Annotated in this window: 41 protein-coding genes (1 of these 41 running past the window's edge); 36 read left to right on the forward strand and 5 right to left on the reverse strand. The window is 46.4% G+C overall.

The genetic code is table 11. The annotated features are described in order from the left end of the window. The first annotated feature begins 185 nt into the window (after positions 1 to 185). From ACOMHB_RS00005 to ACOMHB_RS00045, 9 genes are all read left to right on the forward strand, one after another. Positions 186 to 608, forward strand: coding sequence for a hypothetical protein (locus tag ACOMHB_RS00005; RefSeq protein WP_448214987.1), 423 nt, complete (start codon positions 186 to 188; stop codon positions 606 to 608). A gap of 117 nt (positions 609 to 725) precedes the next feature. Continuing rightward, positions 726 to 2105 (forward strand): hypothetical protein, encoded by a 1380-nt coding sequence (locus ACOMHB_RS00010; protein WP_448214988.1) that lies wholly within the window; start codon positions 726 to 728, stop codon positions 2103 to 2105. Positions 2106 to 2306: 201 nt separating this feature from the next. After that, positions 2307 to 2711 carry an F-box protein gene (locus tag ACOMHB_RS00015; protein ID WP_448214989.1) on the forward strand — a complete coding sequence of 135 codons (405 nt, stop codon included), beginning with the start codon at positions 2307 to 2309 and terminating at the stop codon, positions 2709 to 2711. Beyond that, positions 2614 to 3705 carry a hypothetical protein gene (locus ACOMHB_RS00020; protein WP_448218676.1) on the forward strand — a complete coding sequence of 364 codons (1092 nt, stop codon included), beginning with the start codon at positions 2614 to 2616 and terminating at the stop codon, positions 3703 to 3705. The genes ACOMHB_RS00015 and ACOMHB_RS00020 overlap by 98 nt, the downstream gene beginning before the upstream one ends. A 384-nt stretch (positions 3706 to 4089) precedes the next feature. Continuing rightward, positions 4090 to 4542, forward strand: coding sequence for a WD40 repeat domain-containing protein (locus ACOMHB_RS00025; protein ID WP_448214990.1), 453 nt, complete (start codon positions 4090 to 4092; stop codon positions 4540 to 4542). Continuing rightward, positions 4509 to 4772: a hypothetical protein gene (locus tag ACOMHB_RS00030; protein WP_448214991.1), complete on the forward strand. Its 264-nt coding sequence runs from the start codon at positions 4509 to 4511 to the stop codon at positions 4770 to 4772. The genes ACOMHB_RS00025 and ACOMHB_RS00030 overlap by 34 nt, the downstream gene beginning before the upstream one ends. Positions 4773 to 4921: 149 nt before the next feature. After that, a complete protein-coding gene (locus ACOMHB_RS00035) occupies positions 4922 to 6580 on the forward strand; it encodes an F-box/WD repeat-containing protein (protein ID WP_448214992.1) in 1659 nt (552 codons plus the stop codon). Between the two features lie 309 nt (positions 6581 to 6889). Further along, positions 6890 to 8599 carry an F-box/WD repeat-containing protein gene (locus tag ACOMHB_RS00040; protein ID WP_448214993.1) on the forward strand — a complete coding sequence of 570 codons (1710 nt, stop codon included), beginning with the start codon at positions 6890 to 6892 and terminating at the stop codon, positions 8597 to 8599. Positions 8600 to 8676: 77 nt separating this feature from the next. Continuing rightward, the gene (locus tag ACOMHB_RS00045; protein WP_448214994.1) at positions 8677 to 8862 is read left to right on the forward strand and encodes a hypothetical protein; all 186 of its coding nucleotides are present in this window, start codon (positions 8677 to 8679) and stop codon (positions 8860 to 8862) included. Between the two features lie 91 nt (positions 8863 to 8953). Here the strand turns inward: ACOMHB_RS00045 and ACOMHB_RS00050 are convergent, their stop codons facing one another. Beyond that, positions 8954 to 9400 (reverse strand): phage adaptor protein, encoded by a 447-nt coding sequence (locus ACOMHB_RS00050; protein ID WP_448214995.1) that lies wholly within the window; start codon positions 9398 to 9400, stop codon positions 8954 to 8956. 334 nt (positions 9401 to 9734) lie between these two features. Here ACOMHB_RS00050 and ACOMHB_RS00055 point away from each other — a divergent pair, with 334 nt between their 5' ends. The 9 genes from ACOMHB_RS00055 to ACOMHB_RS00095 all read left to right on the forward strand — a co-directional run bounded on the left by ACOMHB_RS00055 (position 9735) and on the right by ACOMHB_RS00095 (position 24143). Beyond that, on the forward strand, positions 9735 to 11399 hold the full coding sequence (locus tag ACOMHB_RS00055; protein WP_448214996.1) for an F-box/WD repeat-containing protein: 1665 nt from the start codon (positions 9735 to 9737) through the stop codon (positions 11397 to 11399). Positions 11400 to 11574: 175 nt separating this feature from the next. Continuing rightward, on the forward strand, positions 11575 to 13266 hold the full coding sequence (locus tag ACOMHB_RS00060; protein ID WP_448214997.1) for an F-box/WD repeat-containing protein: 1692 nt from the start codon (positions 11575 to 11577) through the stop codon (positions 13264 to 13266). A 109-nt stretch (positions 13267 to 13375) separates the two neighbouring features. Further along, complete coding sequence (locus tag ACOMHB_RS00065) at positions 13376 to 15082, forward strand: F-box/WD repeat-containing protein (RefSeq protein WP_448214998.1); 1707 nt, start codon at positions 13376 to 13378, stop codon at positions 15080 to 15082. Between the two features lie 174 nt (positions 15083 to 15256). Further along, a complete protein-coding gene (locus ACOMHB_RS00070; RefSeq protein ID WP_448214999.1) occupies positions 15257 to 16924 on the forward strand; it encodes an F-box/WD repeat-containing protein in 1668 nt (555 codons plus the stop codon). Positions 16925 to 17116: 192 nt separating this feature from the next. After that, positions 17117 to 18787, forward strand: coding sequence for an F-box/WD repeat-containing protein (locus tag ACOMHB_RS00075; protein WP_448215000.1), 1671 nt, complete (start codon positions 17117 to 17119; stop codon positions 18785 to 18787). Between the two features lie 194 nt (positions 18788 to 18981). After that, the gene (locus ACOMHB_RS00080; protein WP_448215001.1) at positions 18982 to 20679 is read left to right on the forward strand and encodes an F-box/WD repeat-containing protein; all 1698 of its coding nucleotides are present in this window, start codon (positions 18982 to 18984) and stop codon (positions 20677 to 20679) included. Between the two features lie 161 nt (positions 20680 to 20840). Beyond that, entirely contained in the window at positions 20841 to 21629 is a 789-nt protein-coding gene (locus ACOMHB_RS00085; protein ID WP_448215002.1) for an F-box/WD repeat-containing protein, read from the forward strand. Further along, a complete protein-coding gene (locus tag ACOMHB_RS00090; RefSeq protein ID WP_448215003.1) occupies positions 21562 to 22542 on the forward strand; it encodes a WD40 repeat domain-containing protein in 981 nt (326 codons plus the stop codon). The genes ACOMHB_RS00085 and ACOMHB_RS00090 overlap by 68 nt, the downstream gene beginning before the upstream one ends. A gap of 161 nt (positions 22543 to 22703) precedes the next feature. Continuing rightward, complete coding sequence (locus ACOMHB_RS00095) at positions 22704 to 24143, forward strand: F-box/WD repeat-containing protein (protein WP_448215004.1); 1440 nt, start codon at positions 22704 to 22706, stop codon at positions 24141 to 24143. Between the two features lie 132 nt (positions 24144 to 24275). On the opposite strand, the gene ACOMHB_RS00100 is transcribed toward ACOMHB_RS00095, so the two are convergent. Both ACOMHB_RS00100 and ACOMHB_RS00105 read right to left on the reverse strand, forming a co-directional pair. Beyond that, positions 24276 to 24602 (reverse strand): helix-turn-helix domain-containing protein, encoded by a 327-nt coding sequence (locus tag ACOMHB_RS00100; RefSeq protein ID WP_448215005.1) that lies wholly within the window; start codon positions 24600 to 24602, stop codon positions 24276 to 24278. Then, positions 24586 to 24840, reverse strand: coding sequence for a type II toxin-antitoxin system RelE family toxin (locus ACOMHB_RS00105; protein ID WP_422135939.1), 255 nt, complete (start codon positions 24838 to 24840; stop codon positions 24586 to 24588). The genes ACOMHB_RS00100 and ACOMHB_RS00105 overlap by 17 nt, the downstream gene beginning before the upstream one ends. Before the next feature lie 330 nt (positions 24841 to 25170). On the opposite strand from ACOMHB_RS00105, the gene ACOMHB_RS00110 reads away from it, so the two are divergent. The 7 genes from ACOMHB_RS00110 (at position 25171) to ACOMHB_RS00140 (ending at position 35873) form a co-directional block, all read left to right on the forward strand. Next, a complete protein-coding gene (locus tag ACOMHB_RS00110; RefSeq protein WP_448215006.1) occupies positions 25171 to 26874 on the forward strand; it encodes an F-box/WD repeat-containing protein in 1704 nt (567 codons plus the stop codon). Between the two features lie 176 nt (positions 26875 to 27050). Next, a complete protein-coding gene (locus ACOMHB_RS00115; protein ID WP_448215007.1) occupies positions 27051 to 27362 on the forward strand; it encodes an F-box protein in 312 nt (103 codons plus the stop codon). 37 nt (positions 27363 to 27399) lie between these two features. Then, positions 27400 to 28964 (forward strand): IS3 family transposase gene (locus ACOMHB_RS00120; protein WP_448215008.1). Its coding sequence is split into 2 segments (ribosomal slippage): positions 27400 to 27853 and positions 27853 to 28964, totalling 1566 coding nucleotides; the frame shifts between segments, so codons are not numbered across the junction. A 70-nt stretch (positions 28965 to 29034) separates the two neighbouring features. Further along, complete coding sequence (locus ACOMHB_RS00125; protein ID WP_448215009.1) at positions 29035 to 30432, forward strand: WD40 repeat domain-containing protein; 1398 nt, start codon at positions 29035 to 29037, stop codon at positions 30430 to 30432. A 173-nt stretch (positions 30433 to 30605) separates the two neighbouring features. Further along, on the forward strand, positions 30606 to 32177 hold the full coding sequence (locus tag ACOMHB_RS00130) for an F-box/WD repeat-containing protein (protein WP_448215010.1): 1572 nt from the start codon (positions 30606 to 30608) through the stop codon (positions 32175 to 32177). A 174-nt stretch (positions 32178 to 32351) separates the two neighbouring features. Beyond that, the gene (locus tag ACOMHB_RS00135; protein ID WP_448215011.1) at positions 32352 to 34061 is read left to right on the forward strand and encodes an F-box/WD repeat-containing protein; all 1710 of its coding nucleotides are present in this window, start codon (positions 32352 to 32354) and stop codon (positions 34059 to 34061) included. Between the two features lie 162 nt (positions 34062 to 34223). Continuing rightward, positions 34224 to 35873 (forward strand): F-box/WD repeat-containing protein, encoded by a 1650-nt coding sequence (locus ACOMHB_RS00140; protein WP_448215012.1) that lies wholly within the window; start codon positions 34224 to 34226, stop codon positions 35871 to 35873. Positions 35874 to 35906: 33 nt separating this feature from the next. Here ACOMHB_RS00140 and ACOMHB_RS00145 read toward each other — a convergent pair whose 3' ends face one another. Next, positions 35907 to 36440 (reverse strand): hypothetical protein, encoded by a 534-nt coding sequence (locus ACOMHB_RS00145; RefSeq protein ID WP_448215013.1) that lies wholly within the window; start codon positions 36438 to 36440, stop codon positions 35907 to 35909. A gap of 285 nt (positions 36441 to 36725) precedes the next feature. Here ACOMHB_RS00145 and ACOMHB_RS00150 point away from each other — a divergent pair, with 285 nt between their 5' ends. The 3 genes from ACOMHB_RS00150 to ACOMHB_RS00160 all read left to right on the forward strand — a co-directional run bounded on the left by ACOMHB_RS00150 (position 36726) and on the right by ACOMHB_RS00160 (position 41845). Next, a complete protein-coding gene (locus ACOMHB_RS00150; RefSeq protein ID WP_448215014.1) occupies positions 36726 to 38375 on the forward strand; it encodes an F-box/WD repeat-containing protein in 1650 nt (549 codons plus the stop codon). Positions 38376 to 38623: 248 nt separating this feature from the next. Continuing rightward, positions 38624 to 40129, forward strand: a complete 1506-nt coding sequence (locus ACOMHB_RS00155) for a hypothetical protein (protein WP_448215015.1) — start codon at positions 38624 to 38626, stop codon at positions 40127 to 40129. A gap of 288 nt (positions 40130 to 40417) precedes the next feature. Continuing rightward, positions 40418 to 41845 (forward strand): hypothetical protein, encoded by a 1428-nt coding sequence (locus tag ACOMHB_RS00160; protein ID WP_448215016.1) that lies wholly within the window; start codon positions 40418 to 40420, stop codon positions 41843 to 41845. A gap of 123 nt (positions 41846 to 41968) precedes the next feature. On the opposite strand, the gene ACOMHB_RS00165 is transcribed toward ACOMHB_RS00160, so the two are convergent. Next, positions 41969 to 43171, reverse strand: a complete 1203-nt coding sequence (locus ACOMHB_RS00165; protein ID WP_448215017.1) for a hypothetical protein — start codon at positions 43169 to 43171, stop codon at positions 41969 to 41971. A 384-nt stretch (positions 43172 to 43555) separates the two neighbouring features. Between ACOMHB_RS00165 and ACOMHB_RS00170 the strand changes: the two genes are divergently transcribed. The 8 genes from ACOMHB_RS00170 to ACOMHB_RS00205 form a co-directional block, all read left to right on the forward strand. Beyond that, complete coding sequence (locus tag ACOMHB_RS00170; RefSeq protein WP_448215018.1) at positions 43556 to 45202, forward strand: F-box/WD repeat-containing protein; 1647 nt, start codon at positions 43556 to 43558, stop codon at positions 45200 to 45202. A gap of 133 nt (positions 45203 to 45335) precedes the next feature. After that, entirely contained in the window at positions 45336 to 46991 is a 1656-nt protein-coding gene (locus ACOMHB_RS00175) for an F-box/WD repeat-containing protein (RefSeq protein WP_448215019.1), read from the forward strand. A gap of 133 nt (positions 46992 to 47124) precedes the next feature. Further along, entirely contained in the window at positions 47125 to 48783 is a 1659-nt protein-coding gene (locus tag ACOMHB_RS00180) for an F-box/WD repeat-containing protein (RefSeq protein ID WP_448215020.1), read from the forward strand. Between the two features lie 133 nt (positions 48784 to 48916). Beyond that, positions 48917 to 50593 (forward strand): F-box/WD repeat-containing protein, encoded by a 1677-nt coding sequence (locus ACOMHB_RS00185; RefSeq protein ID WP_448215021.1) that lies wholly within the window; start codon positions 48917 to 48919, stop codon positions 50591 to 50593. Positions 50594 to 50726: 133 nt separating this feature from the next. Next, positions 50727 to 52484: an F-box/WD repeat-containing protein gene (locus ACOMHB_RS00190; RefSeq protein WP_448215022.1), complete on the forward strand. Its 1758-nt coding sequence runs from the start codon at positions 50727 to 50729 to the stop codon at positions 52482 to 52484. Between the two features lie 122 nt (positions 52485 to 52606). Then, positions 52607 to 54289, forward strand: coding sequence for an F-box/WD repeat-containing protein (locus tag ACOMHB_RS00195; RefSeq protein WP_448215023.1), 1683 nt, complete (start codon positions 52607 to 52609; stop codon positions 54287 to 54289). A 119-nt stretch (positions 54290 to 54408) separates the two neighbouring features. Beyond that, complete coding sequence (locus ACOMHB_RS00200) at positions 54409 to 56070, forward strand: F-box/WD repeat-containing protein (RefSeq protein WP_448215024.1); 1662 nt, start codon at positions 54409 to 54411, stop codon at positions 56068 to 56070. A 136-nt stretch (positions 56071 to 56206) separates the two neighbouring features. Then, positions 56207 to 57671, forward strand: partial view of an F-box/WD repeat-containing protein gene (locus tag ACOMHB_RS00205; protein WP_448215025.1) — the 5' portion only. It continues 209 nt past the right edge of the window; the window shows 1465 of its 1674 coding nt (coding positions 1–1465); its start codon is at positions 56207 to 56209; the stop codon falls past the right edge of the window.

Below are 57671 nucleotides of genomic sequence, written 5' to 3' on the forward strand. Positions count from 1 at the left end.
CTCCGGGGTCATGGCTGAAAAAAGCCGTTATTCAAAAAGAGACAGAACTCACCGCAGCCGGTTTCAGCCCCGACAGCCGAAATGTGATGACCGTCTGTAAAGATAACACGGTGAGAATCACTGAACTTCGGAAGAAGAATTGATAATCGAATGATGGGTATTAGTTCCACTGACCTCAATCTTTTTTGAACTTCCACTATAAAACCGACTCCAACCCAACACCTGTGCAGCATCAACTGGAGGAAGCACCAACGGGCGTCTTTCCTTCACCACACCTTTATCAACTAAAGGCCGCAATTAAGACAAAAGACGAGCAACAGCTCCGTGATTGGTTGCAGACGTTTGCAAATTCAGAAACTATCGAGTCACTCATAAAACAAAGAAAGAGTTCTTATTTTCCTGTTCAGTTACTTTTCAGCAACAGTAAACTGATGTCTGAATGTAAAAAATTCAAGTTAGCGGAAAAAGCCAAAATTACTCATTCCTTCAATTTAAGCACAGCCACCTTCAGCGTCGATGGCCTCGGTGTGTTGACTGCCAACGAGCTCAAGCGATCTGTTCTTCACACAAATACGCCCTGCGTACATTTCTCGGAAATTTTTTGTTAGCCATTATTACACATTTGTTAGCAATTATTTGGTACTAAAAAGATCTTTAGGGCTATGTTTTGCTAATGTGAGCATTTTAGATTCTTAACAGCCTAATAAGGGAAAAGGGAAAAGGACATGTATCAAGTAGTAAAACCAATTGTACCGCCAGGGGCAAATACTCTAACGCAGTCCAAAATGGAGCAAGAGAGTCCATCTGTAAAAAAGGATGATATAAAGTATCTTCCTTGCGCAGTAGAACACACAGGAAATTATTTTGGGACTAAGGATCTTTCATCAAGATGCATTTCTCCGGTTATGAACGAAAAAGACAATGATGATTTCTACGTCCACCTTGCGAAAAACATCGTCTTCACTCTCGACCGAACTTATTTTGATTCAATTGATGAATTATCCTGGAGAAATATCGCTGATAGCTTAAAGTTTTCAGGCATAGATACATTAGAGAAAGCTACTGCTATGGATTTGAAGGTATGTCCTCCATGTCCAGTATTTCATACATGGGCAGCGCTGCATGGCACCACCATATTTGATGGCAAAAATAATCCTGAAAGATTTAACGGATTGAATTATGTCCAAAGAATATTGAAAGAAGGAACCGAACTCAGTAAAAATGATATCCCACTGTTTATAGTATTTTCTGACAAGGCGCTTAAAGAATCCCAAATCAATGAGATGAAAGCCAGTTTCAAAGATCATGATAATATCTTATGTATCTCTCTTGAAACAGACCTGCAGTTAAAATTTCCCAAGGAATTAGATTGGCATACTGCATATATGGGTTTCATGTTTATGGATTGCATCAGAATTGTTGTATCTCAACACATTACCAAGACTATAAACTTTTGTATAGATAAGGCTAAATCTGAAAACAAAATTAATCTGGCTAATCGTTTTGAAAAACTCGGAACCAATTTTTTGTTTTATTCAGACATTGATAATCAATGGCTATCGAAACCACCTTATATAATAGCTAGCCATGGCATGTTTACTCAACCAACATTGTCAGAGACCCTGCCACTCTACGGTATAAAAGATTGCGATGCAGATAAATTATTTGATGATGATAAATCGATTTTAACCAGACACAGGTCATTTTTCTCTGACTTTCCTTACCATAATACAGGTAGAACAATAACATGGTCTTCAGACAAAGCGAAAAATCTATTTGACTATATTTTAAGTGGTGAAGCAGAATCTAATTTCAAACATCTATCAAACCAGATTGCACATATTTCATCTAAATTCAATTATCTATTACGCATTGACAAAGGAGTTTCCTGGAAAGGTGATAATAGTTGTTTTTTTGTAGCAGATCATTCTAAAGACGTTTTTTATAGGGGCGCCTCAAAGAGAGTCAGCATTATAGACCTCCATGAAAAGCCAGATGGTAAATGTGCTAATCCAGACCCATATTACAGAGAAGCACACAGTCTCGTTGGAATGCAGTTACTCAAGTATTATTCTCATGGACATGATTTCACTTGGTGGCATTAAGCATTCAAGCAGGAGACCTCCACCTGGTTGTTTTGATCAGATTTTAACGGATCGGCCCCGAAATTTTCTTTCCAAATTCGTGAAATCAGCTCTTTGATCTATTGGCGCTCTGCGGTAAAGATTTCGCTGTGACACTCCCAGCCCTGTCAGGCGAGGGTTTACGGCGATTTTGCTAACTTTGGGGTTTTGAATGAGTCAGGCGTGAACCCTCTGAACAACAATTACAACAATGAGGGTTCACTCCCGCCACCACCCAGGGGAGCTCGACTGGAGGAAGGCGCAACGGGCGTCTGTGCAAGCAGGGACGTCAATGTCTATAACCAATCGCCATTCCTCCGTTTACCCTACGAAACAAAATCGTTGATTATTCGCTATTTGGGTTTTCGAGAGATTACCCGTTTAGCAAAGGTATGCCGATATTTTCACGATCTTGTTAGACAAAATGCTGGCAGTGCAACATTTTTGTCTATGCTCGTATTCGTTTTTCTTATTAATGGCGAATTGAGATATGCATCGTTATTTAATTCATCCATTGAGATGGGTCTTTGTATCTGTTTTGTTATTCAGCGTGCAAGTGCTGGCTACCCCCTGCAAGCATTGCGGTAAAGAGAATGAGCCCGGTAAGGACGGGCAAACGTTCTGCCGAACCTGCGATTCCGGGAAGTCTGCCGGAGCAACCAACTCTGTGACGCCTTTTCCCGATGCTTATCCGCTCAACTATAGGGTCTTGTCGATGGTCAAGAATGAAAATGATGAGTGGATTAGTCGATATCAATTCAGAAGCTCGTTTATTGATACTATTGAGCGGGGAGATGGTGATGCAGCTGCCTGGGCATTGGCTGTGATCATTGCTCGTGAACTGGTAGAAAATGCCCGTCTCATGGGTTTGGCTTATCCGCTGGGATTTGAGTTCCAGGAGGAAGATCGTCTGCAAAAGCTACGGAAGATGGTAAAGCGAAAGCAAAAGCAGTTGCATTTTTTGCAAAAATTGCATTTAGCAGTACTCGATGCAGGAGCTGAACCGGCAATAATAATAAAGAATCCAATTCATGAAAGGGCAGAAGCTTTGACTCGTCAAAGAGCCGAGACAGTAGACCTGTCTCAATGGGCGGACCTGTCAGCTATGGGAATGCATCACCTGCTCACTGCTGAGTTTCACAACTCTGCAATGACGATGAATCTTACTCCTGTTTTTCAGGCTATTCGGGACGGGAATATGATACAGCTGATCGTTACTCAAACGGCGACAGATGAGGGCAATCAGGCTGCCGCTGCCACAGCCTCACCGGTAATGCTTGCCGCTATTATTCCAGCAGCCCTCACTACGTGTCCATACGAGCAGAAAGAGTCTACGGATATGCATCTGTTATTGGGAACCCTGCCACAGCCTATCAATCAACATCATTTAATGAATGCACTCACAGCCATTATGAATACAGTCGCTGAAAACGAGCAAAATGCCGATTTATCTTTACACTTTTTTATGACCCCCAATACGTATATTCAGCGTGACGACGATTTTCGATTATCCTGCTTGCATCACGCACATCGGGTTAATCGTAATCTTCCCGTCGGCGGATGGTCATCGATGCCGCAATAATAATCTCGTCTCCAATAAGTCACACAGCGAATCCAAATTCACAGTGCTCAAAAATTCCTGGGCAATTTTTGTCAACTCATCGGATGTGAGCACCAGAGCATTGCTGGCGTTGTTTGCCTGCTGCAACAAGCGGACATCCAACACGGGTTCCTGAAAACAGAAATAGCTCTTAATTTTACCCATAAAGCTCTGGAACGAGCCTGGTATCGTCGGTTTCCTTCAACGCATTTTCAGCAACTAAAAACCACCCTCACGACAAAAGATGAGCAACAACTCCGTGATTGGTTGCAGCCTTTTGCTAATAAGGGCACTGTCAAGTCGCTGATTGAACAACGAAAGAGTATTTATTTTCCTGTTCAGTTACTTTTCAACAACGGTAAACTGATGTCTCAAAGTAAAGAATTTGAGTTAGTGGAAAAACTCAAAATCACCCGTAATGATCTTATCTACCATGCCACTTTCAGTCCCGATGGCCAACATCTGGCAACCGCCAGTCGCGATAAAACAGCGAAAATCTACTTCCGGGAGACCAATGGATCATGGCAAAAAAAAGCCACCATTACCCATAATCGTCCTGCTTCTTCAGTCATTTTTAGCCCCGATGGCCGCTATCTGGTCACAGGCAGTTGGGATGGCAAGGCAAAAATCTGCGGTCTGGAAGACAATGAATCATGGGAAGAAAAAGCCTGCATTTCCCACGAGCATGAGATCGCTTCTGCCACCTTCAGTGCTGATAGCCTCCGTGTGGTGACCGTCGGCAGAAGTGATTCGGCGAAAATTATCCGTCGCGGGGACGATGGATTATGGAAGTGGAGGACACTATCCATGCATTTTTGATCAAATCGGCCAAGCTCAGCGCTGATGGCCGTCACCTGGCAATTTACAGTACTTTTCATGATGCTGTAAAAATCTATGGCCAGCAGGCCAATGGATCATGGCTGCAAAAAACAGCCGTTCGCAACAGAATACGATTCACCAAAGCCAGCTTCAGCGCCGATAGCCGACATGTGATGGCCATCTGTCACGAATACCCGCTGAGAATCAGTGAACTTCGGAAGAAAGATTGATGATCGAATGAGCGTATTTTTGCTTAGTCCAAGTGACTGCAATGTTTTGAACTTCCATTGTAAAACCGAGTCCAACGGATCAAATCCATTTTAAATGTCCCTTTTAACTGTGGATAAAGACTGACTTTGGAGCTAAGGAGCAATCAGGGATGAACCCAATTAACAGCCATTCCGGGATACAGGAACCACTCCCGCCAACACCCAGGCGAAATCGACTGAAGGAAGCTGCAACGGCTGTCTGTACTGGTAGGGACGTTACGCCTTATTACAACAATAACTCTCCGCTTTTAGATTTGCCGGAATTAACACAGTTAAAGATTATCCGCTGTCTGGGTTTACGAGAGATTACCCGTTTAGCAAAAGTATGCCGATATTTTCGCAATCTTGTTAAACAAAGTAACGCTTTGGGAAGAGCATGGAATCGCCGGTTTCCTTCACCACATCTAGATCAACTAAAGGCTGTCATTAAGACAAAAGATGAGCAACAGCTCCGTGATTGGTTGGCGCCTTTTGCTAATAAGGGCACCATCGAGTCGCTCATTGAACACCGAAAGAATATTCATTTCCCTGCTCAGTTACTTTTCACCAACAGTCAACTAATGTCTCTGTGCAGAGAATTTGAGTTAGTGGAAACGCTCGAAATCACCCATGGTGAGAAAGTCTATGAAGGCAGTTTCAGCCCCGATGGCCAGCATCTGGCAACCGCCAGTGGCGATCACACAGCGAAAATCTACCGCCGGGAGGCCAATGGATCATGGCAAGAAAAAGCCACCATTACCCATGATGGTTTGGTCTTATCAGCTAGCTTCAGCCCCAATGGCCGCTATCTGGCCACTACCTGTTACGATGGTACAACAAAAATCTACGGTCTGGAGGACCATCGATTCTGGGAAGAAAAGGCCTGTATTTCCCATAAGGATCCCATCATTTCAGCCACCTTCAGTGCTAATAGCCGCCGTGTGGTGGTCAACATTTTCTATGAGACAGTGAAAATCATTGGTCGAAGGGATAATGGGTCATGGGAAGTAGAGGACACTTTTCATAGAGATTGGATCACTTCGGCCAAGCTCAGCCCCGATGGCCGTCACATGATAATGCTTGGTACAAAGGATTACGATGTAGAAATTCATGGCCAGTTGGCTGCGGGAATATGGGTAGTAACATCCACCATTCAACTAAAGGACCCTGTCTTCCTGGCCAACTTCAGCGCCGATAGCTGCCATCTGGTCCTCAGCACTCATCGTAATCACGCGACAATAATCTATAACCTGCAGGCTGATAGATCATGGAAAGAAATGGACAGGATAGAACATGATGAGTTGATCGAATCAGCCAACTTCAGCGCCGACTGCCGCCATGTGGTGACCGCCTGTAAAGATGGTATGGCGAAAATCCATAGCCAGAATGCTGGATCATGGGAAGAAAAAGCCTGCATTGAACACTCTGGGAAGGTCACCTCAGCAAACTTCAGTGCCGATTGTCGACATGTGGTGACCACCAGTGATGCCATAGCGAAAATCAGCAGCCTGCAGACCGATGGATCATGGGTACCAAAAGCACGCATTGTCCATCAGGATGAGGTCGTCTCAGCCACCTTCAGTGCCGATGCTTGCCATGTGTTGACCGCCAGTGTCGATGGTGTAGTGAAAATTTATGGTCTTGAGACCAACGGGTCATGGCTGAAAAAAACCGTCATTCAAAAAGAGACAGAACTCACCGCAGCCAGTTTCAGCCCCGACAGCCGAAATGTGATGACCGTCTGTAAAGATAACACGGTGAGGATCACTGAACTTCGCAAGAAGAATTGATGATCGAATGATTGCTAAGTACCTGGCCAGTTGGTTTCGCATATTCTGGCGAGTGGATTTTTTCATCCTTCAAGGCGCAACGACGGGCGCGTAGCCATAGCTACGCAACCAGAGTTGGAACGCAGAAGGGTGGAAAAAGCCGCCGTCAAGAATATGCGAAACCAACTGGTTAGGTACTTATTTAGTTCCACTGACCTCAATCTTTTTTGAACTTCCACTATAAAACCGACTCCAACAGATTGAATGCTTTTTAAATAACCTTTCCAGGCGAGAATAAAGACCGACTTTGGAGCTACGGAGCAATCAGAGATGAACCCAATTAACAGCCATTCCGGGATACACGAATCACTCCCGCCAACACCTGTGCAGCATCAACTGGAGGAAGCACCAACGAGCGTCAGTGCAGGTAGGGACGTTACTCTATATCACAACAATAACTCTCCGATTTTAGCTTTGCCCGAATTAACACAGTTAAAGATTATTCGATGTCTGGATTTTCGAGAGATTACCCGTTTAGCCAAGGTATGCCGATATTTTCGCGATTTTGTTAAACAAAACAGAGCTCTGGAAAGTGCATGGGATCGCCGGTTTCCTTCACCACATCTTTATCAACTAAAGGCCGCAATTAAGACAAAAGACGAGCAACAGCTCCGTGATTGGTTGCAGACGTTTGCAAATTCAGAAACTATCGAGTCACTCATAAAACAAAGAAAGAGTTCTTATTTTCCTGTTCAGTCACTTTTCAGCAACAGTAAACTGATGTCTGAATGTAAAAAATTCAAGTTAGCGGAAAAAGCCGAAATTACTCATTCCTTCTATGTCAAAACAGCCACCTTCAGCGCCGATGGTTGCCATCTGGTCACCGTCGGTGGGGATAAAAGGGCGAAAATCTTCGGCCAGAAGACCGATGGATCATGGGAACCAAAAGGCATCATTTCCCACAGTGATTACCTCTACTCAGCCCGCTTCAGTCCCAATGGTCGTCATTTGGTGACCGCCGGTTGCGATGGCCAGGCGAAAATATATGGTCAGGAGGATGATGGATCATGGAAAGAGAAAGCCATCCTTTCCCATATTGGTCCGGCCTATTCAGCCACCTTCAGTGCTGATGGCCGCCGTGTGGTGACTGCCAGTGCTTACAGGACGAAAATCTTTATTCAGGGGGACGATGGATCATGGGCATTAGAGAGTACTATTGAACGTGGTAGTACGGTCTCTTCGACCGTAATCAGCTCCAATGGCCATCATCTGGCGCTCTGCAGTCAAGATTACTCTGTAAAAATCTATGCTCGGGGGCCCGCTGGATCATGGGTAGAAAAAGCCAGCATTCAGCACAGTTCCGGAATCAAATCCGCCAACTTCAGCGCCAATAGCCTCCATGTTGTGACCGTCAGTAGGGACAGTACGGCAAAAATCAGTGGCCTGCAGGCCGATGGATCATGGAAAACAGCAGCCACGATTTATCATAATCATCGGGTCTCAGCCACCTTCAGCGCCGATAGCTGCCATCTGGTGGCCGCCAGTCGGGGCGACAAGGCGAAAATCCACAGCAAGACGGCCGATTCATCATGGCAAGAAAAAGCCTGCATTTCCCACACCGGAGAGATCACCTCAGCCAACTTCAGTGCCGATTGCCGCCATCTGGTGACCAGCAGCAAGGATAACACGGTAAAAATCAGTACCCTGCAGGCTGATGGATCATGGCAAGAAGAGGCCATCATCATTATCCATCAGAACAGCGTCACCTCAGCTACCTTCAGTGCCGATGGCTGTCATATGGTAACTACCAGCCTGGATGGTACAGCGAAAATATGTGGCCAGGAGGCCGACGGGTCATGGCAGGAAAAAGCCACCATTCAACACGAAAGTCAGGTCAAGTCAGCCGCTTTCAGCGCCGATAGCCGACTTGTGGTGACGGTTACTCTTTACGCAGCAAAAATCACTGAACTATGCAAGGACGATGATGATCCAATGGGCCTGATCCAACCTCAGCCTGAGGTTAGTTGTCTCCTCTTTTGATGTAGGGGCGTATGCGCGGCAGGTAGTCCAGTTCCATAGTCTATGATGTCCTTTCAAGAAATGGAAAGGTGAAATCATTGAATAAAAATCAGCGTGATTGTTTGTCTAAGATGTGGTTTGATCTGGTCAAGGTGCCCTTAGCTCTGTGTATCCTGGGTCCTTTGGTATCAGAAAGTGACCTGTTTTGGGAAATAGAACTGTTCGGTGCTGCGCTGATTATTTTCTTTGTTTATGTTGGCTTTGTAACAGGAGAAAAGTTATGACACCCAGCGATATGTATCTGCTCATGACCCTTTTTGTGGTCATTATTGCCATACCGGTCATTATCTGGATCAAGCATGAAAACAAAAAGCATTAACCCTGAACCACATCCCCCTGAAGCTGCTGCCTGAAAATCAGGTCCACATTCCATTTCATTTGCAGGTCATTAGCGAACATTTTCAGATAGCTTTGTGCCTGCATCAGATTTTCTTCCGTTTCTCCGTCCGTAATGTAGGCACGGAACATCAAGTAATTGATTACCGGGTTCAGCCAGACGGTATCCAGTTCCATGTCGGTAGGATCGTTTCCAAAGTCGGTAATGGTGACCGGAACCGGTGTTCGGTTGATCATAATATTGATGATGTGATTGGCCGCTGGCACTGGGTAGACGTAAAACACGCCGAGGCTTTTCTCGTCGTAGATAAACCGTTCCACATCCGTTCCGGTGGTGACAGACCAGTTGGCTATTAATGAATCCAGTGACTCACGGGTAGTTTTAGTGACCAATCTGCCGGCATTTTCGTTGTCGATGATATCCATTAACCGTTAGGCTTCAATGGGTACACTCTGCCTTGACTTGGCCTGACAGTTAAAATTAGTCACCTGCGAATAGGTATCAGGGCGGTTCTGCACCACGGCCAGCTGAGCTAAAGCCGGTTGCCGTCCTTGTCGCAAGGGAACAAGTCTTTGTTCACTTGCTTGATCCATGACCTTGAAAAAATTTCACGGATCAGGGCTCTGTTTTTTCCTGGTTTCACTGACCCCAATATTTTGAACTTCCATTACAAAACCGACTCTAACAGATCAAATCAACTTTAGATGTCTTTTTAAGGCAAGGGTAAGTACTGACTTTTGAACTCAGGAGGGGCCAGACATGAACCCTTTGAACAACAATTCCGGCCATGACGATTTACTCCCGCCAGAACCCAAGCGACCTAGACTGGAGGAAACAGCAACGAGTGTCTGTGTCGGCAGAGACATTAATGTATATTACCAAAACCAATCGCCATTGCTTTGTTTACCCTACGAAACAAAATCGATGATTATTCGCTATTTGGGTCTTCGCGAGATTACCCGTTTGGCAAGGGTATGCAGGTACCTTCGCGATTTTGTTGAAACCGATAAAGCACTGGAAAGAGGGTGGTATCATCGGTTTCCTTCACCTCACCAAGATCAACTAAAGGCCACGATAACGAAAAAAAATGAGCAACAACTCCGTGCCTGGTTAAAGCCGTTTGTGGATAAGGACACTGTCGAGTCACTTTTAAAACAACGAGAAAGTACTTACTTTCCTGTTCAGCTCCTTTTCATCAACAGCAAACTGATGTCTCAATGTAAACTATTCAGCCCAGTGGAAAAACTCGAAATTGCCCATTCCAGCAATGTCTGCACCGCCACCTTCAGCACCGATGGCCGTCACCTGGTAACCGCCAGTTATGATGGAACAGCAAAAATCTTCGGCCTGGAGACCCATGGATCATGGGAATCAAAAGGCACCATCTCCCATAATAATTGGGTCACATCAGCCAGCTTCAGTCTCGATGGCCGTCATGTGGTGATTGCCAGTAAAGATCACACGGCGAAAATCTTTGCTCAGCAGGATGATGGATCATGGGAAGAAAAAGTCATTATTACCCATATTGATCAGATCAGTTCAGCCAGCTTCAGTACTGATGGGCGCCGCGTGGTGACTGCCAGTCTGGATCATACGGTGAAAATCTTTGCTCAGGGGAGCGATGGATCATGGCAACCGGAGGGCATTATTGACCATAGTAGTCAGGTCTGTTCGGCCATGCTCAGCGCCAATGGCCATCATCTGGTGATTTGCGATGCAGATTATGCTGTAAAAATCTACGCTCAGGGGGTCGCTGGATCATGGGTAGAAAAAGCCACCATTCAACACAAGAAAGCAATCTCCTCAGCAGACTTCAGCGCCGATAGCTGCTATCTGGTAACCGCCAGTTTTGATTGCACGGCAAGAATCTGTGGCCTGCAGGCCGATGGATCATGGAAAGAAATAACTGCGATCCATCATGGCGACGTGATCTGCTCAGCCAACTTCAGCGCCGATTGCCGTCATGTGGTGACCGCCAGTTGGGATGGTAGTGCAAAAATCTATAGCCAGAATGTCGATTCATCATGGCAAGAAAAAGCCTGCATTTCTCACACCAGGGAAGTCAACTCAGCCAACTTCAGCGCCGATTGCCTCCAAGTGGCGACCGCCAGTAATGACAACACGGCAAAAATCAATGGCCTGCAGGCCGATGGATCATGGCAGGAAGAAGCCTGCATCACCCATAGCGGGAGTGTCTTCTCAGCCGACTTCAGTGCCGATGGTTGTCATATGGTCACTGCCAGTTTGGATCGCACAGCGAAAATTTGTGGCCAGGAGGCCGACGGATCATGGCTGGAAAAAGCCACCATTCAACACGAGGATGCAGTTGCAGTCGGCTGGGCCACTTTCAGTGCCGATAGCCGACATGTGGTAACCGTCACCGAGTACACAGCGAAAATTACTGCGCTATGGAAGAATGATTGATGATCGAATGGGCATACTTTTGCTAAGAGCCGATCGCAATTTTCTTTTTCTTATTTCCACTGACCCCAATATTTTGAACTTTCATTACAAAATCGACTCCAAGGATCAAATCAATTTTAGATGTCTTTCCCGGGCAATGATAACCACTGACTTTCCAGCTATGGAGGAGCCGGACATGAATCCTTTGAACAACAATTCCGACAATGACGATTTACTACCGCCATCACCCAAGCGAACTCGACTGAAGGAAGCAGCAACGGGTATCTGTGCAGGCAGAGACATTAATGTATATTACCAAAACCAATCGCCATTGCTTTGTTTACCCTACGAAACAAAATCGATGATTATTCGCTATTTGGGTTTTCGCGAGATTACCCGTTTAGCGAAGGTATGCCGATATTTTCGCGATTTTGTCAAAGAAAATAACGCGTTGGGAAAAGCATGGAATCGCCGGTTTCCTTCACCTCACCTCTATCAGCTAAAGGCCGCAATTAAGAGAAAAGATAAGCAACAACTCCGTGATTGGTTGGCGCCTTTTGCTAATAAGGACACTACCGAGTCGCTCATTGAACACCGAAAGAATATTCATTTCCCTGTTGAGTTACTTTTCACCAACAGTCAATTGATGTCTCTATGTAAAAAATTCAGGTTAGTGGAAAAAATCAGGATTACTCATGCTGATCTTGTCTCCGAAGCCACTTTCAGTCCCGATGGCCACTTCCTGGCAACCGCCAGTTTTGATAACACAGCAAAAATCTACCGCCTGGAGGCCAATGGATTATGGGAAGAAAAAGCCACTATTACCCATAATCGTATGGTCTTGTCAGTCAGCTTCAGCCCCGATGGCCGTTATCTGGTCACTGCCTGTCACGATGGCACAGCGAAAATCTGTGGTCTGAAGGATGATGGATCATGGGAAGAAAAAGCCATTATTCACCATATTGATCATGTCAGTTCAGTCAGCTTCAGTGCTGATGGTCGCCGTGTGGTGACTGCCAGTTTGGGTCATACGGTGAAAATCTTTGGTCAGGGGGACGATGGATCATGGCAACCGGAGGGCATTATTGACCATAGTAGTCCGGTCTGTTCGGCCATGCTCAGCACCAATGGCCATCATCTGGTGATCTGCGATGAAGATTATGCTGTAAAAATCTACGCTCAGGGGGTCGCTGGATCATGGTTGGAAAAAGCCACTTTTCAACATAAGAAAGCAATCAGCTCAGCCAACTTCAGCGCCGATAGCTGCCATCTGGTAACCGCCAGTTTTGACTGCACGGCGAGAATCTGTGGCCTGCAGGCCGATGGATCATGGCAAGAAATAAAGGTGATTCATCATAGTGACGTGATCGGCTCAGCCACCTTCAGCGCCAATTGCCGTCATGTGGTCACTGCCAGTATGGATGGCAAGGCGAAAATCTATGGCCAGAAGGCCGCTGCATCATGGCAACAAAAAGCCTGCATTTCCCACAACGGAGGGATCAACTCAGCCAACTTCAGCAGCGATTGCCTCCATGTGGTGACCGCCGGTGATGACAACACGGCAAAAATCAGTGGCCTGCAGGCCGATGGATCATGGCAAGAAGAAGACAGCATTATCCATAAGGAGTGTGTCATCTCAGCCACTTTCAGTGCCGATGGTTGTCATATGGTCACTGCCAGTGCAGATGGTACAGCGAAAATTTGTGGCCAGGAGGCCGACGGATCATGGCTGGAAAAAGCCACCCTCCAACACGAGGATGAAGGTGCAGTCCACTGGGCCACTTTCAGTGCCGATAGCCGACATGTGGTAACCGTCACCAAGTACGCAGCGAAAATCACTGAGCTATTTTTCCCGGATCAGGGCGCTTCTTTTTCTTATTTCCACTGACCTCATTTGAACTTCCATTAAAAAACCGACTCTAACAGACCAAGTCAACTTTAGGTGTTTTTTCCAGACAAGGATAAGCACTGACTTTTGAACTCAGGAGGAGTCAGACATGAACCCTTTGAACAACAATTCCGGCAATGACGATTCACTCCCGCCAGCACCCAAGCAACCTCGACTGGAGGAAGCGGCAACGGGTGTCTGTGCAGGCAGAGACGTTAATGTATATCACCAAAATCAATCGCCTTTCCTCTGTTTACCCAACGAAACAAAGTCGATGATTATTCGCTGTTTGGGTTTTCGCGAAATTACCCGTTTAGCAAAGGTATGCAGGCATCTTCGCGATCTTGTTGAAAACGATAGAGCTCTGGAAAGAGCCTGGTATCGCCGGTTTCCTTCTCAACACCAATATCAACTAGAGGCCACGATAAAGAGAAAAGATGAGCAACAACTCCGTGGCTGGCTGGCACCGTTTGCGGATAAGGACATTGTCGAGTCACTTTTCAAACAACGAGAAAGTACTTACTTTCCTGTTCAGCTCCTTTTCACCAAAAGTAAACTGATGTCTCAATGTAAAAAGTTCAAGCTGGCAGAAAAAGCCGAAATTCCCCATGCTTCTTATGTCACCACAGCCACCTTCAGCGCCGACAGCCGCCGTGTGATGACCGCCAGTGCGGATCATAAGTTGAAAATCTACGGCCAGGAGAATGGTGGAACCTGGAAAGAAATAAACACTATTACCCATGATGGTTCAGTCAGTTCGGCCAGCTTTAGCTCTGACGGCCGTCATGTGTTAGCCACCGGTTATGATAAGACATTCATTATCTACAGTCAGGCCGACAATGGATCCTGGGAAGCAAAAGCCACCATTCCCCATGTTCCCACTGCCAAATCAGTCACCTTCACTGCTGATGGTCGCCGTTTGGTGACTGCCGGTACAGATCACACGGTAAAAATCTTTGGCCAGGGAAACAATGGATCATGGGAAATAGAGGACACCATTGACCATACCACTCCGATCGAATCGGCCAGGTTCAGCGCCGATGAGAGTCTTCTGGCGATCCACGATAGACATTTCGTTGTTACAATCTATGGCAAGGGGTCCGCTGGAAAATGGGTGGAGAAAGCCACCCTTCAAGGCACCCATATCGCAATTGCCGATATCAGCGCCGATAACTGTCACCTGTTAACCAAAGGTTCAGGTGACAAGGCAAATATCTTTAACCTGCAGACCGATGGATCATGGAAAAAAGCGGCCACGATTCCCCGTGATTATATGCTCGCCAGAGCCACCTTCAGCGCCGATAGCTGCCATGTGGTGACCGCCAGTTGGGATTACAAGCCGAAAATCTATAGCCGGATAGCCGATTCATCATGGCAAGAAAAAGCCTGCATTACCCACAAGGACAAAGTCATCTCAGCCACCTTCAGTGCCGATTCCCTTCATGTGGTGACCATCAGTGAGGATAATACGGCAAAAATTAGTGGCCTGCAGGCCGATGGATCATGGCGAAAACAAGCCAGCATTACCCATAAGAACAGAATCCTCTCAGCCACCTTCAGTGCCGATGGTCGTCTTGTGGTGACCGCCAGTGCAGATGGTACGGCGAAAGTTTTTGGTCTGCAGACTGAAGGGGCATGGCTGGAAAAAGCCACCATCCGACACGAGAAGGGAGTCCTCTCAGCCGACTTCAGTCCCGATGACCGATATGTGGTGACCATCAGTAATGATAACAGTGCGAGAATCACTGAACTGTGGAAGGACGATGATGATCGCCCGACCCAACGCCTGCCTGAGGTTAGTTGTCGCCTCTTTTAATCCGTGACCTTGAAAAAATTTCCCGGATCAGGGCTCTGTTTTCTCCTGGTTTCACTGACCTGAATATTGTGAACTTTCATCCTAAAACTGAGTCTAAGTCGTTGAATTCATTTTGAATGTCTTTTTCATACAAAAAAGATAAATACTCACTTTGTAGTTTTGAAGGAGCCAGAAATGGGCCCTGTTAACAGCAATTCGGGCATTGACTCGCCGACACCTGGACAACCTCAATTTGAGGAAGCATCAACAGTTGTCAGTGCAGGCAGGGAAGTTAGTGTATACCACCAAAATCAATCCCCATTCCTCTGTTTACCCTACGAAACAAAGTCGATGATTATTCGCTATTTGGGTTTTCGCGAGATTACCCGTTTAGCCAAGGTATGCAGACATCTTCGCGACCTTGTTGAAAACGATAAAGCTCTGGAAAGAGCCTGGTTTCGGCGGTTTCCTTCACGACACCAATATCAACTAAAGGCCATGATAACGAGAAAAGATGAGCAACAACTCCGCGACTGGTTGGCGCCGTTTGCAGATAAGGACACTGTCGAGCCACTTTTAAAACAACGAGAAAGTACTTACTTTCCTGCTCAGCTCCTTTTCACCAACAGTAAACTGATGTCTCAATGTAAAAAATTCAAGCTGGCAGAAAAAGCCAAAATTCCCCATGCTGACGTTATCATCACAGCCACCTTCAGCGCCGACAGCCGCCGTGTAGTGACCACCAGTTGGGATAATAATTTGAAAATCTATGGCCAGGAGAATGGTGGAACCTGGGAAGAAAAAAGCACTATTAGCCATAATCGTGCAGTGAGTTCGGCCAGCTTTAGCTCTGATGGCCTTCATGTGTTAGCCATCAGTTATGATAAGACAGTCACTATCTACAGTCAGGCGGACAATGGATCCTGGGAAGCAACAGCCAGCATTCCCAATGTTCGTAATATCAGTTCAGCCACCTTCACTGCTGATGGGCTTCGTTTAGTGACTGCCGGTCCAGATCACACGGTGAAATTCTTCGGTCAGGGGGACGATGGATCATGGGAATTAAAGGACATTATTTACCATACCAGTCCGGTCATTTCGGCCAGGTTCAGTGCCGATGAGAGTCTTCTGGCGATCCGCGATATAAATTCCGTTGTTACAATCTACGGCAAGGGGGCCGCCGGATCATGGCTGGAAAAAGCCACCCTTCAAGGCACCCAGGAAGCAATTAAAGATATCAGCGCCGATAACTGCCACCTGTTAACCAGAACAGGTTTCGAGATAAATATTTTTAACCTGCAGGCCGATGGATCATGGAAAAAAGCAGCCACGATTTCTCATGATCATACAGTCACATCAGCCACCTTCAGCGCCAATAGCTGCCATGTGGTCACCGCCAGTCGGGATTACAAGGCGAAAATCTATAGCCAGAGTGCTGATTCATCATGGCAAGAAAAAGCCTGCATTACTCACAATAACGAGCTCTCCTCAGCCAACTTCAGTGCCGATTGCCTCCATGTGGTGACCACCAGTTGTGATAACACGGCAAAAATCAATGGCCTGCAGGCCAATGGATCATGGCAAGAAGAAGCCACCATTAGCCATGAGCACGTCGTCCTCTCGGCCACCTTCAGTGCAGATGCTCGTATTGTGGTTACCGCCAGTTTGGATGGTACGGCGAAAGTTTTTGGTCTGCAGACCGATGGGTCATGGCTGGAAAAAGCCAGCATCCGGCACGAAAACGGAGTCATCTCAGCCGACTTCAGTCCCGATGACCGACATGTGGTGACCATCAGTTATGATCACAGTGCGGGAATCACTGAGCTGTGGAAGGACGATGATGATCGAATGAGTGTAACCTGACGCCTGCCTGATTAGTGGTCTCCTCTTTTGACCCATGACCTTGAAAAATTTTCCCGGATCAGGGCTCTGTTTTTCCTGGTTTCACTGACCTCAATAGTGTGAACTTTCATCCTAAAACTGAGTCAAATGCATTTTGAATGTCTTTTTCATACAAGGATAAATACCACCTTTGGAGTTTTGAAGGAGTAAGGCATGAGCCCTGTTAACAGCAATTCGGGTATTGACTCGCCAACACATGGACAACCTCAACTTGAGGAAGCATCAACAGCTTTCAGTGCAGGCAGGGAGGTTAGTATATACAACCAAAATCAATCGCCATTCCTCTGTTTACCCCACGAAACAAAGTCGATGATTATTCGCTATTTGGATTTTCGCGAGATTACCCGTTTAGCAAAGGTATGCAGACATCTTCGCGATCTTGTTGAAAACGATAAAGCTCTGGAAAGAGCCTGGTTTCGGCGGTTTCCTTCACAACACCAATATCAACTAAAGGCCATGATAACGAAAAAAGATGAGCAACAACTCCGTGACTGGTTGGCGCCGTTTGCGGATGAGGACACTGTCGAGTCACTTTTAAAACAACGAGAAAGTACTTACTTTCCTGCTCAACTCCTTTTCACCAACAGTAAACTGATGTCTCAATGTAAAAAATTCAAGCTGGTAGAAAAAGCCAAAATCCCCCTTGCATACGCTCTCAACACAGCCACCTTCAGCGCCGACAGCCTCCGCGTGGTGACCGCCAGTTTGGATCATAAGTTGAAAATCTATGGCCAAAAGAATGGTGGAACCTGGGAAGAAATAAACACTATTATCCATGATCGTCCAGCCAAGTCGGCCAGCTTTAGCTCTGATGGCCGTCATGTATTGGCTACCGGTTATGATAATACATTCACTATCTATGGTCAGGCAGACAATGGATCATGGGAAGCAAAAGCCACCATTCCCCATGTACTTAATGCCAGTTCAGCCACCTTCACCGCTGATGGCCGCCGCTTGGTGACTGGCGGTCCAGATCAGACGGTGAAATTCTTTGTTAAGAGAGACAACGGATCATGGGAATTAGAGGAGACTATTTACCATACCAGTGCGATCGATTCGGCCAGGTTCAACGACGATGAGAGTCTTCTGGCGATCCACGATATACATCTCGTTGTTACAATCTATGGCAAGGGGACCGCTGGATCATGGGTGGAAAAAGCCACCCTTCAAGGCCCCCAGACCAGAATCGCCAATTTCAGCGCCGATAGCTGCCATCTGTTAACCTTCAGTCCAGGTCACAAGGCAAATATCTTTAACCTGCAGGCCGATGGATCATGGAAAAAAGCAGCCTCAATTTATCATGATAATTTGATCATCACAGCCACCTTCAGCGCCGATAGCTGCCATGTGGTGACCGCCAGTTGGGATCACAAGGCGAAAATCTATAGCCGTAGGGCCGATTCATCATGGCAGGAAAAAGCCTGTATATCCCACGCTAGAAACGTCAGCTCAGCCACCTTCAGTGCCGATTGCCTCCATGTGGTGACCACCAGTCACGATAATACGGCAAAAATCAGTGGTCTTCAGGCCGATGGATCATGGCAGGAAGAAGCCAGCATTACCTATAAGCGCAATGTCATCTCAGCCTGCTTCAGCGCCGATGGTTGTCATGTGTTAACCGCCAGTGCGGATGGTACGGCGAAATTTTGTGGTCTGCAGGCCGATGGGTCATGGCTGGAAAAAGCCACCATCCAGCACGCAAAAGGAGTCACCTCAGCCAATTTAAGTCCCGATGATCGATACGTGCTGACCGTCAGTTTTGATTACAGTGCGAGAATCACTGAACTGTGGAAGGACGATGATGAACGAATGAGTGTAACCTAACGTCTGCCTGAGGTTAGTTGTCTCCTCTTTTGATCCGTGACCTTGAAAAATTTTCCCGGATCAGGGCTCTGTTTTTCCTGGTTTCACTGATCTCAATATTGTGAACTTTCAGCATAAAACTGAGTCGAATTCATTTTGAATGTCTTTTTCATACAAAGATAAATACCAACTTTGGCGTTTTGAAGGAGCCAGGCATGAGCCCTGTTAACAGCAATTCGGGTATTGACTCGCCAACACTTGGGCAACCTCAACTTGAGGAAGCATCAACGGTTGTCAGTGCAGGCAGAGAGGTCAGTGTATACATCCAAAATCAATCGCCATTGCTCTGTTTACCCTACGAAACAAAATCGATGATTATTCGCTATTTGGGTTTTCGCGAGATTACCCGTTTAGCCAAGGTATGCAGGCATCTTCGCGATCTTGTTGAAAACGATAAAGCTCTGGAAAGAGCCTGGTTTCGCCGGTTTCCTCCACGACACCAATATCAACTAAAGGCCATGATGACGGAAAAAGATGAGCAACAACTTCGTGAATGGTTGGCGCCGTTTGCAGATAAGGACACTGTCGAGTCACTTTTAAAACAACGAGAAAGTACTTACTTTCCTGCTCAGCTCCTTTTCACCCAGAGTAAACTGATGTCTCAATGTAAAAAATTCAAGCTGGTAGAAAAAGCCAAAATTCCCCATGCTGGCATCAGCGAAGACACCTTCAGTGGCGTCGGCCGCCGTGTGGTGGCCGCCAGTGAGGATCATAAGTTGAAAATCTATGGCCAGGAGAATGATGGAACCTGGGAAGAAAAAAACACTATTACCCACAATGGTGCAGTCGTGTTGGCCTGCTTTAGCTCTGATGGCCGTCATATTTTAGCCGCCGGTTATGATGCGACGGTCACTATCTACAGTCAGGCGGACAATGGATCCTGGGAAGCAACAGCCAGCATTCCCCATGTTCTCAATGTCAGATCATTCACCTTCATTGCTGATGGCCGACGTTTGATGACTTTCGGCCCGGATCACACGGTGAAATTCTTTGGTCAGGGGGACGATGGATCATGGGAATTAAAGGACATTATTTACCATACCAGTCCGGTCATTTCGGCCAGGTTCAGTGCCGATGAGAGTCTTCTGGCGACCCGCGATATAAATTCCGTTGTTACAATCTACGGCAAGGGGGCCGCTGGATCATGGGTGGAAAAAGCCACCCTTCAAGGCACCCAGAACGCAATTAAAGATATCAGCGCCGATAACTGCCACCTGTTAACCAGAACAGGTTTCGAGATAAATATTTTTAACCTGCAGGCCGATGGATCATGGAAAAAAGCGGCCACGATTTCTCATGATTATGAACCCATCTCAGCCACCTTCAGCGCCGATAGCTGCCACGTGGTAACCGCCAGTAAGTATTACAAGGCGAAAATCTATAGCCGGAGAGCCGGTTCATCATGGCAAGAAAAAGCCTGCATTACCCACAATGACCAACTCTTCTCAGCCACCTTCAGTGCCGATTGCCTCCATGTGGTGACCACCAGTGTTGATAAGACGGCAAAAATCCATGGCCTGCGGGCCAATGGATCATGGCGAGAAGAAGCCAACATTAGCCATAAAAACAGCGTCTCCTCAGCCACCTTCAGTGCAGATGGTTGTCATGTAATGACCACCAGTGTGGATGGTACGGCGAAAATTTATGGCCAGGAGGCCGATGGGTCATGGCTGGAAAAAGCCACCATCCGACACGAGAGACGAATCACCTTAGCCGAATTCAGTCCCGATGATCGATATGTGATGACCCTCGGTGTTGATTGCATTGCGAGAATCACTGAGCTGCGCAAGGACGATGATGATCGAATGAGCACAACCCGGCAACTGCCTGAGGTTAGTTGTCTCCTCTTTTGATCCGTGACCTTGAAAAATTTTCCCGGATCAGGGCTCTGTTTTTCCTGGTTTCACTGACCTCAATAGTGTGAACTTTCATCCTAAAACTGAGTCAAATGCATTTTGAATGTCTTTTTCATACAAGGATAAATACCACCTTTGGAGTTTTGAAGGAGTAAGGCATGAGCCCTGTTAACAGCAATTCGGGTATTGACTCGCCAACACATGGACAACCTCAACTTGAGGAAGCATCAACAGCTTTCAGTGCAGGCAGGGAGGTTAGTATATACAACCAAAATCAATCGCCATTCCTCTGTTTACCCCACGAAACAAAGTCAATGATTATTTGCTATTTGGGTTTTCGCGAGATTACCCGTTTAGCCAAGGTATGCAGGCATCTTCGCGATCTTGTTGAAAACGATAAAGCTCTGGAAAGAGCCTGGTTTCGGCGGTTTCCTTCACAACACCAATATCAACTAAAGGCCATGATAACGAAAAAAGATGAGCAACAACTCCGTGACTGGTTGGCGCCGTTTGCGGATGAGGACACTGTCGAGTCACTTTTAAAACAACGAGAAAGTACTTACTTTCCTGCTCAACTCCTTTTCACCAACAGTAAACTGATGTCTCAATGTAAAAAATTCAAGCTGGTAGAAAAAGCCAAAATCCCCCTTGCATACGCTCTCAACACAGCCACCTTCAGCGCCGACAGCCTCCGCGTGGTGACCGCCAGTTTGGATCATAAGTTGAAAATCTATGGCCAAAAGAATGGTGGAACCTGGGAAGAAATAAACACTATTATCCATGATCGTCCAGCCAAGTCGGCCAGCTTTAGCTCTGATGGCCGTCATGTATTGGCTACCGGTTATGATAATACAGTCACTATTTACAGTCAGGCGGACAATGGATCCTGGGAAGCAAAAATCCACCATTCCCCTTCTCACTGTCAGATCCATCACCTTCACTGCTGATGGCCGCCGTTTGATGACTGTCGCTCCAGATCACACGGTGAAATTCTTTGTTAAGAGAGACAACGGATCATGGGAATTAGAGGACATTATTTACCATACCAGTCCGGTCAATTCGGCCAGGTTCAGTGTCGATGAGAGTCTTCTGGCGATCCAGGATACACATTTCGTTGTTACAATCTATGGCAAGAGGGCCGATGGGTCATGGGTGGAAAAAGCCACCATTGAAGGCACCCACATAGCCGTTGTCAATATTAGCGCCGATAGCTGCCACCTGTTAACCTTCAGTTCAGATCGCACGGCAAATATCTATGACCTGCAGGCCGATGGATCATGGAAAAAAGCAGCCACGATTTATCATGATGATGCAATCGCCTCAGCCACCTTCAGCTCCGATAGCTGCCATGTGGTGACCAACGGTTGGGATTGCAAGGCGACAATCTATAGCCGGAAGGCTAATTCATCATGGCAAGAAACAGCCTGCATTACCCACAAGGGCATAGTCTTCTCAGCCACCTTCAGTGCCGATTGCCTTCATGTGGTGACCACCAGTACTGATAACACGTCAAAAATCCATGGCCTGCAGGCCAATGGATCATGGCGAGAAGAAGCCAACATTAGCCATAAGAGCATCCTCTACACAGCTACATTCAGCGCCGATGGTCGTCTTGTGGTTACCGCCAGTGAGGATCGTACGGCGAAGGTTTTTGGTCTGCAGACCGAAGGCGCATGGCTGGAAAAAGCCACCATCCGACACGAGAAAGGAGTCACCTTAGCCAAATTCAGTCCCGATGATCGATATGTGATGACCCTCGGTGTTGATCACACTGCGATAATCACTGAGCTGCGGAAGGACGATGATGATCGAATGAGCCTGACCCAACGCCTGCCTGAGGCTGGTTGTCTCCTCTTTTGACCCATGACCTTGAAAAATTTTCCCGGATCAGGGCTCTGTTTTTCCTGGTTTCACTGATCTCAATATTGTGAACTTTCAGCATAAAACCGAGTCAAATGCATTTTGAATGTCTTTTTCATACAAGGATAAATACCACCTTTGGCGTTTTGAAGGAGTAAGGCATGAGCCCTGTTAACAGCAATTCGGGTATTGACTCGCCAACACATGGACAACCTCAACTTGAGGAAGCATCAACAGCTTTCAGTGCAGGCAGGGAGGTTAGTATATACAACCAAAATCAATCGCCATTCCTCTGTTTACCCCACGAAACAAAGTCGATGATTATTCGCTATTTGGGTTTTCGCGAGATTACCCGTTTAGCAAAGGTATGCAGACATCTTCGCGATCTTGTTGAAAACGATAAAGCTCTGGAAAGAGCCTGGTTTCGGCGGTTTCCTTCACAACACCAATATCAACTAAAGGCCATGATAACGAAAAAAGATGAGCAACAACTCCGTGACTGGTTGGCGCCGTTTGCGGATAAAGACACTGTCGAGTCACTTTTAAAACAACGAGAAAGTACTTACTTTCCTGCTCAGCTCCTTTTCACCAACAGTAAACTGACGTCTCAATGTAAAAAATTCAAGCTGGCAGAAAAAGCCAGAATTCCCCATTCTGAAGTTATCAACACAGCCACCTTCAGCGCCGACAGCCGCCGTGTAGTGACCACCAGTTGGGATAATAATTTGAAAATCTATGGCCAGGAGAATGGTGGAACCTGGGAAGAAAAAAACACTATTAGCCATAATGGTGCAGTCATGTCGGCCAGCTTTAGCTCTGATGGCCGTCATGTGTCAGCCACCGGTTATGAAAACACAGTCACTATCTACAGTCAGGCAGACAATGGATCCTGGGAAGCAAAAGCCACCATTCCCAATGTTCGTAATATCAGTTCAGTCACATTCACTGCTGATGGGCTTCGTTTAGTGACCGCCGGCACAGATCACACGGTGAAAATCTTTGGCCAGGGAGACAATGGATCATGGGAATTAGAGGACACCATTTACCATACCACTCCGATCGAATCGGCCATGTTCAGCGTCGATGAGAGTCTTCTGGCGATCCACGATACACATTTCGTTATTACAATCTATGGTAGGGGGGCCGCTGGAAAATGGGTGGAGAAAGCCACCCTTCAAGGCACCCATATCGCAATTGCCGATATCAGCGCCGATAACTGTCATCTGTTAACCAAAGATTCCGGTTACAAGGCAAATATCTTTAACCTGCAGGCCGATGGATCATGGCGAAAACAAGCCAGCATTACCCATAAGAACAGAATCCTCTCAGCCACCTTCAGTGCCGATGGTCGTCTTGTGGTGACCGCCAGTGCAGATGGTACGGCAAAAGTTTTTGGTCTGCAGACCGATGGGGCATGGCTGGAAAAGGCCACCATCCGACACAAGGAAGCAGTCAACTCAGCCGACTTCAGTCCCGATGACCGATATGTGATGACCCTCGGTGTTGATCACACTGCGATAATCACTGAGCTGCGGAAGGACGATGATGATCGAATGAGCCTGACCCAACGCCTGCCTGAGGTTAGCTGTCTCCTCTTTTGACCCATGACCTTGAAAAATTTTCCCGGATCAGGGCTCTGTTTTTCCTGGTTTCACTGATCTCAATATTGTGAACTTTCAGCATAAAACCGAGTCCAACCTGTTGAATCCATTTTGAATGTCCTTTTCGTGCATTCAGTCTTCCAGCTGCTTAACAGTGATACCCAGAGCTTGCGCCACACGGGACAGGGTTCGTTCGGTTGGCGATTCCGTGTTCTCAATTTGGGCCATAGCCGACTGGCTGATACCGAGCCGGTCAGCCAGTTGTGTCTGGGTCAGTTTTTTATACTTGCGCCATGCAGTAATCAGGCTCAAACCCTGTAGCTGGAACCCCACCACTTCATGGGGGAAATAGGCTTCAGTGGCCTGACCAGTGAGCTGCAGCCATTGGTCATAAGGAACGACTGCAAAAGCCGGTTTACCGGAATGAGTAATGATCTGGACGTCAGTAGGTATGTTCATTTCTACGTTTAACCTCTTCTATGGTGACGATACGAACAGCACCGTCGAAGTTGAAAAAGACTCTGAAAGGTCCCACTCGTAAACGATATTCGTACTCATGGTTCGTCAGTTTCTTTATGTTCTGACAAGCCGGAAAGCACTCAAGAGCTAACACTTCTTCATGTATTTTTTTGGCTTCTTTATTAGGCAGTTTAAGAAGTTGCTTACGGGCTTTGTTGGACCAGCTTATAGTATTCATGACTTATATTATAAGTTAATTTATTAAAATTACAGTCTAACAACCACCATTTTTTCTGCCCCACGGAATGGCGGTTTTTTTATGCCTGAACTAAGCGAACATGCAAACGCTGGTACCATCAGGTGATTAACACCTGCCTGAGGCTGGTTGTCTCCTCTTTTGCTTTTGACCCACGACCTTAAAAAATTTTCACGGATCAGGGCTCTCTTTTTGCTGGTTTCACTGACCTCAATATTGTGAACTTTCAGCATAAAACCGAGTCGAATCCATTTTGAATGTCTTTTTCATACAAAGATAAATACCAACTTTGGAGTTTTGAAGGAGCCAGGCATGAGCCCTGTTAACAGCAATTCGGGTATTGACTCGCCAACTCATGGACAACCTCAACTTGAGGAAGCATCAACGGTTTTCAGTGCAGGCAGGGAGGTTAGTGTATACATGCAAAATCAATCGCCATTGCTCTGTTTACCCTTCGAAACAAAATCGATGATTATTCGCTATTTGGGTTTTCGCGAGATTACCCGTTTAGCAAAGGTATGCAGGCATCTTCGCGATCTTGTTGAAAACGATAAAGCTCTGGAAAGAGCCTGGTTTCGGCGGTTTCCTCCACGACACCAATATCAACTTAAGGCCATGATAACGAGAAAAGATGAGCAACAACTTCGTGACTGGCTGGCGCCGTTTGCGGATGAGGACACTGTCGAGTCACTTTTAAAACAACGAGAAAGTACTTACTTTCCTGCTCAGCTCCTTTTCACCAACAGTAAACTGATGTCTCAATGTAAAAAATTCAAGCTGGTAGAAAAAACCGAAATTCCCCATGCTGACTATATCAGGACAGCCACCTTCAGCGCCGACAGCCGCCGTGTGGTGACCGCCAGTTGGGATCATGAGTTGAAAATCTATGGCCAGGAGAATGATGGAACCTGGGAAGAAAAAAACACTATTACCCATAATGGTCCTGTCAGGTCGGCCTGCTTTAGCTCTGATGGCCGTCATGTGTTAGCCGCCGGTTATGAAAGGGCATTCACTATCTACAGTCAGGCGGACAATGGATCCTGGCAAGCAAAAGCCACCATTCCAGATGTTATTAATGTCAGATCAGCCACCTTCACTGCTGATGGCTGCCGTTTGGTGATTGTCGGTCGAGATCACACGGTGAAAATCTTTGCTCAGGGAGACAATGGATCATGGGAATTAGAGGAAACCATTTGCCATACCAGTCCAATCGAATCGGCCAGGCTCAGCGCCAATGAGAGTCTTCTGGTGATCCAGGATACAGAATTCGTTGTTTCAATCTACGGCAAGGAGGCCTCTGGATCATGGGTGGAAAAAGCCACCATTGAAGAAAACCCGATCGTAATTGTCAATATCAGCGCCGATAGCTGCCACCTGTTAACCAAAGATATAAATCACAAGGCAATTATCTTTAACCTGCAGGCCGATGGATCATGGAAAAAAGCAGCCACGATTTCCCATGATGATATAATCAACTTGGCCACCTTCAGCGCCGATAGCTGCCATGTGGTGACCACCGGTTGGGATCACAAGGCGAAAATCCACAGCCAGAGGGCTGATTCATCATGGCAGGAAAAAGGCTGCATCACCCACAATAACGAGATCACCTCAGCCACCTTCACTGCCGATTGCCTTCATGTGGTGACCACCAGTAGAGATAACACGGCAAAAATCAGTAGTCTTCAGGCCGATGGATCATGGCAAGAAAAAGCCTGCATTAGCCATAAGAACAGCGTCCACTCAGCCACCCTCAGTGCCGATGGTTGTCATATGGTAACCGCCAGTAGGGATGGTACGGCGAAAGTTTTTGGTCTGCAGACCGATGGGTCATGGCTGAAAAAAGCCATCATCCGACACGATAAAGGAGTCATCTCAGCCAACTTCAGTCCCGATGACCGACATGTGGTGACCGTCAGTTTTGATCCAAGTGCGAGAATCACTGAACTATCGAAGGCCGATGATGATCGAATGTGCGTAACCCACCTCCTGTCTCAGGCTGAATGCATCCTCTTTTGATCTATGACCTTGAAAAAAAATTTCCCGGACCAGGGCTCTGTTTTTTCCTGGCTTCACTGACCTCAATATTGTGAACTTTCATCCTGAAACCGAGTCCAACCTGTTGAATCCATTTTGAATGTCTTTTTAATACAAAAAGGATAAATACTCACTTTGGCGTTTTGAAGGAGCCAGGCATGAGCCCTGTTAACAGCAATTCGGGCATTGACTCGCCAACACCTGTACAACCTCAACTTGAGGAAGCATCAACGGTTGTCAGTGCAGGCAGGGAGGTCAGTGTATACCACCAAAATCAATCGCCATTCCTCTGTTTACCCCACGAAACAAAGTCAATGATTATTCGCTATTTGGGTTTTCGCGAGATTACCCGTTTAGCCAAGGTATGCAGGCATCTTCGCGATCTTGTTGAAAACGATAAAGCTCTGGAAAGAGCCTGGTTTCGCCGATTTCCCCGCTGTGTCAGGATAGTTGTCCCGCTCACTGATTAACCAATAAAAGCTAGACAGTGGGCGATGGACGTTGAATATGCCTCGTTTTTCAGAGGAACGTAAATCAGCTGTTTTGAAAAAACTGTTACCACCACACAATCGCTCTGTGCCGGATGTTGCCAGAGAGGAAGGTATCAGCGAACAAACCCTGTATAATTGGCGTAAAAAACTACGGGACAAAGGATTACCTGTGCCAGGGAACGAACAAAAATCAGAACAATGGTCTGCTGAAAGCAAGTTTGCCGTGGTCGTCGAAACCGCTGCTTTGTCAGAAACAGAGTTAAGTGAATACTGCCGTAAAAAAGGGCTTTATCCTCAACAAGTCAAGGAGTGGAAGCACGCTTGTATTTCAGGTGCTGTTCAGGCTTCTCAGCGTGCAGACCAGGAAAGCAAGCAATTAAAACAAGAGCGTAAGCGCAATCAGAGCCTTGAAAAAGAGCTTCGCCGTAAAGACAAGGCGTTGGCAGAAGCTGCAGCCCTGCTGGTGCTATCAAAAAAGCTCGATGCCTTCTACGGGATAGACAGCGAGGACAACTGACACCTGTCGATAAGCGCCGCCAACTGCTGACATGGTTTGATGAGGCTATAGCAAACGGCGCTTCTCGCTGGAAGGCTGCTGAACAATTGGAAATATCCCTGAAAACACTGAATCGCTGGCGCGATGACAATGGTGCAGTGTTAACGGACAAACGCCCGGATGCCTTGCGCCCGGTACCCTCTAACAAACTGACTGAGGAAGAGGAGCAACGTATTCTGACTATCAGTAATGAAGATGAGTATGCGAGCCTGCCACCATCGCAGATCGTGCCAGCCCTTGCAGACAAGGGAGTATACGTTGCTTCTGAATCTAGCTTTTACCGTGTGTTGAAAAAGTATGGTCAGTTGCACCACCGCGGTCGTTCAAGAAAGCGATCGAAAAGCAACAAGCCGACAACCTATGTTGCTACTGGCCCTAACCAGGTCTGGTGTTGGGACATCAGTTACATACCTTCCAGGGTACGCGGCCAGTTCTGGTACCTCTACCTGATACTGGACGTTTACAGTCGTAAGATTGTTGGTTGGGAGATTCATAGCCGTGAGTCTGGTGAGTTAGCCAGTGAACTGATTAACCGGACAATGGTGGCTGAAAAATGCACTAAAACACCGCTTGTACTGCACTCAGACAATGGGGCTCCAATGACGTCGAGTACCTTTAAGGCCAAGCTTGAGGAATTGGGCATTATTCCCTCTCATAGTCGCCCAAGGGTGAGTAACGATAACGCATTTGCAGAATCGATCTTTAAAACGGTGAAGTACTGTCCTCAGTGGCCATCTCAAGGTTTTCTGACGTTAGAACACAGTCGACAGTGGATGCTGAAGTTTGAGCGCTTTTATAACAATGAACACCGCCATAGCTCAATCCGCTTTGTGACACCTGCGCAACGGCATGAGAAAAGAGATCAGGAAATCCTGAATCACCGGAAACAGGTGTATACCAAAGCGCGAGAAGCTAATCCAACGCGCTGGTCAGGAGTTATCAGAAACTGGGAGCCTGTAGGTGCGGTTGCACTGAATCCTGAGCGGTTGTCTGAAGCAAGAATTAACGAGAAAAAGGCAGCCTAAAATTCAGTTTTCGGGACAACTATCTTGAAAAACTCCGTTTCCTTCACAACACCAATATCAACTAAAGGCCATGATAACGAGAAAAGATGAGCAACAACTTCGTGACTGGCTGGCGCCGTTTGCGGATGAGGACACTGTCGAGTCACTTTTAAAACAACGAGAAAGTACTTACTTTCCTGCTCAGCTCCTTTTCACCAACAGTAAACTGATGTCTCAATGTAAAAAATTCAGGCTGGTAGAAAAAGCTAAAATTCCCCATGCTAACTTTATCAACACAGCCACCTTCAGCGCCGACAGCCGCCGTGTAGTGACCGCCAGTTGGGATCATAAGTTGAAAATCTATGGCCAGGAGAATGGTGGAACCTGGGAAGAAAAAAACACTATTACCCACAGCGGTGCAGTCAGGTCGGCCAGCTTTAGCTCTGATGGCTTTCATGTGTTAGCCGCCGGTTATGAAAGGGCATTCACTATCTACAGTCAGGCGGACAATGGATCCTGGCAAGCAAAAGCCACCACTCCAGATGTTATTAATGTCAGATCAGCCACCTTCACTGCTGATGGCTGCCGTTTGGTGATTGTCGGTCGAGATCACACGGTGAAAATCTTTGCTCAGGGAGACAATGGATCATGGGAATTAGAGGAAACCATTTGCCATACCAGTCCGATCGAATCGGCCAGGCTCAGTGTCGATGAGAGTCTTCTGGCGATCCGCGATATAAATTCCGTTGTTACAATCTATGGCAAGCGGGCCGCTGGATCATGGGTGGAAAAAGCCACCATTCAACGCACCCAGTATGCAATTCTCGATATCAGCGCCAATAACTGCCACCTGTTAACCAGAGCAGGTTTCAAGGTAAATATTTTTAACCTGCAGGCCGACGGATCATGGAAAGAAGCAGACACGATTTCTCATAATTTTATAGTTAACACAGCCACCTTCAGCGCCGATAGCTGCCATGTGGTCACTGCCAGTAAGGATCATCAGGCGAAAATCTATAGCAAGAGGGCTGATTCATCATGGCAAGAAAAAGCCTGTATTACCCACAATGACGAGCTCACCTCAGCCAACTTCAGTGCCGATTGCCTCCATGTGGTGACCACCAGTAATGATAACACGGCAAAAATCTATGGCCTGCAGGCCAATGGATCATGGCGAGAAGAAGCCAACATTAGCCATAAGAACAGGGTACCCCCAGCCACCTTCAGTGCCGATGGTCGTCTTGTGGTTACCCCCAGTTGGGATGGTACGGCGAAAGTTTTTGGTCTGCAGACCGATGGGTTATGGCTGGAAAAAGCCACCGTCCGACACGATAAAGGAGTCATCTCAGCCAACTTCAGTCCCGATGACCGACATGTGGTGACCATCAGTTATGATCACAGTGCGAGAATCACTGAGCTGAGGGAGGACGATGATGATCGAATGAGCGCAATCCAGCACCTGCCTGAGGCTGGTTGTCTCCTCTTTTGACCCATGACCTTGAAAAACTTTCCCGGATAAGGGTTCTGTTTTTTCCTGGTTTCACTGACCTCAATATTGTGAACTTTCATTCTATAGCCGAGTCCAACCTGTTGAATCCATTTTGAATGCCTTTTTCATACAAAAGGATAAATACTAACTTTGGAGTTTTGAAGGAGTCAGGCATGAGCCCTGTTAACAGCAATTCGGGCATTGACTCGCCAACACCTGTACAACCTCAACTTGAGGAAGCATCAACGGTTGTCAGTGCAGGCAGGGAGGTCAGTGTATACATCCAAAATCAATCGCCATTGCTCTGTTTACCCTATGAAACAAAATCGATGATTATTCGCTATTTGGGCTTTCGCGAGATTACCCGTTTAGCCAAGGTATGCAGGCATCTTCGCGATCTTGTTGAAAACGATAAAGCTCTGGAAAGAGCTTGGTTTCGCCGGTTTCCTTCACGACACCAATATCAACTTAAGGCCATGATAACGAAAAAAGATGAGCAACAACTCCGTGACTGGCTGGCGCCGTTTGCGGATGAGGACACTGTCGAGTCACTTTTAAAACAACGAGAAAGTACTTACTTCCCTGCTCAACTCCTTTTCACCAACAGTAAACTGATGTCTCAATGTAAAACATTCAGCCTGGTGGAAAAAACCGAAATCAACCATTTTAACCGTATCAGCACAGCCACCTTCAGCGCCGACAGCCGCCATGTGGTGACCGCCAGTGTGGATCATAAGTTGAAAATCTATGGCCAGGAGAATGGCGGAACCTGGGAAGAAAAAAACACTATTACCCATAGTGGTGCAGTCAAGTCGGCCAGCTTTAGCTCTGATGGCCTTCATGTGTTAGCCACCGGTTATGATAAGAAAGTCACTATCTACAGTCAGGCGGACAATGGATCCTGGGAAGCAAAAGCCACCATTCCTAATGTTAATAATGTCAAGTCAGTCACCTTCATTGCTGATGGCTGCCGTTTGATGACTGTCGGTCCAGATCACACGGTAAAATTCTTTGGTCAGGGGGACAATGGATCATGGGAATTAGAGGATACTATTTACCATACCAGTCCGGTCAATTCGGCCAGGTTCAGTGTCGATGAGAGTCTTCTGGCAATCCACGATATAAATGCCGTTGTTACAATCTACGGCAAGGTGGCCAGTGGATCATGGGTGGAAAAAGCCACCCTTCAAGGCATCCAGATCGCAATTGCCGATATCAGCGCCGATAACTGCCATGTGGTGACCACCAGTTGGGATGGCAGTACAAAAATCTATAGCCAGAAGACCTCTGCATCATGGCAGGAAACAGCCTGTATATCCCACGCCAGATGGCTCACCTCAGCCAACTTTAGTGCCGATTGCCTCCATGTAGTGATCGCCAGTAATGATAACACGGCAAAAATCAATGGCCTGCAGGCCAATGGATCATGGCAAGAAGAAGCCAACATTAGCCATAAGAACAGCATCCTCTCAGCCACCTTCAGTGCCGATGGTCGTCTTGTGGTCACCGCCAGTGCGGATGGTAAGGCGAAAGTTTTTGGTCTGCAGACCGATGGCGCATGGCTGGAAAAAGCTACCATCCGACACAAGAAAGGAGTCCTCTCAGCCGACTTCAGTCCCGATGACCGATATGTGGTGACCATCAGTGATAATTACATTGCGAGAATCACTGAGCTGTGGAAGGACGATGATGATCGAATGAGTGTAACCCGACGCCCGCCTCAGGTTGGTTGTCTGCTCTTTTGATCCATGTCCTTGAAAAATTTTCCCGGATCAGGGCTCTGCTTTTTCCTGGTTTCACTGACCCCAATAGTGTGAACTTTCATACTAAAACCAGGTCCAACCTGTTGAATCCATTTTGAATGTCTTTTTCATACAAAAAGGATAAATACTAACTTTGGAGTTTTGAAGGAGCCAGGCATGGGCCCTGTTAACAGCAATTCGGGCATTGACTCGCCAACACCTGGACAACCTCAACTTGAGGAAGCATCAACGGTTGTCAGTGCAGGCAGGGAGGTCAGTGTATACATCCAAAATCAATCGCCATTGCTCTGTTTACCCTATGAAACAAAGTCAATGATTATTCGCTATTTGGGTTTTCGCGAGATTACCCGTTTAGCCAAGGTATGCAGGCATCTTCGCGATCTTGTTGAAAACGATAAAGCTCTGGAAAAAGCCTGGTTTCGCCGATTTCCTTCACAACATCAATATCAACTAAAGGCCATGATAACGAGAAAAGATGAGCAACAACTTCGTGACTGGCTGGCGCCGTTTGCGGATGAGGACACTGTCGAGTCACTTTTAAAACAACGAGAAAGTACTTACTTTCCTGCTCAACTCCTTTTCACCAACAGTAAACTGATGTCTCAATGTAAAACATTCAGTCTGGTGGAAAAAACCGAAATCAACCATTCTAACCGTATCAGCACAGCCACCTTCAGCGCCGACAGCCGCCATGTGTTGACCGCCAGTGTGGATCATAAGTTGAAAATCTATGGCCAGGAGAATGGTGGAACCTGGGAAGAAAAAAACACTATTACCCATAACGATGCAGTCATGTCGGCCAGCTTTAGCTCTGATGGCCGTCATGTGTTAGCCGTGATAGCCTACGGTTACCGTCATACATTCAATATCTACGGTCAGGCAGACAATGGATCCTGGGAAGCAAAAGCCTCCATTCCTCATGTTCTCAATGTCAATTCAGTCACCTTCAATGCTGATGGCCGCCGTTTGCTGACTGTCGGTCCAGATCACACGGTGAAATTCTTTGGTCAGGGGGACATCGGATCGTGGGAATTAGAAGAGACTGTTTATCATTCCAGTCTGATCCATTCGGTCAGGTTCAGTGTCGATGAGAGTCTTCTGGCGATCTTCGATATAAATTACGTTGTTACAATCTATGGCAAGGGGGCCGATGGATCATGGGTAGAAAAAGCCACCCTTCAAGGCATCGCAGAAATCGCCAATTTCAGCGCCGATAGCTGCCACCTGTTAGCCTACAGTTTAGGTCGCACGGCAAATATCTATGACCTGCAGGCCGATGGATCATGGAAAAAAGCAGCCTCAATTTATCATGATAATTTGATCATCACAGCCACCTTCAGCTCCGATAGCTGCCATGTGGTGACCGCCAGTTGGGACGGCAAGGCAAAAATCTATAGCCAGAAGGCCTCCGCATCATGGCAGGAAAAAGCCTGTATCTCCCACACTAATAGAGTCGTCTCAGCCACCTTCAGTGCCGATTGCCTCCATGTGGTGACCACCAGTGACGATAATACGGCAAAAATCAGTGGTCTCCAGGCCGACGGATCATGGCAGGAAGAAGCCAGCATTCCCCATAGGCACAGAGTCTTCTCAGCCAACTTCAGTGCCGATGGTCGTCTTGTGGTCACCGCCAGTTTGGATGGTACGGCGAAAGTTTTTGGTCTGCAGAACGACGGCGCATGGCTGGAAAAAGCCACCATCCGACACGAGAAAGGATTCATCTCAGCCGACTTCAGTCCCGATGACCGGCATGTGCTGACCGTCAGTAATGATTACAGTGCGAGAATCACTGAGCTGCGGAAGGACGATGATGATCGAATGAGCACAACCCAGCAACTGCCTGAGGCTAGTTGTCTCCTCTTTTGATCCATGACCTTGAAAAATTTTCCCGGATCAGAGCTCTGCTTTTTCCTGATTTCACTGACCCCAATATTTTGAACTTTCATCCTGAAACCGAGTCGAATCCATTTTGAATGTCTTTTTCATACAAAGATAAATACCAACTCTGGAGCTTAGAAGGAGACAGGCATGGGCCCTGTTAATAGAAATTCGGGTATTGACTCGCCAACACCTGGACAACCTCAACTTGAGGAAGCATCAACGGTTGTCAGTGCAGGCAGGGAAGTTAGTGTATACAAGCAAAATCAATCGCCATTGCTCTGTTTACCCTACGAAACAAAATCGATGATCATTCGCTATTTGGGTTTTCGCGAGGTTACCCGTTTAAAACTGGTATGCAAATTTCTTTGCACACTTGTTGAAGAGGATAAAGTTCTGGAAAGAGCGTGGATTCGCAAGTTTCCTTCGCCCTACCATTATCAACCAAAGACCATCGTCAGGACAAAAGATGAGCAACAGCTCCGTCATTGGTTGGAGGCGTTTGCGGATATGGGCACTGTCGAGTCACTCTTAGAACAACAAAAGAGTACTTATTTTCCTGCTCAGTTGCTTTTCATTAACAGTAAACTGATGTCTCAATGTGAAAAGTTCAAGTTAGTGGAAAAAATCGAAATGACCCATGATAAAAAAGTCAGAGCGGTCAATTTCAGCCCCGATAATCGCCATCTGGCATCCGTCAGTGAAGATAAAACAGTGAAAATCTGCAGCCAGAAGACCGATGGATCATGGGAACCAAAAGCCACCTTTTTCCATAATCACAGGGCTGTTTTAGCCAACTTCAGCCCCGACGGCCGCTATCTGGTAACTGCCAGTCACGATAATACAGCAAGAATCTATGTTCAGCAGGACGATGGATCATGGGAACCAACAGCCACCTTTACCCACGATAATTGGGTTGCATCAGCCACCTTCAGCCCAGATGGCCGCCATCTGCTAACCGCCAGTCATGATCACACAGCGAAAATCTACGGTCAGGGGGACGATGGATCATGGGAGGTAAAAGCCATCATTTTCCATAATCATATGATTCTTTCAGCCACCTTCAGCGCTGATAGTCAGCATATGATGAGCGTCGGCTTTGATCACACGGTGAGGATCCGTAGTCAGGGGGACGATGGATTATGGGAACTAGAGGACACTATTCATGAAAGTTATGTCTATTCAGCCAGACTCAGTCCCGATGACCGTCATCTGGCGATCATCTGCGTTGATTACGCTCTAAAAATTTATGGTCGGGGGGACGATGGATCATGGGTAAAAAAAGCCCCCCTTCAACACAGGAGCACAATCACATCTGCCAACTTCAGCGCCGATAGCTGTCATCTGGTAACCGTCAGTTTAGATGACACGGCAAAAATCTTTGACCTGCAAACCGATGGATCGTGGAAAGAAATAGCCACGATTCCTCATGATTGTAACGTTCGCTCAGCCGAATTCAGCGCCAATAGCCTCCATGTGGTGACTGCCAGTGATGATAAGACCGCAAAAATATACACCCGAAAGGCCCCTGGATTATGGGAAGAAACAGCCTGCATTACCCATAAGAAGGTGGTCAACTCAGCCAAATTCAGCGCCGATTGCCTTCATGTGGTGACCACCAGTGATGATAACACAGCGAAAGTCCTTGGCCTGCAGGCCGATGGATCATGGTTGGAAAAAGCCATCATCAGGCACAAGAAAGCAGTCACCTCAGCCAACTTCAGTACCGATGGCCGAAACCTGGTGACGGTCAGTAAAGATATCAGCGTAAGAATCACCGAACTACGCAAGAAGGATTGATGATCGAATAAGCGTATTTTTGCTTAGAACCGATTAAAAAACAGTGTCAGGTGTCTTTGTGCCAGTCTTTGCTATGCTGTTCCTCTTTGACATTTTATCAAGGAGTAACCCATGAGTGCGAAACCCAAACCTCAGTCGACAGAGATTGATCATATTCGTAACACTCTGGCTGACGTAGTTGACGGCCTTGGTCAAACCCGTGGTGAGATGCACCAGAGATTTGACCAGCAAGACAAGCGCCTTGACCAGCAAGATAAGCGCCTTGACCAGCAGAGCAAAGAAATCAGCGAACGGTTTGACCAGCAAGACAAGCGCCTTGACCAGCAGAGCAAAGAAATCAGCGAACGGTTTGACCAGCAAGACAAGCGCCTTGACCAGCAGGATAAGCGCCTTGACCAGCAGAGCAAAGAAATTAGCGAACGGTTTGACCAGCAAGACAAGCGCCTTGACCAGCAGAGCAAAGAAATCAGCAAACGGTTTGACCAGCAAGATAAGCGCCTTGACCAGCAAGATAAGCGCCTTGACCAGCAAGGTTCTGATATTGCTGCTATCAAAGAAATGCTCCAAGCCTTACTCTCCCGCTAATAACCACGCCACCTAACAATTCACTTGACGGGGAAAGCTACGCTGCCCTCAGTTCTGGGTTATATCGAGAGCACAATGGCAATTTTTGCACTTGGCTCTCAATGAAAAAATTTCTTTCCATTCTTTACCCGAATCAGGGCTCTTCTTTCTCTTAATTGTTTTGAACTTCCATTATAAAACCGAGTCTAAGAGATCGATTTAATTTCGAACGCGCTTTCCAAACGGAAATAAATAATACCAATCGTGCTTTGGAGGAACCCGCCCGATATGAACCCTTTGAACAACAATTCCAGCGATGACGGTACAGTCTCGCCAACACCCAAGCGACCTCGACTGGAAGCAGTGCCAACGGGTGTCACTGCAGGCAGAGACGTTACTCTGTATAACCAAAATCAATCTCCATTCCTCTGTTTGCCCGACGAACCAAAATCTGTGATTATTCGCTATCTGGGCCTGCGCGAGATTGCCCGTTTGGCAAGGGTATGCAAATATCTTGGCGATTTTGTTGAAAACTCTAAAGCCCTGGAAAGAGCATGGTATCGTCGATTTCCTTCACAACACAGAGATCAACTGAAGACCATCTTTAAGGCAAAAACGAATCAAGAACTCCGTGATTGGTTGAGGCCGTTTGCGAATAATGAAACTATCGAGTCACTTGTAGAACGACGAGATAGTGCTTATTTCCCTGCTCTGTTCCTATTCACCAATAGTAAATTGATGTCTCTATGTGAAAAATTTAACCTGGAGACAAAAACCGAAATCATCCATTCCAGCTGGATCCACAAAGCCACTTTAAGCCCCGATAGCCGCCACCTGGTGACCGCCTGTTTGGATAATATATTGAAAATCTCTAGCCGTGAGAACGATGGATCATGGAAAGTTAAAGCCAACATTTCCCATAACGTCACATCAGCCACCTTCAGTCCCGATAGCCGCCATCTGCTAACCGCCAGTCGCGTTAACGCGGTCATCTATGGTATGGAGGAAGATGGATCATGGAAACTAAAATTCACAATTTCCCATGAAGATGGGGTCTGCTCAGCCACCTTCTGTGCAGATGGCCATCATGTGTTGACCTCCGGTTTGGATAAAAAGTTGAAAATCTATAGACTGGAGAACGATGGATCATGGCAAGCAAAGACCACTATTAACCATAATACTCAAGCCGGTCTGGCCAGCTTCAGCATCGATGGCCGTCATTTGATGATCTACTCTACATACTCTGTGACAATCTACGGTAAGCAGGCCAATGACTCCTGGAACGAAAAAGGCACCATTAACCATAATGGTTGGGTGATGACGGCCCAATTCAGCGCCGATGGCAGCTATGTGGTAACTGCCAGCAGGGATGGCAAGGCAAAAATATATGGCCTGCAGGACGATGGATCATGGAAAAAAACAGACGAGATTCAGCATGATGGCAGTGTCTATTCAGCCAAGTTCAGCACCGATGGCACTCAGGTGGTGACCGCCAGTGAAGATAAAACGACGAAAATCTATGGTCTGCTGGCCGGATCATGGGTAAATAAAGCCATCATTCCTCACGAGAGCCCGGTCCACTCAGCCATCTTCAGCGCCGATAGTCGCCATTTGTTAACTACCATTACTAACAACACGGCAAAAATCTATCGTCTGGAGACCGATGGATCATGGGTAGAAAAAGCCACCATTTCTCACAAAGACAGGATCTATTCAGCCACCTTCAGTACCTATGGTTGTCTTGTAGTGACCGCCAGTAAGGACGCAACGGCGCAAATTTATGGTCTTGGGGCCGATGGATCATGGCTTCAAAAAGCTATTATTTCCCACAGGGGTGTTATCGGTCTCGGCTCAGCCGCCTTCGGTGTCGATGGCCGGCATGTGGTGACCTTCAGTGATTACTCGGCAAGAATCACTGAACTGCAGAAGGACGTTTGATGATCGAATGTTCGTCGTCGGTGCCGCTGGCAGCAATCACTTAATCGTTCAACCTCTCATCTGGAACTCGGCAACGCCTGTAACCTCTTAATCGCCTAAAGCATTGTCACTGTAGCTGTCATTTATGTCAGGGATTTATTTTTATTATTAATCCAAGTTAAAAGAGTGATGTTTCTGAAAAGGTTTGGATACATTTTTTGTTATGCCCTGCTAAGAAAAATACAAATATTGAGGAGCCAAGAAAAAACATGGATGTTACAGAGCTTAATTCAGAACTTTTTAGTAAAGACCTGACAAGGTTTTTAAATGAGCCTGAATCAAAAGGTAGCCCAAGCTTTAAGAACAGAACCATCAAAATTGTGGTTGCTACCCGGCAGTACATGAGCGATACCATTTTAGAGAGGGGGTATGGTGATATTGCATCTGGGGTAAGGGAGTTGGGTTATGTCAGGAAACTCTTTCCTGAAGCAACTTGCTCATTTGTCTTTGAACACCATGCCGCTGACATTGATGAGCTGAATCGATTAAGATCCATTGCCACCTTTGACGACGTTAAAACCTTCATTCTGGATGGTCGCCGTCGACAAATATACCGGCCACCTGAACAGCAGCAGTTAGCCAAAGTGCATCAGGAAGAGGAAGTTTACCAATTGCTGCATGAGGCCGATTTTATCTTGCATGGCCCGAGTGGTTTGATATCGCCGTTGGCAAACAGCCATGGTGAATTTGCCAGCAAAACTGTGGGTGTTAGTGAATATGAACTCAAAAGCGGAGAATATAGTAAAAAAGGCCGTCATGGAATAGAAGAGATTGATATGGGCTTTAGCTGTCAGCGTTTATACCTGATGGAAAATACATACCCTGACACTGTATTCAAGGACGATTTACTGCGTAAGTATTGTGCTAATCCACTGAGCAAAAGCAGTGATGGGAATGACCAGAGCGTATTTTATTTTGTCTATGGTCATGCTAAATATTTTCTTGCTCAGGCGCTGAGAATTCTGCTGCTGATGGAAGCAAACAACGACAGAGATGTGGTGTTAGTCAGCTCTCAGCAGCTTAATCCGGGCCACGTCAGCGAGTATTTCTCTGAACAGCGGCCGGACTTTTTTCCCTATAAGTCTGTTAAGGTATTTAAAATCAACAGTGATGACAAAAAAGATGTGATCATGACTTTTCAAAATCCCGATGGTGAGCAGGAAAAAAATATACACATTATTACCCCTGGTCGAATAGTAAATAGTGACTTTGATCTTTTACAACAAGGTTCTGTAATCAATTGGAGTTCCGGTGATATCAGCCTCTCCGATGTTCTTGCCAAAGGAAAAATCCCAATCGTTGAACCCTATAAAAAAGAGGATCTATTTTGGGGAATGTTGAATGCAGTGAAAAAGTTTTGTGCAATTCCGGGAAATGAGCAATATGGTTCTTTGATGGGCCCTTGGAGAACGGCTTGTGCGAGCTTAGCTTATAACCCCAGGAAAAGTTCTCTCACGAAAAGCCTGGCCAGCAGAGTCTCGTTGCAACAACTGCTTGGCTCGCAATGGCAAGCGTTCGAACGTGACTTCACGGATTGGTTAAAAAAGAACAATCAAACCGAATCATTTATCCGGGAAAAAGCAGAAGCGATTATCCGGAAAACCCTCTTTGCTGAAAACGATGACAATTCCAGCAATGACAGTTCACTCTCGCCAACAACTCAGCAACCTCAGCTGGAGAAAGCACCTGCGGGTTTCAGTGCAGGCAGGGAGTGACTGTCTATGAGAAAACTCACAAAGACAGGATCTATACAACCAGCTTCAGTGCCAATGGTTGTCTTGTAGTGACCGTCCAGAATATGCGAAACCAACTGGTTAGATACTTAAAACCCGGGGTTAACCTCTTAATCGCTTAAAGCATTGTCACTGTAGCTGTCATTTATGTCAGGGATTTATTTTTATTATTAACCCAAGTTAAAAGAGTGATGTTTCTGAAAAGGTTTGGATACATTTTTTATTATGCCCTGATAAGGAAGATACAAATATTTAGGAGCCAAGAAAAACATGAATATTACAGAGCTTAATTCTGAACTTTTTAGCAAAGACCTGACAAGATTTTTAAATGAGCCTGAATCAAAAGGTAGTCCAAGCTTTAAGAACAGAACCATTAAAATTGTGGTTGCTACCCGGCAGTTCATGAGCAATAGCATTTCAAAGAGGGGGTATGGTGATATTGCATCCGGGGTAAGGGTGTTAGGTTATGTCAGGAAACTCTTTCCTGAAGCAACTTGCTCATTTGTCTTTGAACACCATGCCGCTGACATTGATGAGCTGAATCGATTAAGATCCATTGCCACTTTTGACGACGTTAAAACCTTCATTCTGGATGGTCACCGTCGACAAATATTCCGGCCACCTGAACAGCAGCAGTTAGCCGCAATGCATCAGGAAGAGGAAGTTTATCAATTGCTGCATGAGGCCGATTTTATCTTGCATGGCCCGAGTGGTTTGATAGCGCCGTTGGCAAACAGCCATGGTGAATTTGCCAGAAAGACTTTGGGTGTTAGTGAATATGAAGTCAAAAGCGGAGAATACAGTAATACGGGCCGTCATGGAATAGAAGAGATTGATATGGGCATTAGCTGTCAGCGTTTATACCTGATGGAAAATACATACCCTGACACTGTATTCAAGGACGATTTACTGCGTAAGTATTGCGCTAATCCACTGAGCAAAAACAGTGATGGGAATGACCAGAGCGTATTTTATTTTGTCTATTGTCATAATGAATATTTTCTTGCTCATGCGCTAAGAGTTGTGGTGCTGATGGAAGGAGACAACGACAGAGATGTGGTGTTAGTCAGCTCTCGGCAGCTTAATCCGGGCCACGTCAGCGAGTATTTCCCTGAACAGAAGCCGGACTTTTTTCCCTATAAGTCTGTTAAGGTATTTAAAATCAACAGTGATGATAAAAAAGATGTGATCATGACTTTCCAAAATCCCGGTGGTCAGCAGGAAAAAAATGTACATATTATTACCCCTGGTCGAATAGTAAATAGTGACTTTGATCTTTTACAACAAGGTTCTGTAATCAATTGGAGTTCCGGTGATATCAGCCTCTCCGATGTTCTTGCCAAAGGAAAAATCCCAATCGTTGATAAATATAAAAAATGGACTCTATTTAAGGGAATGGTGAAGGCAATGAAAAAATTTTGTGCAATTCCGGGAAATGAGCAATATGAACCTTTGATGGAACCTTGGAAAACGGCTAGTGCTAACTTAGGTGATCACACCACAGGTTCTCTCACGCACAACCCGGAAAAGAGAGTCTCATTGCAACAACTGCTTGGCTCGCAATGGCAAGCGTTCGAACGTGACTTCACGAATTGGTTAAAAATGAACAATCAAACCGAATCATTTATCCGGGAAGAAGCAGAAGCGATTATGCGGAAAACCTTCTTTGCTGAAAAACGACGACGATTCCAGCAATGACAGTTCACTCTCGCCAACACCTCAGCAACCTCAGCGAAAGCACCTGCGGATTTCAGTGCAGGCAGGGAGTGACTGTCTATGAGAAAAGTAAATCTTCAATTGCTGGTTGCCGTGAGTTTACACTCAAAAATAAATCAGCAGATCCAGTCGATTCCGACCAACAGATGCTCTGTAAAACAGTTTGTTTTCTTCTAATAAAGCAACTGCTTTCAAGAATAATGCATTACCTTCTTCAACACCCTTTTCAAGATCCATATAGGCATCTATATACTGCTGTTTAATATTTCTGAGGTATTCAAGGGCATGACTATCCACATAGCTGATACGGGCATTATAGCCTTTAACATTCTGTTTTTTCTTAACTCGCATTTTCTCTTTCGCTGTATTGTAAATAACCTCTGCCAGATTAAGAACCACAGTATCATAGTCGTGCCTCAAGGTCAGTTTGAACTCCCCGGGTTCCTGATAGAGTGTATCCAGGTGCACGGAAGCTGACATCGGATTAATGCCTTTGGCTAGCAGATAATCATGATATCCTTCATACATTGTGTACCTTCTGATTGACTGCTCATCAGCGAAATCACGCAACCAACGGATATTATCACCTGTCAGAAAGCAGCTTCGATGATAGGAAGCGGTTTCCAGAATATCGTCCAAAGCCCAGGGAAAAGCTTCCACGACTTCGCGAACAATCTCTAATGCAGGGCGGCGACGGACGGGTAAAGTGTCATAGTAATGATCAAGGTCAATCAAAGCGACCTTGTATTGAGTATTGCCATTGTTATCCACTGTTTGAAAAGGAGGAATATTATCGTAACGAATACGCTCTCCTGTCAGCATTCCATTAATGGTAAAGTCAGGAATTTCCCTCATGCAGGCCAGCGCCGTCAGATCCTTAATAGCATCACCATAACCTTTGCGGTTCAGACTGAACTCCATATAGTGTGAAAAACTGTCTGTTGGTACATTGACCCGCTCTGTAAGCAACATCGCCTCACCACCTACGATCACTGGGAGCATTTGTGGAACAAACAGGTGTTTCAGGCCAAAAGCCTCAAAAAATGACCAGGCAGAGACCACTCGATCTAAATTTCCCCGGTCGATTTTCAGGATATAACCAGGGTACTCATCAATGGAGTAAATGGGGCCGCGCCCGCCAGTCAGACGCCTGACTTTTTGATAGTTAACAGCTTCTGGCCTTGAGTTTAATTCCGCAAGCACACCATAAATACTTGGTTCAGAACTGGCAATAGCACTTGAAACAAAGCAGAACAGCGAGCCGACCAGATATTTTCTTATACCGGTTGGTTTCGATGTCTTTTTCATTTTTTCTACCTCGAAGGTTGGATAATTTCAGGAGATAATTTCAGGACACGCAGATTAGACATGGCAGAAAAGAAAATGTTCCCGGGAATGTGCGGTATTTTTAATTTACCGGAACTGCATCCCGTTCATAAATACGGGCATTCAGGTAAAAAATATTAACAGGCGACTTGAAAGCCTGAGGGGATGCAAATATTTTTGCGATCTTAATGAAAAAATACCTTTCTATCATTTTCACGAATCAGGACTTATTGTCAGTTTCGCTGGCCTTAATGTTATGAACCTCTATTATAAAACCGACTCCAACTCCATCAGCATTGAACAAATTTTGATTACCCTTTCTGAGCAAGGATTAAAACTGACTCAGGAGCTTTGGAGGAGCCCGATATGAACCCTTTAAACATCAATGTCGGCAATGACAGATCAACACCTCAGCAACCTCAGCGGGAGGAAACAACTGCAGGTTTCAGTGTCGGCAGGGAAGTGACTGTCTATGAGAAAAGTAAATCTCCATTCTTTGATCTGCCCGATTTAGAAAAGTCCCTGATTTTTCGCTATTTGGGTCTTCGCGAGATTACCCGTTTAAAAAGGGTATGCAAATATTTTCACGATCTTGTTGAAAATAATAAAACACTGGAAAGAGCATGGATTCGCCAGTTTTCTTCACCCTTCCAATCGCAACTAAAGACCATCGTCAGGACAAAAGGTGAGCAACAACTTCGTAATTGGTTGCAGGTATTTGCGGATATGAGCACGGTCGAGTCACTCATAGAACAACAAAAGAATATTTATTTTCCTGCTCAGTTATTTTTCATCAACTGTAAACTGATGTCTCAATGTGAAACATTCAAGTTGGTGGAAAAAATCGAAATTACCCATGATGAAAAAGTCCAGACAGTCAACTTCAGCCACGATGAACGCCATCTGGCAACCGCCAGTGACGATAAAACAGCGAAAATCTACCACCAGAAAACCGATGGATCATGGGAACCAAAAGCCGTCATTTCCCATAAGGGTGTTGTCGCCTCAACCAAATTCAGCCCCGATGACCGCCATATGGTAACCGTCAGTTACGATAAAACAGCGAAAATCTATCGTCTGGGAGACGATGGATCCTGGCAACAAAAAACCACCGTTGGCCATTATGGCTGGAGCTATTCAGTCAACTTCAGTCCCGATGGCCAACATCTGGTAACCACCAGTGACGATAACACAGCGACAATCTATGGCCTGTACGAAGATGAACAATGGGAAGTAAAAAACACTATTTCCCATAAAGTAATGATCGTTTCAGCCACCTTCAGCGCTGATGGGTGCAATCTGGTGACCGTCAGTGTGGATAGCGTGAAAATCAGTAGTCAGTTGGACGATGGCTCATGGGCAGTAGAGGGCGCTATTCATGAAAGATATATCGCTTCGGCCAGGCTCAGCTGCGATGGCCGTCATCTGGTGATCTCCGGTTTAGATGCAGGTGTAAAAATCTATGGTCAGGGGGCCACTGGATCATGGGTAAAAAAAGCCACTTTTAGTCACAGGGGCCTGATCAACTCTACCAGCTTCAGCGCCGACAGCTGCCATCTGGTAACCGCCAGTACTGATCGCACGGCGAAAATCTGTCACCTGCAGGACGATGGATCATGGCAAGAAATAACCAGGATTCATCATGATAGTGAGGTCTTCGCAGCCAACTTCAGCGCCGATTGCCGCCATGTGGTGACCGCCAGTAAAGATAACACGGCGAAAATCTATAGCCTGCAGGACGATGGGTCATGGAAAGAGCAAGCCTGTATTACCCACAAAGGGGCGGTCAACTCAGCTAACTTCAGTGCCGATTGCCTCCATATGGTGACTGCCAGTGATGACAACATGGTGAAAATCAGTGGCCTGCAACTCGATGGATCATGGCGGGAAAAAGCCACCATTGAGCACAACAATAAAGTTACCTCAGCCAGTTTCAGCACCGATAGCCGAAATCTGGTGACCGTCACTAAAGATAACAAGGTGAGAATCACTGAACTGCGAAAGAAGGATTGATGATCGAATCATTCCACTGACCTCACTCTTTTGAACTTCCATTATAAAACCGGGTCAAACAGATCGAATCAATTTTAAATGCCCTTTCCAGGCAGAGATAAATAGCGACTCTGGAGCTTAAGAGAAATCAGGCATGGACCCAATAAACAGCAATGCCAGCATTGACAATCCACTCTCGCCAAAACCTGAGCAACCTCAGCTAGAGGAAGCAGCATCAGGTTTCAGTGCAGGTAAGGAAGTGACTGTCTACGAGGAAAGTCAAAGTTCATTCCTGAATTTACCGGAAATAACGCAGCGTATAATTATTCGCTATCTGGGCTTTCGCGAGATTACCCGTTTAAAACAGGTGTGCAAACATTTTCGCGATCTGGTTGAAAACGATAAAACTCAGGAAAGAGCCTGGTATCGCCAGTTTCCTTCACCCTACCAATATCAGCCAAAGACCATTATCAAGACAAAAGATGAGCGACAACTCCGTGATTGGTTGAAGCCGTTTGCGGATAGTGACACTGTTGAGTCACTCTTAAAACAACAAAAAAGTATTTACTTTCCTGCTCAGTTACTTTTTATCAACAGCAAGCTGATGTCTCAATGTGAAAGATTTGAGGTAGTGGAAAAAATCGAAATTATCCATTTAAGACAAGTCAGAATGGTCAATTTCAGCCCCGATGATCGCCACCTGGCAACCGCCAGTAACGATAAAAAAGCGAAAATTTATGCTCAGCAAGACAATGGATCATGGGAACAAGTAGCCACCATTTTCCATCGGGACAAGGTCCTTGCAGCCAAATTCAGCCCCGATGGCCGCCATCTGGTAACCATGAGTTACGATAACATAGCGGGAATCTTTTGCCTGCCCGACGACGGATCATGGGAAGAAAAAACCATCATTCCCCATTGTGGCTTTGGCAATACAGTCAACTTCAGTCCCGATGGCCGACATCTGATAACCATGAGTGATAGTGACACAGCAAAAATCTATGGTCTGAACGAAGACGGACAATGGGAAATAAAAAACACCATTTCCCATGATTGGATGATCTTTTCAGCCACCTTCAGCGCTGATGGATACAATCTGGTGACCTTCGATGGGGCTAGTGTAAAAATCTCCAGTCAGGTGGATGATGGCTCATGGGTAGTAAAAGACACTGTTTACGAAGGAAAAATCACTTCGGCCAAGCTCAGCTCCAATGGCCATCATCTGGTGATCTCTAATGTAGATGAAGTTGTGAAAATCTATGGTAAGGGGTCCGCTGGATCATGGGTAAAAAAAGGCACTCTCCGGCACAAGAGACTAGTCAACTTTGCCGACTTCAGCACCGACAGCTGCCATCTGGTAACCGTCGGTTTAGATCGCACGGTGAAAATCTGTCACCTGCAGGACGATGGATCATGGAAAGAAATAACCAGGATTTGTCATGACGGTCGGGTCTTCTCAGCCAACTTCAGCGCCGATTGCCACCATGTGGTGACCGCCAGTGAAGATAACACGGCCAAAATCTACAGCCTGCAGGACGATGGATCATGGAAAGAACGAGCCTGTATTACCCACAAGGGGGCGGTCAACTCAGCCAACTTCAGCGCCGATGACCTTCATGTGGTCACCGCCAGTGAAGATAACACGGCCAAAATCATTGGCCTGCAGGCCGGTGGATTCTGGCTGGAAAAAGTCATTATTCAACATGATTGTGCAGTCACCTCAGCCATCTTCAGCGCCGATAGCCGACATGTGGTGACCGTCACTGAAGATAACAAGGTGAGAATCACTGCACTGCGAAAGAAGGATTGATGACCGAATCATTCCACTGACCACACTCTTTTGAACTTCCATTATAAAACCGGGTCAAACAGCTCGAATCAATTTCGAATACCCTTTCCAGGCTGGGATAAGTAATGACTTCGGAGATAAAAAGAAATCAGGCATGAACCCATTGAACAGCAATGCCAGGATTGAAAATTCACTCTCGCCAACACCTGAGCAACCGCAGCAGCAGGAGGAAGCAGCAACAGGTTTCAGTGCAGCCAGGGAAGTGACTGTCTACGAGAAAAGTCAAAGTTCATTCCTGAATTTACCCGAATTAACACAGCGTATAATTATTCGCTATCTGGGCTTTCGCGAGATTACCCGTTTAAAAAAGGTATGCAAATATCTTCGCGATCTTGTTGAAAATGATAAGTCTCAGGAAAGAGCCTGGTATCGCCAGTTTCCTTCACCCTACCAATATCAGCCAAAGACCATCGTAAGGACAAAATATGAGCAACAACTCCGCAATTGGTTGAAGCCATTTGTGGACAGGGGCACTGTCGAGTCACTCCTGAAACAACAAAAAAGTATTTACTTTCCTGCTCAGTTACTTTTCATCAACAGTAAACTGATGTCTCAATGTAAAAAATTCAAGTTAGTGGATAAAGCCGAAATCCTCCACAGAGACAGAGTCAAAACGGCCACCTTCAGCCCCGATGGTCGCCATCTGATAACTGCCAGTTTTGATAAAACAGTGAAAATCTATGTTCAGAAGGACGATGGATCATGGCAACCGAAAGTCGCCATTTCCCATGATCATAGTGTCCTCTTCGCCAACGTCAGCCGCGATGGCCGCCATCTGGTGACCGCCAATGTCGATAGAACAGCAAGAATCTATGGTCTGGAGGACGATGGATCGTCGAAAATAAAAGCCACCATTACCCATGCTCGCCGAGTCAATTCAGCCAACTTCAGCGCCGACGGCCGTCATCTGGTCACCAACAGTCACGATAGAACAGCGAAAATCTATGGTCTGGAGGAGGATGGATCATGGGAAATAAAAACTACCGTTACCCATACTTGCTGGGTCCTTCCAGCCAACTTCACTGCTGATGGCCGCCATCTGGTGACCGTCAGCAGGGATCATAAGGTGAAAATCCTTAGTCAGGGGGACGATGGATCATGGGAAGTAGAGGACACTATTCGTGAAAGATCTATCATTTGGGCCAGGCTCAGCCCCGATGGCCGTCATCTGGTAATCTTCGTTAAACATTTTGTTCTAAAAATCTATGGTCAGGGGGCTGCTGGACCATGGGTAGAAAAAAACACCCTTCAATACGAGAACTTTGCCTCTGTCAAATTCAGTGCCGATAGCCGCCACCTGGCAACCGCCGGTTGGGACGGCAAAGTGAAAATCTGTAACCTGCAGGACGATGGATCATGGCAAGAAATAGCCACAATGGTTCATGACGATCCCGTCTATTTAGCCACTTTCAGCGCCGATGGCCGCCATCTGGTCACCGCAAGCGATGATAACACGGCGAAAATCTGTAACCTGCAGGCTGATGGATCATGGAAAGAAATGACCACAATTGTTCACGATGATTCTGTCCACTCAGCCACATTCAGCCCCGATAGTCTCCATGTGGTGACTGCCAGTGATGATAACACGGCCAAAATCATTGGCCTGCAAGCGGGTGGATCATGGCGGGTAAAAGCCATCATTCAACATAATAATCCAGTCACCTCAGCCATCTTCAGCGCCGATAGCCGACATGTGGTGACCGTCAGTGACGATCACAAGGTGAGAATCACTGAACTATGGAAGAACGATTGATGACCGAATCATTCCGCTGGCCTTGCTATTTTGAACTACCATCATGAAACCGGGTCAAACAGATCAAATCAATTTCGAATGTCCTTTCCAGACAGGGATAAGTGCTGACTTTGGAGCTTAGGAGAAATCAGGCATGGACCCAATAGACAGCAATGCCAGCATTGACAATTCATTCCTGCCAACACTTGGGCAACCTCAGCTGGAGCAAGCACCAACAGGTTTCAGTGCAGGTAAGGAAGTGACTGTCTACGAGGAAAGTCAAAGTTCGTTCCTGAATTTACCGGAAATAACGCAGCGTATAATTATTCGCTATCTGGGCTTTCGCGAGATTACCCGTTTAAAACAGGTGTGCAAACAGCTTCGCGATCTTGTTGAAAACGATAAATCTCAGGAAAGAGCCTGGTATCGCCAGATTCCTCCACCCTGGCAATTTCAACTAAAGGCCATCCTCAGGGCAAAAGACGAGCAGCAACTCCGTAATTGGTTGGAGCCGTTTGCGGACAGGGGCACTGTCGAGTCACTCATAAAACAACAAAAGAGTCTTTATTTTCCTGCTCAGTTACTTTTCATCAACAGTAAACTGATGTCTCAATGTGAGAGATTCAAGTTAGTGGATAAAGCCGAAATCTCCCATAGATTCCAACTCATGATGCCCACCTTCAGCCCCGATGGCCGCCATCTGGTGACTGCCAGTTATGATAGAACAGTGAAAATCTACGTTCAAAAAGACGATGGATCATGGCAACCCAAAGTCGCCATTTCCCATGATCACGGCTTCCTCTTGGCCAGGGTCAGCTCCGATGGCCGCCATCTGGTGACCGTCAATGTCGATAAAACTTTAACAATCTATGGTCTGGAGGACGATGGAACATCGAATGTAAAAGCCACCTTTACCAATACTCGCGAGATCAATACAGCCACCTTCAGTGCCGATGGCCGTCATCTGGTCACCGCCAGTAAGGATAAAACAGCGAAAATCTATGGTCTGGAGGAGGATGGATCATGGGAAATAAAAGCCACCATTCCCCATAAGTACTGGGTCCTTTCAGCCACCTTCAGTGCTGATGGCCGTCATCTGGTGGCCATCGGCTGGGATAATAAGATAAAGATCCTTAGTCAGGTTAACGATGGATCATGGGAACTAGAGGACACTATTCATGCAGGTCGTCCAAGTTATGCAATATCTATCATTACGGCCAAGCTCAGCCCCGATGGCCGTCATCTGATGATCTTATATGTAAAATTTGTTCTAAAAATCTATGGTCAGGGGGCTGCTGGATCATGGGTAGAAAAACTCAGCCTTCAACACGGATGTAGCATCACTTGTTCCATTTTCAGTGCCGATAGCTGTCACCTGGCAACCGCCAGTTCTGATCGCACAGTGAAAATCTGTAACCTGCAGGACGATGGATCATGGCAAGAAATAACCACATTGGTTCATGACGATTCTGTCCGCTCAGCCACATTCAGCGCCGATAGCCACCATCTGATCACCGCCAGCAATGATAATACGGCGAAAATCTGTAACCTGCAGGCCGATGGATCATGGAAAGAAACAGCCACAATTGTTCATGACGACTCTGTCCGCTCAGCCACATTCAGCAACGATGGTCTCCATCTGATCACCACCAGCGATGATAACACGGCGAAAATCAGTGGCCTGCAAGCAGGTGGATCATGGCGGGTAAAAGCCATCATTCCACATAATAATGCAGTCACCTCAGCCATCTTCAGCGCCGATAGCCGACATGTGGTGACCGTCAGTAACGATGGCAAAATAAGAATCACTGAACTATGTAAGAACGATTGATGACCGAATCATTCCGCTGACCTCACTCTTTTGAACTTCCATTACAAAACCGGGTCTAACAGATCAAATCAATTTCGAATGTCCTTTCCAGACAGGGATAAGTACTGACTTTGAAGCTTAGGAGAAATCAGGAATGGACCCAATAGACAGCAATGCCAGCATTGACAATTCACTCTTGCCAACACTTGGGCAACCTCAGCCGGAGGAAGCACCAACAGGTTTCAGTGCAGGTAAGGAAGTGACTGTCTGTGAGGAAAGTCAAAGTTCATTCCTGAATTTACCGGAAACAACGCAGCGTATAATTATTCGCTATCTGGGCTTTCGCGAGATTACCCGTTTAAAACAGGTGTGCAAACAGCTTCGCGATCTTGTTGAAAACGATAAAACTCAGGAAAGAGCCTGGTATCGCCAGATTCCTTCACCCTGGCAATTTCAACTAAAGGCCATCCTCAGGGCAAAAGACGAGCAGCAACTCCGTAATTGGTTGGAACCGTTTGCGGACAGAGGCACTGTCGAGTCACTCATAAAACAACAAAAGAGTCTTTATTTTCCTGCTCAGTTACTTTTCATCAACAGTAAACTGATGTCTCAATGTGAGAGATTCAAGTTAGTGGAAAAAGCCGAAATCTCCCATAGATCCCAAGTCATGATGCCCACCTTCAGCCCCGATGGCCGCCATCTGGTGACTGCCAGTTTCGATAAAACAGTGAAAATCTACGTTCAAAAAGACGATGGATCATGGCAACCCAAAGTCGCCATTTCCCATGATCACAGCTTCCTCTTGGCCAGGGTCAGCTCCGATGGCCGCCATCTGGTGACCGTCAATGTCGATAAAACTTTAACAATCTATGGTCTGGAGGACGATGGAACATCGAATGTAAAAGCCACCTTTACCAATACTCGCCAGATCAATACAGCCACCTTCAGTGCCGATGGCCGTCATCTGGTCACCGCCAGTAAGGACAAAACAGCGAAAATCTATGGTCTGGAGGAGGATGGATCATGGGCAATAAAAGCCACCATTCCTCATACTCACTATGTCCTTTCAGCCACCTTCAGTGCTGATGGCCGTCATCTGGTGGCCATCGGCTGGGATAATAAGATAAAGATCCTTAGTCAGGTTAACGATGGATCATGGGAAATAGAGGACACTATTCATGCAGGTCGTCCAAGTCATGCAATATCTACCATTACGGCCAAGCTCAGCCCCGATGGCCGTCATCTGATGATCTTATATGTAAATTTTGTTCTAAAAATCTATGGTCAGGGGGCTGCTGGATCATGGGTAGAAAAACTCAGCCTCAAACACAGATGTAGCATCACTTGTTCCATTTTCAGTGCCGATAGCTGTCACCTGGCAACCGCCAGTTTTGATCGCACAGTGAAAATCTGTAACCTGCAGGACGATGGATCATGGCAAGAAATAACCACATTGGTTCATGACGATTCTGTCCGCTCAGCCAGATTCAGCGCCGATAGCCACCATCTGATCACCGCCAGCAATGATAACACGGCGAAAATCTGTAACCTGCAGGCCGATGGATCATGGAAAGAAACAGCCACAATTGTTCATGACGACTCTGTCCGCTCAGCCACATTCAGCAACGATGGTCTCCATGTTGTGACCACCAGCTGTGATAAAACGGCAAAAATCAGTGGCCTGCAACGGGGTGGATCATGGCGGGTAAAGGCCATCATTCAACATAATATTGAAGTCATCTCAGCCATCTTCAGCGCCGATAGCCGACATGTGGTGACCGTCACTAACGATCGCAAAATGAGAATCACTGAACTATGGAAGAACGCGCGTAGCCTTAGCTACGCAACCAGAGTTGGAACGCAGAAGGATGGAAAAAGTCGCCGTCCAGAATATGCGAAACCAACTGGTTAGGTACTTATAGCTCACTCTTTTGAACTTCTATTATAAAACCGGGTCAAACAGATCGAATCAATTTCGAATGCCCTTTCCAGACAGGGATAAGTAGTGACTTTGGAGCTAAAGGGAAATCAGGCATGGACCCAGTAAACAGAAACGCCAGCATTGACAATGCACTCTCACCAACACCTGAGCAACCTCAGCTGGAGGAAGCACCAACAGGTTTCAGTGCAGGTAAGGAAGTGACTGTCTGTGAGGAAAATCAAAGTTCATTCCTGAATTTACCGGAAATAACACAGCGTATAATTATTCGCTATCTGGGCTTTCGCGAGATTACCCGTTTAAAGCAGGTGTGCAAACAGCTTCGCGATCTTGTTGAAGATGATAAAGCTCAGGAAAGAGCCTGGTATCGCCAGATTCCTTCGCCGTACCAATTTCAACTAAAGTCCATCCTCAGGGCAAAAGACGAGCAGCAACTCCGTAATTGGTTGGAACCGTTTGCGGACAGAGGCACTGTCGAGTCACTCATAAAACAACAAAAGAGTCTTTATTTTCCTGCTCAGTTACTTTTCATCAACAGTAAACTGATGTCTCAATGTAAAAAATTCAAGTTAGTGGATAAAGCCGAAATCCCCTATAGAGACAAAGTCAAGACGGCCACCTTCAGCCCCAATGACCACCATCTGGTGACCACCGGTCACGATCACTTCTACCAGATGGGCGACCGTCGCGATAGAACAGTGAAAATCTATGTTCAGAAAGACGATGGATCATGGGAACCAAAAGTCGCCATTTCCCATGATCCTGGTGTCCTCTCTGCCAACGTCAGCCGCGATTGCCGCCATCTGGTGACCGTCAATGTCGATAGAACAGCAAGAATCTATGGTCTGGAAGACGATGGAACATCGAAAATAACAGCCACCACTACCCACACTTGCAAGATCAATACAGCCACCTTCAGCGACGATGGCCGTCTTCTGGTCACCGCCAGTAACGATAAAACAGCGAAAATCTATGGTCTGGAGGAGGATGGATCATGGGAAATAAAAACCACCATTACCCATACTATCCCGGTCCTTTCAGCCTCCTTCAGTGCTGATAGCCGCCATGCGGTGACCACCGGAAGTGATGAGGTGAAAATCCTTAGCCAGGGGGACGATGGATCATGGGAAGTAGAGGACACTATTCATCAAAAATTTATCACATCGGCCAATCTCAGCCCCAATGGCCGTCATCTGGTGATCTTCGGTGAAGATACAGTTCAAAAAATCTATGTTCAGGGGGCTGCTGGATCATGGGTAGAAAAAAACACCCGTGTCTACAGTACCATCGCCTCTGCCAAATTCAGTGCCGACAGCTGCCACCTGGCGACCGCCGGCGGGGATGGCAGAGTAAAAATCTTTAGCCTCCAAGACGATGGATCATGGAAGAAAATAGTCACAATTGATCATGACCAATATGTTATCTCAGCCACCTTCAGCGCCGATAGCCGCCATCTGGTCACCGCCAGTCATGATAACACGGCGAAAATCTGTAACCTGCAGGCCGATGGATCATGGCAAGAAATAGCCACAATTGTTCATGACGATATTGTCAACTCAGCCACATTCAGCACCGATGGCCTCCACGTTGTGACCACCAGTGATGACGACACAGCGAAAATCAGTGGCCTGCAACCGGGTGGATCATGGCTGGAAAAAGCCATCATTCAACACGATTATGCAGTCACCTCAGCAAACTTCAGCGCCGATAGCCGACATTTGGTGACCGTCAGTGACGATGACAAGGTGAGAATCACTGAACTATGGAAGAACAATTGATGATCGAATGAGCCTATTGAACTTCCATTATAAAACCGGGTCAAACAGATCGAATCAATTTCGAATGCCCTTTCCAGGCAGGGATAAGTAGTGACTTTGGAGCTAAAGGGAAATCAGGCATGGACCCAGTAAACAGAAACGCCAGTATTGACTATTCACTCTTGCCAACACCTGAGCAACCTCAGCTGGAGCAAGCACCAACAGGTTTCAGTGCAGGTAAGGAAGTGACTGTCTACGAGAAAAGTCAAAGTTCATTCCTGAATTTACCCGAATTAACACAGCGTAAAATTATTCGCTACCTGACTTTTCGCGAGATTACCCGTTTAAAAAAGGTATGCAAATATCTTCGCGATCTTGTTGAAAACAATAAAGCTCTGGAAAGAGCCTGGTATCGCCAGTTCCCTTCACCCTACCAATATCAGCCAAAGACCATTGTCAGGACAAAAGATGAGCAGCAACTCCGTAATTGGTTGAAGCCGTTTGCCGACAGGGTCACTGTCGAGTCACTTTTAAAACAACGAAAGAGTATTTATTTTCCTGCTCAGTTAATTTTCACTAACAGTAAACGGATGTCTCAGTGTGAAAAATTTAAGTTCGTGGATAAAACCGAAATTAACCACGCAGGAAAAGTCAAGACGGCCACTTTCAGCCCTGATGACCGTCATCTGGTGACTGCCAGTGCCGATAAAACAGCGAAAATTTATGCTCAGCAAGACGATGGATCATGGCAATCAAAAACCACCATTACTCATGATAATTGGCTCATCTCAGCCAACTTCAGCGCCGATGGCCGCCACCTGATGACCGCCAGTGCCGATAAAACAGTGAAAGTGTATATTCAGGAGGACGATGGATCATGGGAATTAAAAACCACCATTACCCATAATAATTGGGTCATTTCAGCCAACTTCAGCGCCGATGGCCGCCATCTGCTAACCGCCAGTCACAATAAAACAGCAAAGATCTATGGTCTGGAGGACGATGGATCATGGAAAGTAAAAGCCACCATTTCCCATGATAAATTGATTCATTTGGCCAACTTCAGTGCTGAGGGCCGCCATGTGGTGACCGTCAGTGGCGATAGAACGGTGAAGACCCATAGTCAGTGGGACGATAGCTCATGGAAACTGGAGGACACTGTTCATGAACGTTATGTCACTTCGGCCAAGCTCAGTCCCGATGGCCGACATCTGGTGATCCTCGGTGTAGATTACACGCTAAAAATTTATGCCCGGGGGGCCGCTGGATCATGGGTAAAAAAAGCGCCCCTGCAACACAAGAGCACAATCACCTCTGTCAACTTCAGCACCGATAGCTGCCATCTGGTGACCACCAGTTTAGATCGCACGGCAAAAATCTGTGACCTGCAAGCCGATGGATCATGGCAAGAAATAACCAGGATTCATCATGATGGTGCGGTCTGGGCAGCCAACTTCAGCGCTGATGGCCGCCATCTGGTGACCGCCAGTGCTGATAACACGGCGAAAATCTATAGCCACAAGCTCAATGCATCATGGGAAGAAAAAGCCTGCATTCACCACAACGGGGCGGTCAACTCTGCCAACTTCAGCGCCGATTGCCTTCATGTAGTAACCACCAGCGATGATAACACGGCGAAAATCAGCGGCCTGCAGGTTGCTGGATCATGGCGGGAAAAAGCCATCATTCCTCACAACGGGGAGGTTGTCTCAGCCAGCTTCAGCGCCGATGCCCGAACTGTGATGACCGTTTCCAGAGATAACAAAGCAAGAATCACTGAACTACAGAAGAATGATTGGTGATTGATTGTTTCACTGACCTTAATGTTATGAACTTCCATTACAAAATCGACTCTAACTGCAACAGAATCTAATCAAGCTTGAATGCCTTCTTCAAGCGAGCATAAATACTGGCTGTGGAGCTTTGGAGTAACCCGATATGAACCCTTTGAAAAACAATTCCAGCAATGACGGTCCATTCTCGTCAATACCTGAGCGACCTCCAATGGAAGGAACGTCGACGGCTGTCAGTGCAGGCAGGGACGTTAGTGTCTATCACCAAAATGAATCTTTATTCTTCTGTTTGCCCGACGAACAAAAATCTATGATTGTTCGCTATTTGGGTTTTCGCGAGATTACCCGTTTAGCAAAGACATGCAAATACCTTCGCGATCTTGTTAAAGATGAAAAAGCTCTGGAAAGAGCATGGTACCGCCGGTTTCCTTCAGAATACCAAAATCCACTGAAGACCCTCGTCAAAACAAAAGATGAGCAGCAAGTCCGTGATTGGTTGATGCCGTTTGCGAATAAGGACACTATCAAGTCACTTTTAACACAAAAAGAAAGTACTTTTTTTCCTGCTCAACTCTTTTTCACCAGCAGTAAACTGATGTCTGAATCTAAAACATTCAACCCGGTGAAAAAAATCGAAATCCCCCATACCGGGGCTATCCAAAAAGCCTCCTTCAGCCCTGATAGCTGCCATGTGGTGACTGCCGCCTCTTTTGATGCAGTGAAAATAACTGGCCAGAAGACCGATGGATCATGGGAAGCAAAACTTGCCATTGCTAATGAAGGTTTTGTCTTCTCAACCAGCTTCAGCGCCGATGGTCATCAAATGGTGGCAGGTACCGACGACCAAGCGAAAATCTGTGTTCTGGAAGACGATGGATCGTGGAAAGTAAAAGCCACCATTCACCATGATTTTGTGGTCAGTTCAGCCAGCTTCAGCACTGATGACCGCTACTTATTGACCGCCAGTTTGGATAGAACGTTGAAAATCTGTGGCCAGAAAACCGATGGATCATGGGAAGCAAAATACACTATCTGGCATAATTCACCGGTCAAATGGGCCAACTTCAGCCCCGATAGCAGTCATTTGTCGGCCTCAGGTGGAGACAAGACTGTGACAATCTATGGTCAGGAGGACGATGGCTCATGGAAAGTAAAAACCACCATTCCTCATAACGAATCACTTGCAGTCGTGAGGGCCACCTTCAGCCCCGATGGCAGTCTTGTGGTGACCGCTGGTGTCGATTGCGAGGCAAAAATCTATGGCCTGCAGGCCAATGGATCATGGGACAAAATGGCCATCATTCCCCATGATAATTTGGTCGAATCCACCACCTTCAGCCCCGATGGCGGCCATGTTGTGACCATCAGTGGCAAGACGGTAAAAATCCACGGCCTGCAAACCGATGGTTCATGGAAAGAAGAATACACCTTTGCCCATAAGGCCCGGATCACATCGGCCAGCTTCAGCCCTGATAGCATCCATATGGTGACCACCAGTGAGGATAACACGGCAAAAATTCATAGCCTGCAGGCTGATGGATCATGGGATGTAAAAGCCACTGTTTACCACGATAAGGAGGTCAAATTAGCCAGCTTCAGTCCCGATAGCT

This window comes from Endozoicomonas sp. 2B-B (genome assembly GCF_053470045.1).

Coding starts and splice junctions, on each gene's coding strand:
- ACOMHB_RS00010 (WP_448214988.1), top strand. CDS start 726: ATGTATCAAGTAGTAAAACCAATTGTACCGCCAGGGGCAAATACTCTA.
- ACOMHB_RS00020 (WP_448218676.1), top strand. CDS start 2,614: ATGCATCGTTATTTAATTCATCCATTGAGATGGGTCTTTGTATCTGTT.
- ACOMHB_RS00025 (WP_448214990.1), top strand. CDS start 4,090: ATGTCTCAAAGTAAAGAATTTGAGTTAGTGGAAAAACTCAAAATCACC.
- ACOMHB_RS00030 (WP_448214991.1), top strand. CDS start 4,509: ATGGAAGTGGAGGACACTATCCATGCATTTTTGATCAAATCGGCCAAG.
- ACOMHB_RS00035 (WP_448214992.1), top strand. CDS start 4,922: ATGAACCCAATTAACAGCCATTCCGGGATACAGGAACCACTCCCGCCA.
- ACOMHB_RS00040 (WP_448214993.1), top strand. CDS start 6,890: ATGAACCCAATTAACAGCCATTCCGGGATACACGAATCACTCCCGCCA.
- ACOMHB_RS00050 (WP_448214995.1), bottom strand. CDS start 9,400: ATGGATATCATCGACAACGAAAATGCCGGCAGATTGGTCACTAAAACT.
- ACOMHB_RS00055 (WP_448214996.1), top strand. CDS start 9,735: ATGAACCCTTTGAACAACAATTCCGGCCATGACGATTTACTCCCGCCA.
- ACOMHB_RS00060 (WP_448214997.1), top strand. CDS start 11,575: ATGAATCCTTTGAACAACAATTCCGACAATGACGATTTACTACCGCCA.
- ACOMHB_RS00065 (WP_448214998.1), top strand. CDS start 13,376: ATGAACCCTTTGAACAACAATTCCGGCAATGACGATTCACTCCCGCCA.
- ACOMHB_RS00070 (WP_448214999.1), top strand. CDS start 15,257: ATGGGCCCTGTTAACAGCAATTCGGGCATTGACTCGCCGACACCTGGA.
- ACOMHB_RS00075 (WP_448215000.1), top strand. CDS start 17,117: ATGAGCCCTGTTAACAGCAATTCGGGTATTGACTCGCCAACACATGGA.
- ACOMHB_RS00080 (WP_448215001.1), top strand. CDS start 18,982: ATGAGCCCTGTTAACAGCAATTCGGGTATTGACTCGCCAACACTTGGG.
- ACOMHB_RS00085 (WP_448215002.1), top strand. CDS start 20,841: ATGAGCCCTGTTAACAGCAATTCGGGTATTGACTCGCCAACACATGGA.
- ACOMHB_RS00090 (WP_448215003.1), top strand. CDS start 21,562: ATGGATCCTGGGAAGCAAAAATCCACCATTCCCCTTCTCACTGTCAGA.
- ACOMHB_RS00095 (WP_448215004.1), top strand. CDS start 22,704: ATGAGCCCTGTTAACAGCAATTCGGGTATTGACTCGCCAACACATGGA.
- ACOMHB_RS00100 (WP_448215005.1), bottom strand. CDS start 24,602: ATGAACATACCTACTGACGTCCAGATCATTACTCATTCCGGTAAACCG.
- ACOMHB_RS00105 (WP_422135939.1), bottom strand. CDS start 24,840: ATGAATACTATAAGCTGGTCCAACAAAGCCCGTAAGCAACTTCTTAAA.
- ACOMHB_RS00110 (WP_448215006.1), top strand. CDS start 25,171: ATGAGCCCTGTTAACAGCAATTCGGGTATTGACTCGCCAACTCATGGA.
- ACOMHB_RS00115 (WP_448215007.1), top strand. CDS start 27,051: ATGAGCCCTGTTAACAGCAATTCGGGCATTGACTCGCCAACACCTGTA.
- ACOMHB_RS00125 (WP_448215009.1), top strand. CDS start 29,035: ATGATAACGAGAAAAGATGAGCAACAACTTCGTGACTGGCTGGCGCCG.
- ACOMHB_RS00130 (WP_448215010.1), top strand. CDS start 30,606: ATGAGCCCTGTTAACAGCAATTCGGGCATTGACTCGCCAACACCTGTA.
- ACOMHB_RS00135 (WP_448215011.1), top strand. CDS start 32,352: ATGGGCCCTGTTAACAGCAATTCGGGCATTGACTCGCCAACACCTGGA.
- ACOMHB_RS00140 (WP_448215012.1), top strand. CDS start 34,224: ATGGGCCCTGTTAATAGAAATTCGGGTATTGACTCGCCAACACCTGGA.
- ACOMHB_RS00150 (WP_448215014.1), top strand. CDS start 36,726: ATGAACCCTTTGAACAACAATTCCAGCGATGACGGTACAGTCTCGCCA.
- ACOMHB_RS00155 (WP_448215015.1), top strand. CDS start 38,624: ATGGATGTTACAGAGCTTAATTCAGAACTTTTTAGTAAAGACCTGACA.
- ACOMHB_RS00160 (WP_448215016.1), top strand. CDS start 40,418: ATGAATATTACAGAGCTTAATTCTGAACTTTTTAGCAAAGACCTGACA.
- ACOMHB_RS00165 (WP_448215017.1), bottom strand. CDS start 43,171: ATGAAAAAGACATCGAAACCAACCGGTATAAGAAAATATCTGGTCGGC.
- ACOMHB_RS00170 (WP_448215018.1), top strand. CDS start 43,556: ATGAACCCTTTAAACATCAATGTCGGCAATGACAGATCAACACCTCAG.
- ACOMHB_RS00175 (WP_448215019.1), top strand. CDS start 45,336: ATGGACCCAATAAACAGCAATGCCAGCATTGACAATCCACTCTCGCCA.
- ACOMHB_RS00180 (WP_448215020.1), top strand. CDS start 47,125: ATGAACCCATTGAACAGCAATGCCAGGATTGAAAATTCACTCTCGCCA.
- ACOMHB_RS00185 (WP_448215021.1), top strand. CDS start 48,917: ATGGACCCAATAGACAGCAATGCCAGCATTGACAATTCATTCCTGCCA.
- ACOMHB_RS00190 (WP_448215022.1), top strand. CDS start 50,727: ATGGACCCAATAGACAGCAATGCCAGCATTGACAATTCACTCTTGCCA.
- ACOMHB_RS00195 (WP_448215023.1), top strand. CDS start 52,607: ATGGACCCAGTAAACAGAAACGCCAGCATTGACAATGCACTCTCACCA.
- ACOMHB_RS00200 (WP_448215024.1), top strand. CDS start 54,409: ATGGACCCAGTAAACAGAAACGCCAGTATTGACTATTCACTCTTGCCA.